Origin of the sequence: Rhodococcus sp. 14C212, assembly GCF_011058195.1 — a bacterium.
Taxonomy (GTDB): Bacteria; Actinomycetota; Actinomycetes; order Mycobacteriales; family Mycobacteriaceae; genus Rhodococcus; species Rhodococcus aetherivorans.
Genome location: NZ_JAALEH010000037.1, coordinates 1 through 54,704, shown reverse-complemented (window position 1 = coordinate 54,704; position 54,704 = coordinate 1). Strand labels below are relative to the sequence as shown.

The 54,704-nt window shown below is 69.0% G+C and carries 57 protein-coding genes and 1 pseudogene; 36 read left to right on the top strand and 22 right to left on the bottom strand.

What is annotated here, in order from left to right; translation table 11 throughout:
* Together G6038_RS17280 and G6038_RS17275 are read right to left on the bottom strand one after the other, a co-directional pair.
* Positions 1 to 1,040 (bottom strand): serine/threonine-protein kinase (locus G6038_RS17280; protein WP_240918551.1); only part of this gene is annotated, 1,040 nt, incomplete at its 3' end.
* A 73-nt stretch (positions 1,041 to 1,113) separates the two neighbouring features.
* Complete coding sequence (locus tag G6038_RS17275) at positions 1,114 to 1,983, bottom strand: DUF2470 domain-containing protein (RefSeq protein WP_165039040.1); 870 nt, start codon at positions 1,981 to 1,983, stop codon at positions 1,114 to 1,116.
* A gap of 79 nt (positions 1,984 to 2,062) precedes the next feature.
* On the opposite strand from G6038_RS17275, the gene G6038_RS17270 reads away from it, so the two are divergent.
* The 4 genes from G6038_RS17270 to G6038_RS17255 all read left to right on the top strand — a co-directional run bounded on the left by G6038_RS17270 (position 2,063) and on the right by G6038_RS17255 (position 5,195).
* Entirely contained in the window at positions 2,063 to 2,767 is a 705-nt protein-coding gene (locus G6038_RS17270) for a hypothetical protein (protein WP_346772841.1), read from the top strand.
* 88 nt (positions 2,768 to 2,855) lie between these two features.
* Positions 2,856 to 3,770, top strand: a complete 915-nt coding sequence (gene pheA / locus G6038_RS17265) for a prephenate dehydratase (protein ID WP_165039039.1) — start codon at positions 2,856 to 2,858, stop codon at positions 3,768 to 3,770.
* Positions 3,767 to 4,429 (top strand): histidine phosphatase family protein, encoded by a 663-nt coding sequence (locus tag G6038_RS17260; RefSeq protein WP_206024947.1) that lies wholly within the window; start codon positions 3,767 to 3,769, stop codon positions 4,427 to 4,429. Before pheA ends, G6038_RS17260 begins: the two co-directional genes overlap by 4 nt.
* A gap of 118 nt (positions 4,430 to 4,547) precedes the next feature.
* Entirely contained in the window at positions 4,548 to 5,195 is a 648-nt protein-coding gene (locus tag G6038_RS17255) for a TetR/AcrR family transcriptional regulator (protein ID WP_165039038.1), read from the top strand.
* A gap of 9 nt (positions 5,196 to 5,204) precedes the next feature.
* On the opposite strand, the gene G6038_RS17250 is transcribed toward G6038_RS17255, so the two are convergent.
* Positions 5,205 to 5,987, bottom strand: coding sequence for an enoyl-CoA hydratase (locus G6038_RS17250; RefSeq protein WP_165039037.1), 783 nt, complete (start codon positions 5,985 to 5,987; stop codon positions 5,205 to 5,207).
* A gap of 49 nt (positions 5,988 to 6,036) precedes the next feature.
* On the bottom strand, positions 6,037 to 7,005 hold the full coding sequence (locus G6038_RS17245) for an NADPH:quinone oxidoreductase family protein (RefSeq protein ID WP_165039036.1): 969 nt from the start codon (positions 7,003 to 7,005) through the stop codon (positions 6,037 to 6,039).
* Positions 7,006 to 7,239: 234 nt separating this feature from the next.
* On the opposite strand from G6038_RS17245, the gene G6038_RS17240 reads away from it, so the two are divergent.
* The 11 genes and pseudogenes from G6038_RS17240 to G6038_RS17190 all read left to right on the top strand — a co-directional run.
* Entirely contained in the window at positions 7,240 to 8,040 is an 801-nt protein-coding gene (locus G6038_RS17240) for a crotonase/enoyl-CoA hydratase family protein (protein WP_165039035.1), read from the top strand.
* Between the two features lie 78 nt (positions 8,041 to 8,118).
* The gene (locus G6038_RS17235) at positions 8,119 to 9,312 is read left to right on the top strand and encodes a thiolase family protein (RefSeq protein ID WP_165039034.1); all 1,194 of its coding nucleotides are present in this window, start codon (positions 8,119 to 8,121) and stop codon (positions 9,310 to 9,312) included.
* Between the two features lie 27 nt (positions 9,313 to 9,339).
* Positions 9,340 to 10,101 carry a 3-hydroxyacyl-CoA dehydrogenase gene (locus G6038_RS17230; RefSeq protein ID WP_165039033.1) on the top strand — a complete coding sequence of 254 codons (762 nt, stop codon included), beginning with the start codon at positions 9,340 to 9,342 and terminating at the stop codon, positions 10,099 to 10,101.
* Positions 10,102 to 10,141: 40 nt separating this feature from the next.
* Complete coding sequence (locus tag G6038_RS17225) at positions 10,142 to 10,804, top strand: TetR/AcrR family transcriptional regulator (protein ID WP_165039032.1); 663 nt, start codon at positions 10,142 to 10,144, stop codon at positions 10,802 to 10,804.
* A 50-nt stretch (positions 10,805 to 10,854) separates the two neighbouring features.
* Entirely contained in the window at positions 10,855 to 12,012 is a 1,158-nt protein-coding gene (locus G6038_RS17220; protein WP_165039031.1) for an acyl-CoA dehydrogenase family protein, read from the top strand.
* A 28-nt stretch (positions 12,013 to 12,040) separates the two neighbouring features.
* Positions 12,041 to 12,799 carry an SDR family oxidoreductase gene (locus tag G6038_RS17215; RefSeq protein ID WP_165039030.1) on the top strand — a complete coding sequence of 253 codons (759 nt, stop codon included), beginning with the start codon at positions 12,041 to 12,043 and terminating at the stop codon, positions 12,797 to 12,799.
* Positions 12,800 to 12,845: 46 nt separating this feature from the next.
* On the top strand, positions 12,846 to 13,133 hold the full coding sequence (locus G6038_RS17210; RefSeq protein WP_165039029.1) for an antibiotic biosynthesis monooxygenase: 288 nt from the start codon (positions 12,846 to 12,848) through the stop codon (positions 13,131 to 13,133).
* Between the two features lie 133 nt (positions 13,134 to 13,266).
* Positions 13,267 to 13,431: a hypothetical protein gene (locus G6038_RS17205; RefSeq protein ID WP_165039028.1), complete on the top strand. Its 165-nt coding sequence runs from the start codon at positions 13,267 to 13,269 to the stop codon at positions 13,429 to 13,431.
* 78 nt (positions 13,432 to 13,509) lie between these two features.
* The gene (locus tag G6038_RS17200) at positions 13,510 to 14,571 is read left to right on the top strand and encodes a hypothetical protein (protein WP_165039027.1); all 1,062 of its coding nucleotides are present in this window, start codon (positions 13,510 to 13,512) and stop codon (positions 14,569 to 14,571) included.
* The gene (locus G6038_RS17195; protein WP_165039026.1) at positions 14,568 to 15,641 is read left to right on the top strand and encodes a SagB/ThcOx family dehydrogenase; all 1,074 of its coding nucleotides are present in this window, start codon (positions 14,568 to 14,570) and stop codon (positions 15,639 to 15,641) included. Before G6038_RS17200 ends, G6038_RS17195 begins: the two co-directional genes overlap by 4 nt.
* Positions 15,642 to 15,647: 6 nt before the next feature.
* Positions 15,648 to 16,787, top strand: a pseudogene (locus G6038_RS17190) (MFS transporter); the annotation flags it as partial.
* Positions 16,788 to 16,841: 54 nt separating this feature from the next.
* Here G6038_RS17190 and G6038_RS17185 read toward each other — a convergent pair.
* The 4 genes from G6038_RS17185 to G6038_RS17170 form a co-directional block, all read right to left on the bottom strand.
* On the bottom strand, positions 16,842 to 17,819 hold the full coding sequence (locus tag G6038_RS17185) for a nitronate monooxygenase family protein (RefSeq protein ID WP_165039025.1): 978 nt from the start codon (positions 17,817 to 17,819) through the stop codon (positions 16,842 to 16,844).
* Positions 17,820 to 17,844: 25 nt separating this feature from the next.
* On the bottom strand, positions 17,845 to 18,243 hold the full coding sequence (locus G6038_RS17180; protein WP_165039024.1) for a nuclear transport factor 2 family protein: 399 nt from the start codon (positions 18,241 to 18,243) through the stop codon (positions 17,845 to 17,847).
* A gap of 69 nt (positions 18,244 to 18,312) precedes the next feature.
* Positions 18,313 to 19,170: a crotonase/enoyl-CoA hydratase family protein gene (locus tag G6038_RS17175; protein ID WP_346772840.1), complete on the bottom strand. Its 858-nt coding sequence runs from the start codon at positions 19,168 to 19,170 to the stop codon at positions 18,313 to 18,315.
* A gap of 272 nt (positions 19,171 to 19,442) precedes the next feature.
* On the bottom strand, positions 19,443 to 20,642 hold the full coding sequence (locus G6038_RS17170; protein ID WP_165039022.1) for an acyl-CoA dehydrogenase family protein: 1,200 nt from the start codon (positions 20,640 to 20,642) through the stop codon (positions 19,443 to 19,445).
* A 210-nt stretch (positions 20,643 to 20,852) separates the two neighbouring features.
* On the opposite strand from G6038_RS17170, the gene G6038_RS17165 reads away from it, so the two are divergent.
* From G6038_RS17165 to ribB, 4 genes are all read left to right on the top strand, one after another.
* Complete coding sequence (locus G6038_RS17165) at positions 20,853 to 21,563, top strand: TetR/AcrR family transcriptional regulator (protein WP_165039021.1); 711 nt, start codon at positions 20,853 to 20,855, stop codon at positions 21,561 to 21,563.
* A 90-nt stretch (positions 21,564 to 21,653) separates the two neighbouring features.
* A complete protein-coding gene (locus G6038_RS17160) occupies positions 21,654 to 21,872 on the top strand; it encodes a hypothetical protein (RefSeq protein WP_240918550.1) in 219 nt (72 codons plus the stop codon).
* A 62-nt stretch (positions 21,873 to 21,934) separates the two neighbouring features.
* The gene (locus tag G6038_RS17155) at positions 21,935 to 22,441 is read left to right on the top strand and encodes a flavin reductase family protein (RefSeq protein WP_165039020.1); all 507 of its coding nucleotides are present in this window, start codon (positions 21,935 to 21,937) and stop codon (positions 22,439 to 22,441) included.
* 386 nt (positions 22,442 to 22,827) lie between these two features.
* Positions 22,828 to 24,039, top strand: a complete 1,212-nt coding sequence (gene ribB / locus G6038_RS17150) for a 3,4-dihydroxy-2-butanone-4-phosphate synthase (RefSeq protein WP_165039019.1) — start codon at positions 22,828 to 22,830, stop codon at positions 24,037 to 24,039.
* A 480-nt stretch (positions 24,040 to 24,519) separates the two neighbouring features.
* On the opposite strand, the gene G6038_RS17145 is transcribed toward ribB, so the two are convergent.
* Entirely contained in the window at positions 24,520 to 24,768 is a 249-nt protein-coding gene (locus G6038_RS17145) for a WhiB family transcriptional regulator (RefSeq protein WP_165039018.1), read from the bottom strand.
* A 536-nt stretch (positions 24,769 to 25,304) separates the two neighbouring features.
* On the opposite strand from G6038_RS17145, the gene G6038_RS17140 reads away from it, so the two are divergent.
* Positions 25,305 to 26,066: a crotonase/enoyl-CoA hydratase family protein gene (locus G6038_RS17140; RefSeq protein ID WP_006940476.1), complete on the top strand. Its 762-nt coding sequence runs from the start codon at positions 25,305 to 25,307 to the stop codon at positions 26,064 to 26,066.
* Between the two features lie 15 nt (positions 26,067 to 26,081).
* Here G6038_RS17140 and G6038_RS17135 read toward each other — a convergent pair whose 3' ends face one another.
* On the bottom strand, positions 26,082 to 26,372 hold the full coding sequence (locus G6038_RS17135) for an SHOCT domain-containing protein (RefSeq protein ID WP_165039017.1): 291 nt from the start codon (positions 26,370 to 26,372) through the stop codon (positions 26,082 to 26,084).
* Positions 26,373 to 26,432: 60 nt separating this feature from the next.
* Positions 26,433 to 26,882, bottom strand: a complete 450-nt coding sequence (locus G6038_RS17130) for a DUF6325 family protein (protein WP_165039016.1) — start codon at positions 26,880 to 26,882, stop codon at positions 26,433 to 26,435.
* 288 nt (positions 26,883 to 27,170) lie between these two features.
* Between G6038_RS17130 and G6038_RS17125 the strand changes: the two genes are divergently transcribed.
* From G6038_RS17125 to G6038_RS17115, 3 genes are read left to right on the top strand one after another with little or no spacing between them, the layout of a single operon-like run.
* Complete coding sequence (locus tag G6038_RS17125) at positions 27,171 to 27,575, top strand: hypothetical protein (RefSeq protein WP_165039015.1); 405 nt, start codon at positions 27,171 to 27,173, stop codon at positions 27,573 to 27,575.
* Positions 27,576 to 27,605: 30 nt separating this feature from the next.
* Positions 27,606 to 28,145, top strand: coding sequence for a potassium channel family protein (locus tag G6038_RS17120; protein ID WP_165039014.1), 540 nt, complete (start codon positions 27,606 to 27,608; stop codon positions 28,143 to 28,145).
* A 13-nt stretch (positions 28,146 to 28,158) separates the two neighbouring features.
* On the top strand, positions 28,159 to 29,577 hold the full coding sequence (locus G6038_RS17115) for a DUF2252 domain-containing protein (protein WP_165039013.1): 1,419 nt from the start codon (positions 28,159 to 28,161) through the stop codon (positions 29,575 to 29,577).
* Positions 29,578 to 29,585: 8 nt separating this feature from the next.
* Here the strand turns inward: G6038_RS17115 and G6038_RS17110 are convergent, their stop codons facing one another.
* The 4 genes from G6038_RS17110 to G6038_RS17095 form a co-directional block, all read right to left on the bottom strand.
* Positions 29,586 to 29,750 carry a hypothetical protein gene (locus tag G6038_RS17110; RefSeq protein ID WP_165039012.1) on the bottom strand — a complete coding sequence of 55 codons (165 nt, stop codon included), beginning with the start codon at positions 29,748 to 29,750 and terminating at the stop codon, positions 29,586 to 29,588.
* Position 29,751: 1 nt separating this feature from the next.
* Positions 29,752 to 30,219 (bottom strand): DUF6325 family protein, encoded by a 468-nt coding sequence (locus G6038_RS17105; RefSeq protein ID WP_165039011.1) that lies wholly within the window; start codon positions 30,217 to 30,219, stop codon positions 29,752 to 29,754.
* A 174-nt stretch (positions 30,220 to 30,393) separates the two neighbouring features.
* On the bottom strand, positions 30,394 to 31,713 hold the full coding sequence (locus G6038_RS17100) for a cation:proton antiporter (RefSeq protein WP_165039010.1): 1,320 nt from the start codon (positions 31,711 to 31,713) through the stop codon (positions 30,394 to 30,396).
* Complete coding sequence (locus G6038_RS17095) at positions 31,710 to 32,189, bottom strand: hypothetical protein (protein WP_165039009.1); 480 nt, start codon at positions 32,187 to 32,189, stop codon at positions 31,710 to 31,712. Before G6038_RS17095 ends, G6038_RS17100 begins: the two co-directional genes overlap by 4 nt.
* A gap of 202 nt (positions 32,190 to 32,391) precedes the next feature.
* Between G6038_RS17095 and G6038_RS17090 the strand changes: the two genes are divergently transcribed.
* The gene (locus tag G6038_RS17090) at positions 32,392 to 34,746 is read left to right on the top strand and encodes an arylsulfatase (protein ID WP_165039008.1); all 2,355 of its coding nucleotides are present in this window, start codon (positions 32,392 to 32,394) and stop codon (positions 34,744 to 34,746) included.
* A 204-nt stretch (positions 34,747 to 34,950) separates the two neighbouring features.
* Here the strand turns inward: G6038_RS17090 and G6038_RS17085 are convergent, their stop codons facing one another.
* The 3 genes from G6038_RS17085 to G6038_RS17075 all read right to left on the bottom strand — a co-directional run bounded on the left by G6038_RS17085 (position 34,951) and on the right by G6038_RS17075 (position 37,495).
* The gene (locus G6038_RS17085) at positions 34,951 to 35,343 is read right to left on the bottom strand and encodes a rhodanese-like domain-containing protein (protein ID WP_165039007.1); all 393 of its coding nucleotides are present in this window, start codon (positions 35,341 to 35,343) and stop codon (positions 34,951 to 34,953) included.
* A 13-nt stretch (positions 35,344 to 35,356) separates the two neighbouring features.
* Positions 35,357 to 36,448, bottom strand: a complete 1,092-nt coding sequence (locus G6038_RS17080) for an ABC transporter substrate-binding protein (protein WP_165039006.1) — start codon at positions 36,446 to 36,448, stop codon at positions 35,357 to 35,359.
* A 633-nt stretch (positions 36,449 to 37,081) separates the two neighbouring features.
* A complete protein-coding gene (locus G6038_RS17075; protein ID WP_165039005.1) occupies positions 37,082 to 37,495 on the bottom strand; it encodes an SHOCT domain-containing protein in 414 nt (137 codons plus the stop codon).
* Positions 37,496 to 37,749: 254 nt separating this feature from the next.
* On the opposite strand from G6038_RS17075, the gene G6038_RS17070 reads away from it, so the two are divergent.
* From G6038_RS17070 to G6038_RS17025, 10 genes are all read left to right on the top strand, one after another.
* On the top strand, positions 37,750 to 38,571 hold the full coding sequence (locus tag G6038_RS17070; protein WP_165039043.1) for a class II glutamine amidotransferase: 822 nt from the start codon (positions 37,750 to 37,752) through the stop codon (positions 38,569 to 38,571).
* A 359-nt stretch (positions 38,572 to 38,930) separates the two neighbouring features.
* Positions 38,931 to 40,769 (top strand): glycoside hydrolase family 15 protein, encoded by a 1,839-nt coding sequence (locus G6038_RS17065; protein ID WP_165039004.1) that lies wholly within the window; start codon positions 38,931 to 38,933, stop codon positions 40,767 to 40,769.
* The gene (locus G6038_RS17060) at positions 40,766 to 42,499 is read left to right on the top strand and encodes an FAD-dependent oxidoreductase (RefSeq protein WP_165039003.1); all 1,734 of its coding nucleotides are present in this window, start codon (positions 40,766 to 40,768) and stop codon (positions 42,497 to 42,499) included. Before G6038_RS17065 ends, G6038_RS17060 begins: the two co-directional genes overlap by 4 nt.
* A 38-nt stretch (positions 42,500 to 42,537) precedes the next feature.
* Entirely contained in the window at positions 42,538 to 43,428 is an 891-nt protein-coding gene (locus tag G6038_RS17055; protein ID WP_165039002.1) for an SMP-30/gluconolactonase/LRE family protein, read from the top strand.
* Between the two features lie 36 nt (positions 43,429 to 43,464).
* Positions 43,465 to 44,856: a glucose-6-phosphate dehydrogenase gene (locus G6038_RS17050; RefSeq protein WP_165039001.1), complete on the top strand. Its 1,392-nt coding sequence runs from the start codon at positions 43,465 to 43,467 to the stop codon at positions 44,854 to 44,856.
* Between the two features lie 87 nt (positions 44,857 to 44,943).
* Entirely contained in the window at positions 44,944 to 45,561 is a 618-nt protein-coding gene (locus tag G6038_RS17045) for a hypothetical protein (protein WP_165039000.1), read from the top strand.
* A 109-nt stretch (positions 45,562 to 45,670) separates the two neighbouring features.
* Complete coding sequence (locus G6038_RS17040; RefSeq protein WP_165038999.1) at positions 45,671 to 45,898, top strand: hypothetical protein; 228 nt, start codon at positions 45,671 to 45,673, stop codon at positions 45,896 to 45,898.
* A gap of 72 nt (positions 45,899 to 45,970) precedes the next feature.
* On the top strand, positions 45,971 to 46,432 hold the full coding sequence (locus tag G6038_RS17035; RefSeq protein WP_165038998.1) for a hypothetical protein: 462 nt from the start codon (positions 45,971 to 45,973) through the stop codon (positions 46,430 to 46,432).
* A gap of 140 nt (positions 46,433 to 46,572) precedes the next feature.
* Positions 46,573 to 48,051 carry a hypothetical protein gene (locus G6038_RS17030; RefSeq protein WP_165039042.1) on the top strand — a complete coding sequence of 493 codons (1,479 nt, stop codon included), beginning with the start codon at positions 46,573 to 46,575 and terminating at the stop codon, positions 48,049 to 48,051.
* A gap of 5 nt (positions 48,052 to 48,056) precedes the next feature.
* Positions 48,057 to 49,406 (top strand): diacylglycerol kinase family protein, encoded by a 1,350-nt coding sequence (locus G6038_RS17025; RefSeq protein ID WP_206024945.1) that lies wholly within the window; start codon positions 48,057 to 48,059, stop codon positions 49,404 to 49,406.
* On the opposite strand, the gene G6038_RS17020 is transcribed toward G6038_RS17025, so the two are convergent.
* From G6038_RS17020 to G6038_RS17010, 3 genes are all read right to left on the bottom strand, one after another.
* Positions 49,370 to 51,028: an MFS transporter gene (locus G6038_RS17020; RefSeq protein WP_165038996.1), complete on the bottom strand. Its 1,659-nt coding sequence runs from the start codon at positions 51,026 to 51,028 to the stop codon at positions 49,370 to 49,372. The two genes, G6038_RS17025 and G6038_RS17020, sit on opposite strands and share 37 nt — an antisense overlap.
* Before the next feature lie 18 nt (positions 51,029 to 51,046).
* A complete protein-coding gene (locus G6038_RS17015; RefSeq protein ID WP_165039041.1) occupies positions 51,047 to 51,868 on the bottom strand; it encodes a class II glutamine amidotransferase in 822 nt (273 codons plus the stop codon).
* Positions 51,869 to 51,981: 113 nt separating this feature from the next.
* Complete coding sequence (locus G6038_RS17010; RefSeq protein WP_165038995.1) at positions 51,982 to 52,881, bottom strand: slipin family protein; 900 nt, start codon at positions 52,879 to 52,881, stop codon at positions 51,982 to 51,984.
* A 207-nt stretch (positions 52,882 to 53,088) separates the two neighbouring features.
* Here G6038_RS17010 and G6038_RS17005 point away from each other — a divergent pair, with 207 nt between their 5' ends.
* Positions 53,089 to 53,433, top strand: coding sequence for a glutaredoxin domain-containing protein (locus tag G6038_RS17005; protein ID WP_165038994.1), 345 nt, complete (start codon positions 53,089 to 53,091; stop codon positions 53,431 to 53,433).
* Between the two features lie 39 nt (positions 53,434 to 53,472).
* Entirely contained in the window at positions 53,473 to 54,105 is a 633-nt protein-coding gene (locus G6038_RS17000) for a class I SAM-dependent methyltransferase (protein ID WP_165038993.1), read from the top strand.
* A 42-nt stretch (positions 54,106 to 54,147) separates the two neighbouring features.
* Here G6038_RS17000 and G6038_RS16995 read toward each other — a convergent pair whose 3' ends face one another.
* Entirely contained in the window at positions 54,148 to 54,450 is a 303-nt protein-coding gene (locus G6038_RS16995; RefSeq protein WP_165038992.1) for a metal-sensitive transcriptional regulator, read from the bottom strand.
* Positions 54,451 to 54,704 lie beyond the last annotated feature (254 nt).

Here is a 54,704-nt window from a genome sequence, read left to right as displayed (position 1 = left end):
GGGCCGGGCGGTGGCGGTGGTGGGGGACCGTTCGGTCGCGGCGGTACGGGTTTGACGGGTGCCGCTGTGGCCGTGACGGGTGTGGCTGTGACGGGTGTCGCGAGGGGGTGCCGGCCGGTCGGCTGGTCGTGGAACCGCAGCTCGCCGGGCAGGGCCATGTCGTCGACGTGGCGGCCGTGCCGGGCCTGGGTCTGCTGCAGCTCGCGGCCGAAGTCGGCTGCGGTCGCGGGCCGGCGGGCCGGGTCGACGGACATGGCGTGCTCGATGGCGGCGCACACGTCGTCGGGGATGCCCTGGGGGCGCAGGTCCGGGATGGGCTGGCTGGTGATGCGCAGGAACTGCGCGATGATCTCCTCGCCCGTGCGTCGCTCGAACGCGGCGCGGCCGGTGATGAGGGCGAACATGGCTGCGCCGAGGCCGTAGATGTCCGAGGCCGGGGTGGGCGGCTTGCCCTCGAGCACCTCGGGTGCGGTGAAGGCGAGCGATCCGGTGAAGGCGCCGGTGGCGGTTTCGAAGCCGCCGGCGATGCGGGCGATGCCGAAGTCGGTGAGCTGCGGCTCGCCGTACTCGGTGACGAGGATGTTGGCGGGCTTGACGTCGCGGTGCAGGGTGCCGGCGCGGTGGGCGGTCTCGAGGGCGCCGGCGAGCTTGACCCCGACGCGGACGACGTCCCACCACGGCATCGGCCCGTCCCGGCGCACCCGCACCGCGAGCGAGTCGTTGGGGTGGTAGGGCATCACGATGTACGGCCGGCCGGTGGAGGTGACGCCCACCTGGAGAATGTTGACGATGTTCGGGTGGCCGGACAGCCCGCCCATCGCGAACCCCTCGCGCAGGAACCGTTCGCGGTTCTCGGCGTCGAGGTCGGAGGAGAGCACCTTGATCGCGACGGTGCGCCCGAGGGAGCGTTGCCGGCACCGGTAGACGACGCCGAAGCCGCCCCGGCCGACCACGAGGGCGTCGTCGAACCCCGCCGCGGCGAGTTCCGCCGCGATCCCCTGCCCCGCGGGACGGGTGGCTTCCGGATCGAAATCGGCCATGGTTCCCGGCTTTCGGCCTGCGACGCGCTCGGAAGAGTGCTGACTCGAGGATACCGCCGAAGCGCGGGGCCGATCAGTGCCTGGCGCGCAGCCCGTTGGCGAACGGGCAGCCCACGAGGCGGCGCAGGGCGCGGCTCAGGGACTCGACGTCGTCGACGGGTTCGGGGAACGGAATCCGGACGTCGTGGTCGCTGCGGCCGGACTCGAGTCGCAGGCGCAGGCCGTAGCGGTCCAGGCCGAGAGGCCGGATGCGGCCGCGCCGGTCGTTGACGGGAATGTGCCGGGCGATGCGGTGGACGAGGTCGCCGTGGTCCTGCTCGAGGTGCTGCAACCATGCGGACTCGACGGCGGCGAACGGGTCCGGCGCGGCCGCGAGGACGTCGGCGACCTCCACGGACTCGGCGCCGGTGGTGTCGGCGGCCACAACGGACGTGAGCCGCAGGCGCAGCAGTTCGGCGCGGTGCCCGACGTCCAGCAGCGCGGGGTGGGGCAGGGTCGCGGCGATGTCGGCGGCGAGCCGGCGGGGTTCGGCGACGGCGTGGGCGGTGCCGCTGAGCCAGATGAGCGACCGGACGGGGTTGCGCAGCCGCAGCGGCGAGTGGTCGGTCAGTTCCAGCACGGAGTGCAGGCCCGCGGCGCCGCGCTGCCAGGTCAGCGCGACGGCGGCACAGTCGTCGGGGACGACGACGAGCAGGTCGCCGTCGCTGTGCAGGTGGTGCATCGTCGCGGTGACGGGCGCGGCTCCATCGGTAGCGAGTACGGCGGAGCCGGTGGCGAGTACGGCGGAGCCGGTGGCGAGTACGGCGGAGCCGGTGGCGAGTACGGCGGAGCCGGTGGCGAGTACGGCGGAGCCGGTGGCGAGTACGGCGGAGCCGGTGCGGACGACGGCGGTGCGGACCGCTTCGGCGGTCGTGGGCGCGGAACGGGCGGTGGTGGCCGGCATCGAATCCTCCTCGAATAGTAGGTGAGGCAAACCTAAGTCATGGTGACCGGGGTCGCAACACCCCGGCTAGCCTGGAGACGTGCCGATCCCGCTCACCCTCGGAATGCCGCCGTCCCGCGAGGAGCCCCGCGGCCTGCTCACCGCCCTGCTCACCCGCCGGCATCCGACCCTCGCCGACGCGCTCGCCGCCCCCGCGCTCGACGCGATCGGCGCCCCCGTGGTGCCGGTGTCCACGCTGACCGAGGTCCTCGTGGAGACGACCGGCGCGGTGCGGATCGTCGGTGAACTCGACGTCGCGCCCGACGTGGAGCGCCTGTCCGGCCTGCGCCCGGCTCCGGTCCGCTACCAGCTCGACTGCACCGCGGCGGACCTCGACGACGCGCTCGCCGTCGCCGTGCCCGCGCCCCTGACCGTCTACGTCGACGCCGGTGACCTGCCCGAGACGGCCCGTGCGCTCGTCGGCGCCGGGCACAGCCCCGGCCTGCCCACCGGACGCGACGTCGGGGAGATCGCCGACTTCCTGTCCGTCCTCGCCCACGCAGATACCGGCTACGTCGCGCGCGCCCGCGACGCCGACGAGGTGCTCGCCCTGCTCGCCGCCACCGTCGCGGCCCTGCGCGGCGACGACGTGCGCGCCGCCCTCGCCTCGCCCGACCCCGGCCGGCTGACCGCCCTGATCCCCGAGGCGGCCGCGGCCGTGCGCGACATCCTGCTCGCCGTCGAGGTCGACGACCCGGCCGGCGTCGCGCGCGACCTCGCAGCCCTCGGCCTGTCGGCGCGATGACCCCGCTGCCCCGGTGGCCCCGTTGCCCCGATGACCCCGTTGCCGCGATGACAGGGCCCGGACACGTTCGATGCGTACCCTTCTAGACGTGCCACGCATCGCCTACTTCGGCCCCACCGGAACCTTCACGGAGATGGCCCTCGCCCGGTTCGAGGGCGCCGGCGCCTTCGACGGCCCGGTCGAGCGGGTGTCGGCCGCCAGCCCGCCCGCGGCGCTGCAACTCGTGCGCGACGGCGCGGTCGACGGCGCAGTGGTGCCCATCGAGAGCTCGGTGGAGGGCTCGGTGCCCCCCACGATGGACGCTCTCGCGGTCGGCCCGCGCCTGCAGATCGTGGCCGAAACGGAGCTGGACGTCGCCTTCACCGTCGTGGCCCGGCCGGGCATCACGCTCGACGAGGTCCGCACCGTGCACGCCTATCCGGTGGCCGCCGCGCAGGTGCGCCAGTGGATCGCCGACCACATGCCGAAGGCCGACGTGGTGGCCGCCTCGTCCAATGCCGGCGCCGCCGAGGACGTCGCCGCCGGCAAGGCCGACGCCGGCGTGTCCACCGCCCTGGCCGGGCAGCGGCTGGGCCTGCCGGTCCTCGCCGACGGCGTCGCCGACCACGCCGGCGCCCGCACCCGGTTCGTGCTCGCCACCCGGCCCGCCCCCACACCGGCGCGCACCGGCGTCGACCGCACCTCCGTGATCCTGCAGCTGCCGAACGAACCGGGCTCCCTCGTGCGGGCCATGACCGAGTTCGCCACCCGCGGCATCGACCTCACCCGCATCGAGTCCCGCCCTACCCGCCAGGAATACGGGACCTACTTTTTCCACTTGGACTGTGTCGGCCACATCGACGACGCGCTCGTCGCCGAGGCGCTCAAGGCGCTGCACCGCTTCGCGCAGGTGCGGTTCCTCGGCTCCTGGGCGGCGGTGTCCCAGCACGGTGTGGCCCCGGTATCGGACGAAGAGGATGCGCAGTGGCTGCAACGGCTGCGGCGCGGGGAGGAAGAGCGTTGAGCGGCCGATTGATCCTGGTCCGGCACGGGCAGACGGTGGCGAATGTCGCGCGTCGCCTCGACACCAAGCTGCCGGGCGCCGAACTGACCGACCTCGGCGTCGCGCAGGCCCGCACCCTCGGGCGGGGCTTCGCGCAGCAGCCGCCGACCGCCCTGTTCGCCTCGCAGGCCCTGCGCGCCCGGCAGACCGCCGAGCACGTCGAGCTCGCCGCCCGTGTGACCACCGTCGTCCGCGAAGGCCTGCACGAGGTGCAGGTCGGCGAGCTCGAGGACCGCAGCGACGAGGAATCCCACGCGCTGTTCATGAAGGTGTACGAGTCCTGGCACACCGGCGACCTGCGCGACCGGGTGCCCGGCGGCGAATCCGGCCTCGACGTCCTGGACCGGTACCTGCCGGTGGTCGAGTCGCTGCGCACCGACTACCTCGACGACGGGTCGGGGGACGTCGTGGTGGTCAGCCACGGCGCCGCCATCCGCCTCGTCGCCGCGCACCTCGGCCGGGTGCCCGGCAGCTTCGCGACCAGCAACCACCTCGCCAACACCCAGAGCGTCGAACTCGCCCCGCTGCCCGGCGGCGGCTGGGAGTGCGTGCGCTGGGGCACCTTCCAGGCGCCGTTCCACGACACCGGACGCGCCGGCGCCGACGACCCGATGGGTTAGTCCCCACCTCGTCGTCCGCGCGCAGGGAGGATCCGAGCGCGCAGGCGTCCCGGCTGCTGCCGGTGCACAGGTATCCTCGAGCCGTCCGAATGTAGCGATCGATAGGTTGGGTACGGCAATGGGAACTTCCACCGACGACACCGTCGCGGACGGTGTCGCCGCGCCGGACTGGCGTCGCCTCGAGCCGATGGAGCTGACTCCCATTCTCTCCGCGGCGCTCGACGCCTTCTACGAGACCGGGTTCCACGGCACCTCGGTACGGGAGATCGCCCGCCGGGTCGGCGTCACCGTTCCCGCGTTGTACTACCACCACGAGAACAAGGAAGGCCTGCTCATCGCGCTGCTCGAGCTCTCGACCAGCGATGTGATGACCCGGGCCTACGCCGCCGACGCCGACGGCGGCGACGATCCGGTGCAGCGGCTCTCCAACGCCATCGAGGCGATCGTGCTGCGCATGACGAACCGTCCCCGCCTCGCCGCGCTCGAGGGCGAGGTGCGCTACCTCAGCCCCGAGAACCGGCAGCGCTACCGCGCGGTGCGCAAGGAGATCGAGAAGCTCGTCTTCGAGATCGTCGAGGACGGGACCCGGCGCGGAGCGTTCGACGTCGAGGATCCGGCCGAGACGACCCGTGCGCTGCTCGGGATGTGCCAGTCCATCCCGCGGTGGTACCACCGCGAGGGCTCCCTGAGCCCGGAGGAGGTGGCGCGCAAGTACGTCGCGATCGCCCTCAAGACGGTCGGCGCCACCCCTGCCTCGAAGCCCTGACGGACGGACTCAGCTCCGGCCGAACACCGCCGTCCGCTTCTCCTGGAAGGCGCTCACGCCCTCGTGGAAGTCCGCGGACGCCAGCAGCTGGAGCTGGCCGGCGCGCTCGCGCGTGAACGCGCTGTCGAGCTCGCCGAGGGTCGCGTCGTTGATCGCGTCCTTGGTGGAGTGGAAGGCCTCGACCGGTCCGGCGGCGAGGCGGGCGGCGAGCGCGTCGACGGCGGCGGCGAAGTCGTCGTCGGGATGCACCTCGGCGATCAGCCCGGCCGCGAGGGCCTCGGCGACGGGCAGCCGTTCGGCGAGCAGTGCCATCTTCAGGGCGCGGGCACGGCCGATCGACGCGGCGACGAGTGCGGTCGCGCCGCCGTCGGGCATGAGGCCGATGCGGGTGAAGGCGAGCAGCAGGTAGGCGGACTCGGCCGCGACGGTGAGGTCGCAGCCCAGGGCGAGGGACACGCCGACGCCGGCGGCGGGGCCGTTGACGGCGCCGATGACCGGACGCGGGAAGGCGCGGATCGCGGCGACGGTGCGGTTGGCGGCGTCGATGGTGTCGGCCGACGGCGGCGCGGACAGGTCCTTGCCGGCGAGGTCGGCGCCGGTGCAGAAGGCGCGACCGGTGCCGGTGAGGACCGCGACGCGTACGGCGTCGTCGCCCGCGTGCTTCTCGAAGGCCTCGGCGACGGCCTCGAGGGTGGCGGTGGTGACGGCGTTCATCCGGGCGGGCCGGTTGAGGGTGACACGCAGGATGCCGTCGTCGACGGTGACGTCGACGCCGACGGGATCGATGGTCATGGGTCCTCCGGGGGTCGGGTTCAAGGGACGGTCAGGGTCTCTCGGGACGTCAGGGGCGCAGCGCCAGGGCGACCTTGCCGGTGGCGGAGCGATGTGCGAGCGACCGCAACGCCTCGGCGGCGTGCGTCATCGGGTGGACGGTGGGCTCGGGGATCTGCAGTGCCCCCGAGCGCAGCAGCGGCTCGAGCTGCGCCCATTGCTGGGCGGTGTAGCCGGGGAAGGTACGCACGTATTCGCCCCATCCGGCACCGAGAACCGAGATGTTCTTGAGCAGAAGACGATTCACTTTGACGGTGGGGATCTCGCCGCCGGTGAAGCCGAGGACCACGACGCGTCCGTTCGGTGCCAGGCTGCGCAGGCTGTCGGTGAATCGGTCGCCGCCGACGGGATCGAGAACGATGTCGACGCCGCGTCCGCCGGTGAGCTCGAGGACCCGGTCCTTGAAGCCCTCCACGGCGACGGTGTGGGTGGCGCGGTTGGCCTTCGCGACCGCGGCCTTCTCCTCGGTGCTCACCACCGCGATGGTCTCGAGTCCGAGTGCCGCCGCGACCTGCAGGGCAGCGACGCCGACACCCCCTGCGGCGCCGTGCACGAGTACCGTCTCGCCGGAGCGATAGCGGGCGCGTTCGTCGAGCGCGAAGTGGACGGTCAGGTAGTTCATGAGGAATCCGGATCCGGCCGTCAGGGACACCGAATCGGGAAGCGGAAAGACGGATTTCGGATCCACCGCGACGGTCTGCTGCCACGCGCCACCGGTGGCGAGGACGGCGACGCGCTGCCCCGGCGTCAGGCCGCTGCCGGCCGGGGCGGTGCGCACGGTGCCGGCGCCTTCGACGCCGAGCACGCTCGGCAGGGGGCGCACGACCTGGTAGCTCGCGGTGGTCTGCAGCAGGTCGGGGAACGAGACTCCGGCCGCGTGCAGATCGACGACGACGAGGCCGTCCGGGTCGGGCTCGGGAAGGTCCACGAGCCGAACGCCGTCGGGCCCGGTTGCTTCGGTCAGCTGTACCGCCTGCATGAGTTCTCCTGCCGTCCTGGTGGCCGAGCCTGTTCCGGGGGCTCCGTGTTCGAGCGCTCCGTGTTCGGGGCTCCGTTTCGAGGGCCCCGTGTCGCGGCGCACGGGTACGGCCTCATCCCTACCAGAACCCGCTGATCGGACGCTAGTTATGCGCGAACGTTGACCGATCGATCGATCCGTGGTAATCCTTTAGCGATCGATAAGTAATGCCGACTGTATCCGATAGGGGCGCACATGGCCGACGAGTCCACCGTTACCGAACCTGCCGCACGGTACGAGCGGCGTGGCGGCGTCGCCGTCATCACGCTCAACCGCCCCCGGGCGCTCAACGCCGTGAACGCGGCGCTGGCGACGGCGGTCGGCACCCTGCTCGAGCGGGCGGAGGCGGACGACGACGTGCGCGTCGTGGTGCTCACCGGTGCGGGCCGCGCGTTCTGCGCGGGCGCCGATCTCAAGGCCCTCGCCACGGGCGAGAGCATCGCCGCCGACGGGCACCCCGAATGGGGCTTCGCCGGTTATGCCCAGCACTGGATCAGCAAGCCGACCATCGCCGCGGTCAACGGGTTCGCCCTCGGCGGCGGCACCGAGCTGGTGCTCGCGTCCGACCTCGCGGTCGTCGACGAGGACGCCAAGCTCGGCCTGCCCGAGGTCAAACGGGGCCTGTTCGCCGCCGCGGGCGGGGTCATCCGCCTGCAACAGCAGATCCCGCGCAAGATCGCCCTCGAGATCGCGCTGACCGGCGAGCCGATCTCCGCCACCCAGGGCCAGGAACTGGGCCTGGTCAACCGGGTCGCCCCGGCGGGCACCGCGCTCGAGGTGGCGCTGGCCCTGGCCGAGACCATCGCCGCGAACGCGCCGCTGTCCGTGCGCGAATCGAAGTCGATGATCCACCGCACCGCGCACGGCGACGACTGGGAGGCGGGGGTGTGGGAGGCCAACGCCGCCGCGATGAAGGTCGTGTTCACCAGCGACGACGCCAAGGAAGGCCCGACCGCGTTCGCGCAGAAGCGGCAGCCGGTCTGGAAGGGTCGCTGACCCCCTGATCTCGGCCCGGGGTCTCGTCGATCCCTCCGGGACACCCGGGCCGCTCCAACCCCTCGAAAGGAATTCCTCATGACCAACGCTGTGATCGTCGACGTGGTCCGCACCGCGGTCGGCAAGGGCAAGCCCGGCGGCGCCCTGTCCGGCACCCACCCCGTCGAGCTGCTCGCCCACGTGCTGCGCGAGATCACCTCCCGCAACGACCTCGACCCCGCGCTCGTCGACGACGTCATCGGCGGCTGCGTCAACCAGGCCGGCGAGCAGGCCCTGAACATCTCCCGCACCGCCCTGCTGTCGGCCGGCTTCCCCGAGTCGGTGCCGGCCACCACCATCGACCGGCAGTGCGGCTCGAGCCAGCAGGCCGCCCACTTCGCCGCCCAGGGCGTCATCGCCGGCGCCTACGACATCGTCATCGCCTGCGGTGTGGAATCGATGAGCCGCGTGCCGATGGGCACCTCGTCGATGGGGCAGGACGCCGCCGGCCCGGGCATCGCCGCCCGCTACCCCGAGGGACTGGTCAACCAGGGCATCTCCGCCGAGCTGATCGCCGCAAAGTGGAAGTTCGACCGCGAGGCCCTCGACACGTTCTCGGCGCAGTCGCACCAGCGGGCCGCCGAGGCGATCGCCGCCGGCTTCTTCGACAAGGAGATCGTCCCGATCACGGTCACCAATGCCGCCGGTGAGCAGGTCCGGCACACCGTCGACGAGACGGTGCGCGCCGCCACCACCGCCGAGGGCCTGGCCGGTCTGAAGCCGTCGTTCTACACCGAGGCGTACGCCGCGCGCTTCCCGGAGGCCGGCTGGCACATCACCCCGGGCAACTCGTCGCCGCTCACCGACGGGGCGTCGGCGGCGCTGATCATGAGCGAGGAGGCCGCGGCCAAGCTCGGCCTGACCCCGCGGGCGCGGTTCCATTCCTTCGCCGTCGCCGGTGACGACCCGATGTTCATGCTCACCGCCCCCATCCCCGCGACGAAGAAGATCCTGGCCAAGTCGGGTCTGGGCATCGACGACATCGATGCCTACGAGGTCAACGAGGCGTTCGCTCCGGTGCCGCTGATGTGGGCGCACGAGTTCGGGGCGGATCCGGCCCGGCTCAACCCGCGCGGCGGCGCGATCGCCCTCGGCCACGCCCTCGGTTCGTCGGGCACCCGGCTGCTGACCACCCTGGTCAACCACCTCGAGGCCACCGGCGGCCGGTACGGCCTGCAGACCATGTGCGAGGGCGCCGGCATGGCCAACGCCACCGTCATCGAACGTCTCTGATCCGCAACCACATTCGAAAGGAACCTCATGATCGTCAACGACAGCGTCGCCGTCGTCACCGGCGGTGCCTCCGGCCTCGGCCTGGCCACCGTCAAGGCCCTGCTCGCCGACGGCGCGCAGGTCGTCATCATCGACCTGCCCTCCTCCAACGGTGAGACCGTCGCCAAGGAGCTCGGCGACCGCGTCCGCTTCGCCGCCGCCGACGTCACCGACGAGGCCGCCGTCGTCGAGGCCCTCGACCTCGCCGAATCGCTCGGCCCGCTGCGCGTCGCGGTCAACTGCGCCGGCATCGGCAACGCCGTCAAGACCGTGAGCAAGAAGGGCGCGTTCCCGCTCGCCGACTTCACCAAGATCATCAACGTGAATCTCGTCGGCACGTTCAACGTGATCCGCCTGGCCGCCGAGCGCATCGCCAAGACCGAGCCGATCGACGGCGAGCGCGGTGTCATCATCAACACCGCCTCCGTCGCCGCGTTCGACGGCCAGATCGGCCAGGCCGCGTACTCCGCGTCCAAGGGCGGCGTCGTCGGCATGACCCTGCCGATCGCCCGCGATCTCGCGTCGCTGCTGATCCGCGTCGTCACCATCGCCCCCGGCCTGTTCAAGACCCCGCTGCTCGGGTCGCTGCCGGAAGAGGCACAGAAGTCCCTCGGCCAGCAGGTCCCGCACCCGGCCCGCCTCGGCGACCCGTCCGAGTACGGCGCACTGGCCGCGCACATCGTCTCCAACCCGATGCTCAACGGCGAGGTCATCCGCCTCGACGGCGCCATCCGCATGGCACCGCGCTGAGCGCCGCGTGAGCTGATCGACGCGTGAGAGGACGGGGCCGATGACTGTGGAGCCCGCACCCCCCCGGTTCGCGAACTGGCGGGAATTCGAGCCCCTGCGGCTCGGCCCCATCCTCGATCACGCGCTGGAGGCCTTCGGAGAGAACGGTTTCCACGGAACCACCGTCCGCGACCTGGCCCGCCGGGTCGGGGTGACGGTGCCCGCGCTGTACTACCACCACGAGAACAAGGAAGCCGTTCTCGTCACCCTGCTCGACACCGCCGTCCGAGACCTCATCGAACGCGCACTCGCCGCCGTCGGCGAGGGTGGTGACGACCCCGTCCGGCGCTTCACCAACTTCGTCGAGGCGATCGTGCTGAACTCGACGCACCGCGCCCCGCAGTCCGCACTCGACTCCGAACTGCGGCACGTGTCCCCGCAGAACCGCCGCAGCTACGCCGCCACCCGCAAGCGCCTCGAGCTCATGGCCCTCGACCTCGTCGACGAGGGGGTCGAGCGCGGCGTCTTCGCCGTCGACGACATCGCCGAATCCGTGCGGGCCCTGCTCGGCATGTGCCAGTCCATCACCCGCTGGTTCCGGCTCGGCGGACCCCTCACCCCGGACCAGGTCGCAGCCCGATACACCGTCATCGCCCTGCGCATCGTGGGATACCGGGCCGCGCCGGACCCACCCCGCGGATCGTCGCCGGTGCGGAGGAACTGAGCACCGACCCCGTTGCCGACGACCGTCCTTCGCACCCTGGGAGAGAACCGATGCACCGCACCTTTTTCGAAGCCGACCACGAGGCGTACCGGGACACGGTGCGCGAATTCCTCGCCCGCGAGGTCGAACCCCACTACGAACGGTGGGAGACCGAGCGGCTCGTCGACCGCTCCGCCTGGCTCGCCGCCGGCAAGTCCGGCATCGTCGGCCTCGGCGTCCCCGAGGAATTCGGCGGCTCCGGGGTGAGCGACTACCGGTTCCGCTGCGTCGTGGCCGAGGAGATCGCCCGCACCGGCACCACCTCCTTCGGCTCCGGCATGAGCCTGCAGGACGACATCGCCATCCCCTACATTGCCGATCTCGGCACCGAGGACCAGAAGCGACGCTGGCTGCCCGGCATGGCCGCCGGTGAGCTCATCGGCGCGATCGCGATGACCGAACCCGGCACCGGCTCGGACCTGCAAGCCGTCAAGACCACCGCCGTGCGCGACGGCGACGACTGGATCCTGACCGGGCAGAAGACGTTCATCACCAACGGCATCCACTCCGATCTGGTCATCGTCGTCGCCCGCACCGACCCGGAGGCCGGCGCCCGCGGATTCTCCCTGCTCGTCGTCGAACGCGGCATGCCGGGCTTTTCCCGCGGCCGCAAACTGCACAAGGTGGGCCTGGCCGGGCAGGACACCGCGGAGCTGTCCTTCGAGGACGTGCGGGTGCCGGCGGACAATCTGCTCGGCACCGAAGGGCAGGGGTTCTTCCACCTCATGGAGCACCTGCCGCTCGAGCGCCTCTCCATCGCCGTCGCCGCGATCGCGGCCGCGCGGGCGGCGTACGAGTGGACCAAGGACTACGTGTTCGAGCGCAAGGCGTTCGGCAAGCCGATCGGCGACCTGCAGAACACCCGGTTCGCCCTCGCCGAGATGCTCACCGAGATCGAGGTCACCGGCTCGCACATCGACCGGTGCGTGCTGGCCCTCAACGCCGGCGAGCTCACCGCGGTCGACGCCGCCAAGGCCAAGTGGTGGGCCAGCGAGCTGCAGAAACGCGTCGTGGACCGGTGCGTGCAGCTTCACGGCGGCTACGGCTACATGATGGAGTACCCCATCGGCCGCGCCTACGTCGACACCCGCATCCAGACCATCTACGGTGGCACCACCGAGATCATGAAGGAGATCATCGGCCGCGACATCGCCGCCGAATACGCCTGATCCACTCCGTATCCGAAGGAGCGACACCATGTTCGATCTGTCCGGCAAGCGGGCACTGGTCACCGGCGGCTCGGCCGGAATCGGTCTGGGCATGGCGCGCGGGCTCGCCTCCGCAGGTGCCGACGTGGCGCTGTGGGGCCGCGGCACCGAACGCCTCGAGAAGGCGGCGACCGACCTCGCCACCACCGGCGCCCGCGTGGTCACCCGATCTGTGGACGTGTCCGACGAGCAGGCCGTGCGCGACGGTGTCGCCGCGACGGTCGCGGAGCTCGGGGGCCTCGACGTGGTCGTGGTCAACGCCGGAATCGGCGTTCCACTCGCCAAGTTCGTCGAGTCGAGCACCGAGGACTACCGGAAGGTGATGGCCGCCAACCTCGACGGCGCATACTTCACCCTGCGCGAGACGGCCGGGGTGCTCGTCGATCAGGGCACCGGCGGATCGATGATCGTCACGTCCAGCCTGGGCGCGATCCAGGGCGCCGGGCGCAATCAGGCCTACGGCGCCACCAAGGCGGGCGTGCTCGCCCTGGCCAACGGATGCGCGGTGGAACTCGCCCGGCATCGCATCCGCGTCAACAGCGTGCTGCCCGGCTGGATCGCCACCGACATGACCGGTCCGCTGCAGGCCTCCGATCCGTTCAACACCCATGTCATCTCCCGGGTACCGTTGGGCCGGTGGGGAACACCCGAGGATTTCGCGGGCATCGCCGTGTACCTTGCGAGTGACGCGTCCGCCTTCCAGACCGGATCGTCCACCCTGATCGACGGCGGCTACTCGGTCTTCTGATGTCGCCGGAAGTGTTGTCCAGCAAGTTCGTCAACGAGGAGAAGCTATGGCACTGATCGCATTCCTGGAACTCGAGTTCAAGCCCGACGCACTCGATCAGGCCCGCACGGTGATGGATCGGGTCCTGAAGGAAACCCGCGCGTTCGACGGCTGCCTCGGCGTCGAGGTGCTCGCCGACCGTTCGAACGAGGCGCGCTGGGTGGCCGTGGAGAAGTGGGAGTCGGAGCAGCACGACGCCGCGTACCGCGAGTTCCGGGCCGGGCCCGGCGCGATCACCGATCTCGGCCCGCTGCTCGCGGGTGCGCCGAAGCTGACCTACTACAACGAGGTCTGACCGGCAGGGGTGGGCAGATCCCGCCCTGGGGTGCCTGGCCGGGGACGGCGCCGTCGCCGACGATCTATATGTCGGATCGACGCCCGCCCTCCCGGTTCCGGGAATGGCGGATCCTCCCAGAAAGGCGGACGCCATGCACATCGAAGAGATGGCCCGGACCCTGCTCACCCTCGACGCCGGTGACGAAGCCGCGCTGCGCAGCGTCGCAGCGATCGAGGACGCCACCTTCGTGGCCTACGCGAGCGACTACGTCGAGGCCATGACGCGGCCCGGCTGCAAGGGCTGTCACGGCGGCTGATCGGCGGGCGCGCAACGGCCGGGGCACCACGGTGCCCCGGCCGTACCGTCCCGACGACCGCCACCGAAGGAACCCCTCATGACCGCTGCGCTGCCGCTGCTGCTGCGCTCGCACCCCCACCTCACCACCGCCTCCGCCGAATCCCGGGACTTCCAGGCCCGCGTCGGGCATCCCACGGGGACGGATCCGGCGCCGTGCGTCCTCGTCCTCACCCGGGCCGCCGACCGCGAGATCGACGAGCTGTCGCTGTGGCTGGCCGCACGCGGCATCACGCTGCTGCGCCTCGACAGCGACCGGTGCGCCGACACGGACGTGCAGTGGGACCCGGTCGCCGGCCTGCTCACCCGCGACGGCCGCACGTTCCGGCCCCAGGTGTGCTGGCTGCGCTACTTCGACGTCGACGCACTGCGCACCGCGCAGACCACCCCCGACGCGGTGCAGCACGTGCACGACCAGTGGCAGGCCCTCGTCGCCGCCCTGGCGGCGCATCCGGGCCTGCGCACGCTCAATTCCGGGGCCCGGCCCGGAACCCCCGACCGCCTCACCCAGCTCGCCGCCGCCCGCGCGGCCGGGCTGCGTGTGCCCGCCACCCTCGTGACCACGCGGCTCGACGTCGCCGCCCGGGGACTGCCGGGGAACGGCGACCTGCTGGTCAAGAGCCTCGGCCGGCACTGCGTCGAACCGCAGCCCGGCCGCCTGCGGGGCGTCTACCCGCAGCGCGTCACCCGCGCGTCGATCGACGGGGAACAACCCACGGGCGCACCGGTTCTCGTCCAGGAGTATGTGGCCGCCGACCGGGAGCTGCGAATCCACGCCGTGGGCGGAAGGCTGATCGGCTATGCGGTCACCCGGCCCACGCCGGAGTCGCTGTGGACACAGCCGGAGTCGATCTCCGTGCGGCGCTGCGACATTCCCGCCGAGGTTGCCGCATCGCTGCGCGAGCTCCTCGACCGGTTCCGGCTCGACCTCGCCGCCTTCGATCTGCTCGACACACCCGGCGGCCCGGTGTTTCTCGAGGTCAACCCCGAATTCGACTGGCGCTGGACCGAACACGGCGCCGGTGACACCGGCACCACGAACGCGGTGCGCGCCCTGATCGCCGCCGTGACCGCCCCCGCCCACCGAGGAGAGAACCGATGACCCGCGTCGCCGTTGCCGAGTATGCGGTGCTGTTCTGGCGCGACGGCACGCTGGTGTGGGACGACTACCTGCACCACCGGCAGTTCGCGCTCACCCCCGACAGTGAGCGGGTGCTGCGCTGGTTCGCGTCGTGGCGCGAACTCGACAGCATCGCCGAACTGGGGGAGCTGCCGCTCGGAATCGCTCGCCGGCTGCTCGAGGCGCAGGTTCTCGTCGCCGAGGGATCGGCCGAGCACATCGAACAACAGCGGATGCTCGCCGAGTGGGGCACGTGGGGCCCCTCGGCCCGCTACCTGCACTTCGCGGCCCGCACCGACTCGGACGTCCGGTTCGCCGACGTGCTCGACGACGAGCTGCGGTCGGCGGCCAAGGCGAGCGAGCAGCCCGCCCCTGCGCCGGCCAAGTCCTACCCGCAGCATCCGATGATTCCCGTGCCCGGCGACCGGCCGGACTCGTCCGCGTGGCAGCGCCCGGGACTCGTCGACGCCCTGTTCGAGCGCCGCTCGGTCCGGCAGTTCACCGCCGACTCCGTGTCCCTCGACGCGGTGGGCACCGTCGCCCGCGTCGCGGCGGGACCCGTCGCGGTGATCGACCACCCGCAGGTGGGGCAGGTGCTGCTCAAGACCAGCCCGTCCGCCGGCGCCCGCACCCCCATCGAGCTGTACCTCTACGCGAACCGCGTCGACGGGCTCGAACCGGGGTTCTTCCACTACGCGCCGCTGCGTGGCGGGCTGGAGCGGATCGGCGACAGCGTGCCCGGGTCCGTGCTGGGCGCGGCGCTCGGCGAGCAGCCGTGGCTCTCGGACTGCGCGGCGCTGCTGATCTACACGGCCGTACCGGCCCGGACCCGGTGGCGGTACGAACGTTCCCGCGCCTACCGCGACATCCTCATCGAACTCGGCCACGTCAGTCAGACCGTCCTGCTCACCGCCACCGCGCTGGGCCTGGGCGCGGTGACGGCGACGGCGATGCGCGACCGCGAGCTCGAGGACCTGCTCGGCTGCGATCCCACCGCCGAGCCCGCCCTGGCGGTCACCGCGCTCGGCCGCCCCGCCGCCGGACTCGGGTGACGCCCGTTGTCCGCCGGCGGTGGTGCGCTCCGTAATCCCGACTTCGCCCGGCTGTGCGTCGGGCAGGCGGTCGCGCAGCTCGGCAGCCGCGGCTACGGCGTCGCGATCATGTTGTGGGTGCTCGCGGTCAGCGGTTCCGCCGTGACGGTCGGGCTGGTCTCGACCGTGACGATGGGTGCCTTCACGGCCGCGACGGTCCCCGCCGGCTGGATCGTCGACCGCTTCGATCGCCGTCGCGTCATGATCACCGTCGACGCCTGCTCGGCGGCCGCCGCCGCGGTGCTGGCGGCCTGCGCCTGGCGCGGTCTGTTCCATCCGGTGCCCGTCCTCGCCGCCGTGTCGGTGCTCGGGGCAGGGTGGGCGGTGCGCGGACTCGCCGAGGACGCGGCTGTGCCGCAGGTGGTCGAACGCGAGCAGATCGGCACGGCGTACGGGCTTTTCGAGGCGCGAGGGTACGCGACCGGGGTGGCCGGCCCGCCGCTCGCGGCGACCCTCTACGGTCTCGGCGCCGCGCTGCCCTTCGCGGGACATGCCGTGTCGTTCGTGGTGGCGGGAGCGGCCGCGGCCCGGGTGCGCACCCCGCTGCAGGCGCCGCGCGTCCACGGTTCCGTCGCGGAACGGCCGTGGGCCGCCGTCCGGGAGGGGTTGCGGTGGTTCGCATCCCACCCGTTCGTCCGCACCACCGCGGCGCTGACGGCCGTCGCCGAGTTCGTGGTCAACGGCTGTGGTCTGGTGGTGGTCGTGCTCCTGGCCGGCAGCGGCGCGCCGTCCTCGACGGTCGGGATCGCGCTCGCCGTCGCCTACGGCGGGGGCATGCTCGGGGCGCTGGCGGTGCCGCGGCTCCGGCGCCGGATCCCGGCGCACCGCCTGCTCGTGCTCTCGGCGGGCCTCGGTGTCCTGGCGGTCCTCGCGGCGGCCACGGGGTCGCCGGTCGTCGCCGCCGCCGGTTATGCCGCCCTGCTGGCGGTGACCCCGTCGTGGTCGGTGGTGGTGACCGCACGCTGCGCCGAACTGGTGCCCGACGAGGTGCGGGGCCGGGTCGGCGCGGCGACCGGCCTGGTCACCTCGTTGCCGGCGATGTTCGCGCCCCTGACGGTGGGCGTGCTGACGACGGCCGTCGGCGCGGCGAGCACCGCGTGGATGCTCGCCGCGCTCCTCGGCGGGGTGGCCGTGGCGACCGCGGTCAGCCGGACGGTGCGCCTACAGGCCGGCGAGCCGCTCCCGCGCCGCGCGGTACTCGGTGGCGAGCCGGTCGACGAGTTCGGCAGCGGGGACGACGGCGTCGACGGCGCCGACGCCCTGCCCGGAACCCCAGATGTCGCGCCAGGCCTTCGCCTTCGCTCCGGTCCCGGAGCTCTCCCCGGTGCCGAAGTCCATGGCCGACGGGTCGGACACGGCGAGGTTGTTCGGGTCGAGGCCGGCGGCTTCGATGCTGCCGCGCAGGTAGTTGCCGTGCACGCCGGTGAACAGGTTGGAGTAGACGATGTCCGCGGCGGTGGACTCGACGATCATCTGCTTGTAGCGGGCGTCGGCGTTGGCCTCTTCGGTGGCGATGAACGCCGAGCCGACGTAGGCGAGATCGGCACCGGCGGCCTGGGCCGCAAGGATGGAACGGCCGTGCGCGATCGAGCCCGACAGCAGCAGCGGGCCGTCGAACCACTCGCGGATCTCCTGGATCAGCGCGAACGGTGACTGGGGGCCTGCGTGGCCGCCGGCGCCGGCCGCCACGGCGATGAGCCCGTCGGCGCCCTTGTCGACGGCCTTGCGGGCGAAGGTGTTGTTGATGACGTCGTGCAGGACGATGCCGCCGTAGGAGTGGATGGCGTCGTTGACGTCGGTGCGGGCACCGAGGGAGGTGATGACGACCGGGACCTCGAATTCGACGATGGTGGCGAGGTCTTCTTCGAGGCGGTCGTTGGAGCGGTGCACGATGAGGTTGACCGCATACGGTGCGGACGGCGCTTCGGGGTGGTTGGCGTCGTGCTTGGCGAGGGCCTCGGTGATGCGGGTGAGCCACTCGCGCAGCATCGCCTGGGGGCGGGCGTTGAGCGAGGGGAACGAGCCGACGACGCCGGAGGTGCACTGGGCGATCACCAGGTCCGGGCCGGAGACGATGAACATCGGCGACGCCACCACGGGCAGGCGCAGCCGGTCTTGCAGGATCGGAGGCAGGGCCATGCGAATCTCCTTGGGAAGGTCGGTGTTACGACTGCCCGAGCTGGGCGGCCATGAGTGGGATGAGAGCCTGCAGGCCCTTCAGCGGGCGGGCCATGACCTTGAACGAGATGATCCGGCCGCGGTCGTCCCAGCGGATCAGGTCGATGCCGTCGACGTGGATGCCGTCGAGGTCGGCGGTGAACTCGAGCACCGCCGATCCGTCGGAGTACCACTCGCCGACGTACCGGAAGTCCCGCCCGGTGAACACGGCGAGCGCGGCCCGCAGGTAGGCGAGGGTCAGGTCTCTGCCCTCCTGCGGCGTGAACACCGCGGGGGAGTAGAAGACGGCGTCGTCGGCGATCAGATCGTCCAGGGCTGCCTCGTCGCTGTGCTCGACGATGTGGTGCCAGCGTTCGACGACGGCGGGTCGGACGTGGGTCGACATGAGGATCCCCTCTCGGTTCGTCGCCCCCGAGCGTAGGGGCCACCCACCTAAACAGTCAATGGTGACCGTTCAGGGGCGGAACGGTGGCGTCGGCAGGTCGTCACCGAACAGGTCGGGCAGATCGCTCGACACCCGGTCCGGGAACGATGCGGGGCGCTTCTCGAGGAAGGACGAGATGCCTTCCCGGGCGTCGGGGCCCGTGCCGCGGATGTTGATGCCGCGGGTCTCGATGCGGTGCGCGATCATCGGATGCTCCGCGCCGAGGGCGCGCCACATCATCTGCCGGGACAGCGCCACCGAGACCGGCGCCGAGTGCTCGGTGAGGCTGCGGGCCAGCGCACGGGCCTGATCGAGCAGATCGGCTGCGGGATGGAGCGCGTAGACGAGCCCGGCCGCATGGGCCTCGGTCGCGTCGAAGATCCGTCCCGAGTACACCCAGTCCAGGGCGGTCTGCAGCGGAACCAGGCGGGGCAGGAACCAGGTGGAGCACGACTCGGGGACGAGGCCGCGGCGGTTGAAGACGAAGCCGATACGGGCGTCGTCGGCGGCGAGGCGGAAGTCCGCCGCAAGCGTCATGGTGATGCCGACGCCGACGGCCGGGCCGTTGATCGCCGCGATGATCGGCTTGCGGCACTCGAACATGCGCAGCACGACGCGGCCGCCGCCGTCGCGCCGGACGTCGTCGGCGCTCGATTCGTCGAGTCGCTGCGCGAACGTGTCGGCGCCCGCAGCGAGATCTGCGCCCGCGCAGAAGGCGCGTCCGGCGCCGGTGATCACGACGGCGCGCACGGAATCGTCGGCGTCGCAGCGGTCGTAGGCCTCGATCAGCTCGTGCTCCATCGTGGTGGTGAAGGCGTTGAGCTGGTCGGGGCGGTCGAGGGTGATGGTGGCGATGCAGTCGGCGACGGACAGGTCGATGTGTTCCACGCCGGTCAGCATGACATGTTTACTGAGCGATCGGTAGGTCCATGGGTTGCGCACAGCGCGGCGCCCCCGTCGCGAGTCGGTTGTAGGTTCCGCGGGAACGTGTCATTTTCCAGATTTCGTGTCACCGGCGTGTCATTATCCAAGGTTCATGTCACGCGGTCGGACACTATGAAAGTGCCCCGGACCAGCGAGGTTGAGGTAGAGACAGTCCCCATGGGACAGGGAGGGGCTGGCCTGTGGGCCAGCCCCTCACGACGCGTGACTTTGGGGGCTCAGATGAAGGAAGTGATCTGAGGTTGTCCAAGCATCTGGCGGCCGTAAACCTCGTATTGGACGGTCGCCATCTGCAGTGGGTGACTGTTGCTGGCCTGAACGTCGCGGAAGAGGCGCTGTACCGGATTCGTCCGTGCGATGCCGGAGCCACCACCGAGACTGAAGATGAGGTTTGCCGCAGAGCGGCACAGGTCGAGTGCTCGTCCGATGTCCATGCGGGCACGCACGCGTAGCGACTCGGGCATATAGTCCGGGCCTTCCGCCCACTTGTCGATGTCGTCTCCGAGGCGGTCCTGGTGGAACTGTGCCTCGTCGATCAGCATCGCAGCTTCGGCCAACCGGGTCTGGGTCACCACCGATTCTGCTGCTTTCTCGTAGATCGTGTATGCAATCTTGCGCTTGGGAACCTGCTTCAGATACTCCTCGAGCATGCGCTTCGTCGCGCCCAGCGCCGGACACACCAGCACAGCTGACAGGACGGGAAGAAACGCCGCACGGTACAGAGGCACCTCGCTGGCGTACTCCGACGGGTACTCGCCGGCGGAGGCGGCCACCGGGTCGATGATCCGGTACTCCGGCACGAAGACGTCTTTCACTTCCACGCTATGGCTACCGGTTCCGGCGAGCCCCATCGTGTCCCAGTCCTTGTGGATCCGGATGGACGACATGGGTACGAGCGCAAAGACGGGGCCGGCATTGTCGCCGGACGCGTCCGGGCGGGGCGCGCCGAGCAGCATCCAGGTGGCATCGAGCACTCCGGAAGCGAACCCCCACTTGCCGCTGATGCGGTAGCCACCCGGAACAGGGGTCAACGTGCCCAGGGGGGCCAGTGTGCCCGACACCACCGTGGGGGTCGAATCCCCGAAGAGCTCTTCCTGAGCAGCCAAGGGGTACAACGAACCCAACCAGATGGCGGCGTTGTGAATACCGGCAACCCATGCTGCGGACGGACATCCTTCGGCGATCATCGTCAGGATTTCGAGAGTTTCACGCAGGGTCAGTTCGGCACCGCCGAACCGCTCGGGCGCCAGCATTCGGTAGAAACCACCGTCATTGAGACGGCGGGACAGGTCGTCGCCGATCCACCGGTCGGCTTCCGTCTGTTCGTTGTGAGCGCGCAGGTCAGCCTTGAGAGCCTGCGCCAGCTCGAGTAGCTCAGCGGCGCGGGCGCTGCGCGGAGGGGCGGTCAATTGGGTCATGGTCTTCTCCTGTCGAGGTGGCCGAGCAACAAAAGTGACTGTATGTCAGTTATGACGTGACGTCAATCACTTCGTCGGGAAGAACGTGCCGCAAGTCACCCGGGCCGACGCGCACCTCGCTTCCGCGACGCGTCGTCTCGAGTGGCACGGTGTAATCTGTGAAGCTTCCGCAGGCCGTTGAGGCCGACCACTCCGAGGCCCGATGACACCGTGAACGACAGAGACGACGTGAGAGACGAATTGCCGCAGGGTCGCCAGGGGCGGCGGCGGGCCCGTACCCGAGAGGCGCTCCTGGCGAGCGCCGCGGAGCTTTTTGCAGCGCAGGGAGTCGAGGCGACGGCCGTCGCGCAGATTGCCGAAGGTGCCGATGTCGGCTACGGATCGTTCTACAACCACTTCCGCGGGCTCGAGGAGGTCGCCGAAGTCTTGCTCGTCCGGAGCGTGCAAGAGATTCTGAACGCCACTGCCGCCATCATGGCCGAGGTCGACGATCCCCGGTTGTTGCCGTGCGTCGGTGCTCGGGTGATCCTTCGATCGTTTCTCAGGGACGCGGTCGTTCGTTGGATGCTCGAACGCCCTTACCTGTTGGTGGAAACCTTCCAGACGCAGGCCGCGCCCTTCATGGAACGCTTCGAAACACCCGGCATCGAGTCCGGTGCGCTGAAGCCGGCCGCGGGTCACAAGACCTGGATACGGACGTTGCCGTGGCTCCTTCTCTCCGAGCTACACTGCGCGGTCGTCGATTCCGACGGTGATCCAGTGGCGCACGAGGAGTCTTTCGCGACAATATGCCTGCGACTGTTGGGCATTGACGACGCGGACGTGGAGGGACTGCTTGCCGAATCCCTCACTCTCGTTGATGCGCAACTGAATGAACGCGCATCAGCGACTCCATCCCGGGGCGGTACTGACGTCGGCTAACCGAGGTTTCCACCGCGTTTCCAAAGCCGCGTAGTGAGATCGGCCCGCCTCGGAAAGTTCCTGATCTGCTCGGGACCATCCGTATCGGGTATGCCGTTTTGGCGGCCGCACTTTCTCGACGCGGCGACCCGGCCGATACCGCCGAGCGAGAGCGGCGCCGAGATCCGCCGCATCTCCCGCTCCTCTTCGAAGGTGCTCGACGACGTCACCGGGGTGGCCGCCGCCTTCCTCGAGGAGCAGAGCGCGTGGGCAGCGCAGGTGAATCGAGGCACGCGACGTGCGGCACGTTACTCCCCGCAGTGTGATTGACGTCACGTCAGAACTGACATACGATCAGTTTTGTTGCTCGGTCACATCGACAGGAGAAGGCCATGACCCAACCGACTACCCACTCGAATCCTGTCCAGGAAACCTTCAAGGACGTGATGGCGCACGTCGCCACTCCGGTCGCCGTCGTGACCTCCATGGACGGCGACCTGCCTTTCGGCACCACCGTCAGCGCCTTCACCTCCTTGTCGATGAGACCGCCGATGGTCCTGGTCTCCCTGGACCGCAGGTCGGAGACGCTCGAGCTGATCACGGCATCGAAGAAGTTCGGATTGAACGTGCTGGGCCGCGACCAGCAAGGCACCGCGCTGAAGTTCGCGAAGAAGGGCGGAAGAGGCAAGTTCCACGGCGTGCGGTGGGACCTCGACCACGACCTACCCCGAATCGCCGGCGCCGCCGGCTGGATCGCCTGCCACGTCGAGCAGCTCGTCGAGGGCGGAGACCATGTGGTCGTGCTCGGCCACGTCGTTGCGGCAGAGAACAACTACAGCGACCCGCTCACCTATCACCGCCGCGAATTCGGCACGCACTCGGCACTCGAATCCGCGTAACCCTACCGACCTCGATTAGGCCGGCAGGGTAGACGCCGATGATCGTGCCGTCACCTCCGACGACGTCGACAACCTGAAACAGTTTCATCTTTCCTGCGCGCGCCCACCCTGCCGCTGGCCACGATCGACACCGTCCTACGCCGCGCCGACATAGGCCATATCGACCACGATGACGCCTACCTCGATCTCGACCGGCTACAGCGCCGACGCAACCACGGACTCGTCGACGAGGCCGCGTTCGATCGCATGGTCGAGTACGCGACGGGCAAGCAGTGGATCTCCAAGCAGTGGATCTCCGCCGACGGCTCGGCGGTACGAGCCCACATCGTACGAACCGAAACCCTCCAGCCGGAGCCCCGGCGACTGTGTAGAACAGGACGACCAACATGAACGGCACACCCCACGACGGATTCGACGACGTGCACGAGGCGATCGCCGCGATAGCTCGCGGCGAGATGGTCGTGGTCCTCGACGACGCCGGCCGAGAAAACGAAGCCGACCTCGTGATGGCCGCACAGCACGCCGACACCAGCTCCATCGCCTTCTTCGTCGACCACACCTCGGGCTACCTCTGCGCACCCATGTCCGGCGAACGAGCCGACGCCCTCGGTCTGCCACTCATGGTCTACGACAACCAGGAACCGATGTCCACGGCGTTCACCGTCACCACCGATGCCGCCCACGGCATCACCACGGGGATCAGCGCAGCCGACCGCGCCACCACCCTGCGAACGCTGGCCTCCCTCACCTCCCGACCGGACGACCTCGTCCGCCCCGGACACGTGCTACCCCTACGCGCTCATTCCGCCGGAGTCCTCGGCCGCCCCGGCCACACCGAAGCCGGTATCGACCTGTGCATCGCGGCAGGACTCTCCCTGGTAGCAGTCATCTGCGAGTTGGTCACCCCCGACTGCCGCGAGATGCTGCGCGGCGCCGACGCAATCGCGTTCGCCCGCACCCATCAGATGCCGGTGGTGAGCATCGCCGACATCGCCCGCTACCGGTCCGCCCTCGTCTCCGCCACCGGATCCACCGACATCCACACCACCCGAGGATCTGTCACCGCCACCGCCTTCCAAGATGGCCGGGGACACGAACACCTCGCCATTGTCGTCGGCGACATCACCGAAGGCGACGAAGTGCTCGTCCGCATCCACAGTGAATGCATGACCGGAGACCTCTTCGGGTCCCTGCACTGCGACTGTGGCCCCCAACTCCAATACGCACTCGATGCGATCGAGCGCGAAGGTGCCGGGATCGTCGTCTACCTCACCGGCCACGAGGGCCACGGCATCGGCCTCGGCCGCAAACTTCGCGCCTACCAGCTGCAACGAACCACAGGATTGGACACCGTCGATGCGAATCTCGCCTTGGGCTGTGCCGTCGACGACCGCGACTACTCCGCGGCGGCCTCCATCCTCAAACAACTCGGCGCAGGCAGCATTCGACTTCTCACCAACAACCCGGACAAGCAAACCTCACTGACACGAAACGGTGTCGAGGTCACCGGCCTCGTGCCCATCCAGATCGCGCCGACCGCACACAACGTCTCCTACCTCGCCACCAAACGCGACCGTCTGCACCACCTCATCGGATAAGTCCTCGGCAATGCGGACTGCGCGCGCGCAGACAGCGATGTAGCCGATCACGAGGTCCCGCCATCGTTCGACACCAAGGATCGGGTCTCCAGTCGACGTGCGGTAGTGCAGGCATCTACTTGCCCTCTGTCTCAGAAGAGCGCTTGTACACACCGAGTACCACCTGCTCGTAGTGCACTCGACTCCTGGAACTGACAACGGAACCAGCTGACGACGTATGACACGACCGTCAACTACTGCTCATGGGTAGTCCCTGGTCGACGAGGGGACCGGCATCCGGGGGTCCGAGGATTGGCGTACAGCGACGATGACTGATCGGCGATGCCCCTTCGGAGAGCGACCGGCTGAGGATTCCGACAAGTTCGTGAGAATCAAGCAGTGACACGGCGTTTCAAACCCGTAGGTTGTAGGCGCAGTGGAGTGACATCGAGCCGTGGAACCTACATCGGTGACGGGGGCGCAGGCGCGACGTGCAGGGGGCTATCCGCGGGTCACACGGCCGCGGCGGAACTCCTTGCCGCCCCAGATGCCGGACTGCCGGGTCTCGCCGGCGTAGGTGGCGCATGCGGCGACGAGGGGGCAGCGGGCGCACACCCGGCGGGCGTAGTCGAACGACTCCGACGGGTCCGGGAACCAGGCGTCCGGTGTCGCGTCGCCGCGGCACGCGGCCAGGTCCCAGTCCGGCGCGGTGTCCGACGGGGCGAGCAGGTCGGTGAGCATCGTGGTCACGGGCAGGTCCTCCTTCCGAGGATGGAATGCAGGTTCGGCCGGGTCGGCGCAGCGCCCCGGGGGTGAGTCGCGGCAGAACTAAACGTCCTGTGGCGCAGGGATGTCGAGGAACATACAGATGCGGAGACGGCGGTCAGCGGGTGCCCGCCCGGCGGTCAGCAGATGCCGGGTCGCGTCGTCGGCGACCCCGTCTGCCGGGGTCCCGCGGGGGGAAGGGCACACGCGACGAGATGTCGCATCGGCCGCCTCACCGGCGCAGCCGGTGGCACTGTGCGCATCGCGTGCCTCCTTCCGTGTCGTGGCCGTCGTCGATCGGTCGAGTCCAACACGCCCCGCGGCCGGGTTCTTCCCGTCCGTGCGCGAACAGTGACGGGTACCTCACGACCACGACTCCACTACATAGGTTTCGGCTATGGGTCGATGCCCCGTTCGGACTTTGCCTCGGGTACCGGTCCGGTGATCGACTCGACGGGACGTTCCGCGGGCGCCGCGTGCCCGGCCGGAACCCCGAGGACCCCGCACCGAGGAGACGCCACGTGAGCGCTGTACTGACCGAGTTCGGCGACGGCATCGCCGTCATGACCATCAACCGGCCCGAGGCGCGCAACGCCGTCGACCTCGAGGTCGCCAAGGCGCTCGCCGCCGCCGTCGACGAGTTCGAGGCGCGACCGGACCTGGTCGTCGGGATCATCACCGGCGCGGGCGGCACCTTCTGCGCCGGCATGGACCTCAAGGCGTTCACCCGGGGCGAGCGGCCGTCGCTGCCCGGACGGGGATTCGCCGGGCTCACGGAGCGTCCGCCGACCAAGCCGCTGATCGCCGCGGTCGAGGGCTGGGCTCTCGCCGGCGGGTGCGAGCTCGCCCTCTCGGCGGACCTCGTCGTCGCCGCCCGGGGCGCCAAGTTCGGCCTGCCCGAGGTCAAGCGCGGGCTCGTCGCCGCCGCCGGCGGTCTGCTGCGCCTGCCCAAGGTGCTGCCCTACCAGCTCGCGATGGAGATCGTGCTCACCGGCGACCCCCTCACCGCCGAGGTGGCGCACGCGCACGGCCTGGTCAACACCCTCACCGAACCGGGCGCAGCCCTCGACGGCGCGCGGGCGCTCGCGGCCCGCATCAGCGGCAACGGGCCGCTCGCCGTCCGTGCCTCCAAGCAGATCATGGCGTCGGCCGTGCAGTACACCGACGCGGAGGCGTTCGCGTCGCAGCGTGCGCTCGTCGAGCCGGTGTTCGCCTCCGCGGACGCGCAGGAAGGGGCCCGCGCGTTCGCCGAGAAGCGCGCGCCGGTGTGGCGTGCGGAGTGAGAGCTCCGGGAACCGCTACGACGCGAGGATCCGGGCCTTCTCGGCCTCGAACTCGGCCTCGGTCAGCACGCCCTGCGTCTTCAGTTCGGCGAGTTCCTTCAGGGCGGTGATCCGGTCCATGCTGCCCGCGCCGCTGTCCGCGGGGGGAGCTTCGGCCGGCTCCGGGGCGGGCGGCGGTGGCGCGTACTGGGGCTCTTCCTCCGCCGCCCAGCGCCGGCCCTGGCGCCGGGAGACCCGGTTGGAAACGGCGGTGGCGGTTCCGGCCACCACGGCGGTGCGGGCGACGCCGCGAAGCAGTCCGGGCATGACGGTGTTCTCCTCGGGTGAGTGTTCGGGATCTTCGGGTTCGGATCCTGCTGCGGTGGTTCAGGTCTGGGCGTCGAGTGCCTCGAGCGACGCGAGGATGCTCTGAACCGGGATGCGCCCGGAGGCGACGAGCTGGGCTCCGTTGCGGCGCAGGGCGGCCGCAAAAGGTGCGGCCCAGGTGTTCTCGTAGACGAGGATCGCCGCCGAACATCCCGGTTCGAGGGCCGCGCCGGCCTCGCCGAGGTCGGTGTCGTCGAGCAGGCCGGTGGCCGCCTCGGCGAAGAGGGTCACGTCGATGTCGCCCTGGAGTCCGACGTCGGAGATGTCGATCCCGCTCAGGGAGCCGTCGGTGTCCTTGCGGACGAAGGCGAGGTCCAGCACGCGGATGATCCTGCGCGCGACGAGGTCATGCAATAGCGGCAGGGCCGAGCCGTCGGGCTGACGGTCTGCCGGGAACTCGATGACGAAATAGTCGATGGGACCCAATTCGTCGATGTCGGCATCGTTCATGGGACTACCTCTTTCCGCTGTGCCCGGAACGGGGCTGTCGGGCCGTGCCCACCCCCGTCGCCTCGGTGGCCGGTACGCACGACCGGCCTCGGCAGCCCCCATTCTTCTCCGCTCGGCCGCCGAAGGCTCTCCCTTTGGGCATTGTGGTGACCAAAGCCCTCTCGAATTCCTGGAAAGCCGGTCGTCAGGCGGTCGGGATTCGGCAAAGATCATCAACTCGATGCGAGGCGGCCGGTGGTGCGGGCACAATACCGTACGTCGGGCCGAATCGAAGGGTAGGCGATTGGCATGTCCCAGGACACGAGTGTCAAACAGGATGTGGCGGCCGGAACCTCCATGGGCGCCGCGATCATTCTCGTCACGATCGGCATCCTCCAGGTCTTCCAGGGGATCGCCGCCGTGGCGGAGGACGAGGTGTTCGTCGTCGGAATCGAGTACACCTACAAGTTCGACCTCACCACCTGGGGATGGATCCACATCGTGCTCGGTGTGGTGGCCGCCCTGGTCGGTTTCGCCCTGTTCACCGGCGCGACCTGGGCGAGAGTGGCGGCCATCGTGCTTGCGTCGCTGTCGATTCTCGCCAACTTCATGTGGCTGCCGTACTACCCGTGGTGGTCGGTGCTCATCATCGCGCTCGATGTGGTCGTCATCTGGGCGGTGGCCACATGGAACCCGCGCCGGGACTACTACTGACCGCGGCACCGTCGGGCCGGGGCGTCGCCGATGACCGACGGTGAGACCGGGCCCGGCCTGCCGGCGGTGGGGGGCCGCCGGCTGTTGTGGCTGGCTGTGCTGCGGCCGGCGCTCACCACGGTGGTGTTGTTGATCGCGTACTTCGTGCTGCCGCTCGAGGATTTCGACGACATCTCGGCCGTGGCAGTGCTGGTCGGTGGATTCCTGGTGGTGTGCGCCGTGTGCGCCTGGCAGGTCCGGCAGGTGCTGCGGTCGCCGTACCCTGCCGTGCAGGCGATCGAGGCGCTGCTGCTGACGGTCGCCGTCTACCTGGTCGGGTACGCGACCGCGTATCACGTCCTGTCGTACAACGTTCCGGAATCGTTCGACGTGCCGCTCTCGCGGATCGATGCCCTGTATTTCTGCGTGACCGTTTTCGCGACGGTGGGTTTCGGAGACATCGTCGCCACCACCCAGGCCGCGCGGGCGGTCGTCACCGCGCAGATGGTCGGCAACCTCGTCCTCCTCGCGCTCGGCCTCCGGTTCCTGACCGCCGCCGTGAAGTGGCGTCAACAACAGAAGAAGACGTGAGAGGGAGAACCGGATGACCGAGACCCCGAGAAGCGAGCGAGTGGTCGAACATCCCACCAGGGAGGAGCGGGCGGAACGCGGCCGGACTGCCCGCAGCCGGACCCCGCTGTCCGCGCTCGCCGAGTTCGATACGAGCCGTCGCCCCGATCCGCTCGACCTGTTGGAGCAGCAGGCGACGTCCCGGGTGCCGGAGCTCGTTCCGGTGCGCTACGGCCGCATGGCAGAAACCCCGTTCTCCTTCTATCGGGGTGGGGCCCTGGTGATGGCGGACGATCTGTCCCGCGGGCCGACCACGACCGTCCTCACCCAACTGTGCGGGGACGCGCACATGAGCAATTTCGGGATCTTCGCCACCCCGGAACGCAAGCTGACCTTCGATATCAACGACTTCGACGAGACCTACCCCGGCCCGTTCGAGTGGGACGTCAAGCGGCTCGTCGCCAGCCTCGTGATCGCCGCGCAGGACAACGGATTCACGGGCAAGCAGCAGACACGGATCGCCCGTGCCTGCGCAGCGGAGTATCGCGAAACGATCGCCCGGCAATCGGAGCGGGGAAATCTGGCGGTCTGGTACTCGCACATCGAGCCCAGCACGGAACTCACGGAACTGCGCGACGAACTCGACTCGTCCATGAAGAAGCGCCTGCGCAAGACGCTCGAGAAGTCGCGCCACCGGGACAGCGTCCAAGCGCTGTCCAAGCTGACCGAGGTGGTCGACGGCCGTCGCCGGATCATCAGCACCCCGCCGCTCATCGTCCCCGTCGAGGAGGTCTTCGCCGACGCGGACGTCGAACTGCTGTACCAGGAACTGCATCAGCGCCTGCGTGACTATCGGTCGACGCTCCAGTGGGACCGTCGGGTACTGCTCGAGCAGTTCGAGTTCGTGCAGGCGGCGCGCAAGGTGGTCGGCGTCGGCAGCGTCGGAACCCGGGCCTGGATCTTCCTGTTGCGTGGCACGGGCGACGACGACCCGCTCTTCCTGCAGGCCAAGGAGGCGCAACGGTCCGTGCTCTCGTACTACGTGGACGGCCCCACCTTTGCCAACGAGGGTGAACGGGTGGTCAACGGCCAGCGGCTGATGCAGGCGGCCAGCGACATCTTCCTCGGCTGGCAGCAGGGCCCCGGACCGGACGGGGTCCGGCGGGACTTCTACCTGCGTCAGTTGCGGGACGGCAAGGGCTCGGCCGTCGTCGAGGCGATGACTCCGACCGGAATGACACTGTACGGACGGCTGTGCGGACGGGTACTGGCGTACGGGCACGCCCGATCCGGCGACCGCATCGCGATCGCCGAGTATCTCGGCTCCGGCACCGAATTCGACGACGCCGTCACGGCATTCGCGATCGCCTACGCCGAGCAGAACACCCGCGACCACGCCGCGCTCCTCGGTGCGATCTCCGCTGGGCGGATCACCGCCCAGCGAGGGGTCTGACCCGAGGCTCAGCGCCGGTCCCGGCGGTCCTCTCGTCGATCCTCCCGGCGGTCGGAACGCCGGCGGACACCGTGCGCGACCACCGCCGCCGTCGCGACGGTCGTGGCCGTACGGGCCACGGGTGCGGGTCCGATCACCGCGGCGCGGCGCATTCGCCTGGCTGCAAGGGGCATGTCAGTCTCCTTCTTGTTCGTCTGCTTCGATAGCGGCCAGCAGGGCCTGCACGGGAATGCGGCCGCTGGCCACCAGCTGCCCGCCGGCGCGGCGTATCGCCGATGCGAACGGCGCGGCCCACAGGTTCTCCCACACCAACAGGGCCGCGGTGCTGCCGGGCTCGACGGCCGCGGCGACTGCTTCGACGTCCTCCTCGCTGAGCAACATCGCCAGCTCGGCTTCGTAGGAGCGCAACGCCCCGATCTCGGCTTCGTCCAGGTCGGAGAGCTCGAACGCTTCCAGAGATCCGTCGGTCTCCTTCTTCAACAGCAGCAGATCCAGGACCCGCACGATCCCGCGCTCGACGAGGTCGTCGAGCGCGGGTGCGATCTCACCCTTGAACCTGCTTCCGGGGAACTCCACCACGATCCAGTCGACCGGTCCGAGTTCGTCGATGTTCTCGGTGGACCTGTTTGTGTCTTCGGTCATTTCGCTGTTTACCCCTTGCTGATCGATCGACTGGGCGTGCCGGGGTACCGGTCGACTACCCCGCGGGGGATGACACGCCGACGCCCGGTTCGGGGACATCGCCACGGCCTCTCGGGTGGGGAGGGGCGAGTTGGTGATCGCATGACGACAGCGTGTGCCCTCGGTGTCCCGAGCCTAGTCGTTGCCGGAAGAGTCGGCGGTCGAATCGTCCAGGCCGCCGGGTCCGTGAGGGTGCGCCGCATCTGCATGCCCGGTTGTCTCTCCGCCCTCCAGGGGCGGGGACAGCCGACGGGGATGCTGTTCGAACCAGTGCGCGTAGCGGACCGCGAAGGGAGCGGCAGTGATCCCGTGGGCAAGCACCGACAACGCGATCGTCACGATGGCGGTCGTGAGCAGGAGATCCTCGTGCGGGAGTTCGCCGGGCTCCTCGAGGATCAGGATGGTGAAGACGATCGTTGCGAGCCCGCGCGGGCCGAACCAGCCGACGAAGGCGACGGTCGGTCCGCGGGCGTGGAGGCCGATCAGGGCGAGCGCGACGGGCACCATCCGGATGACGGTCAGGCTGAGCACGGCGTAGACCGCCACCGTCCACGACAGTCGCCCGAGAGCCGGTCCGAGCAGTACGGCGCCGAAGACGATGAAGGTCACGGCGTTGAACAGGTCGCCGGTCTCGTCGATCAGGTGAGAGACCTCGCCCTCACTCCGCCGCTCGATTGCGCCGAAGGTCAGCCCGCCGACGAACGCCGCGATGAAGCCCGAGCCGCCCAGGGGCACCGCGACGGTGTAGGCGAGTGCCGCGGCGGCCACCGGGACGATCTGCGTCCACAGGTGGTCGAGCGGGTAGCGGCGGCCGACCACGACCAGGATGGTGGCGGCGATCGCGCCGGCGCCGACGCCGGCGACGATGCCGAATCCGATCTGCTCGGCGACCAACCGAGCCGCGGCGCCGTCACCGATCGCGCCGGACTCCGCACGTGCGACGGCCAGCACGATCAGGAACAGCGGCACGCAGATGCCGTCGTTGAGTCCGCTTTCGACGTTCAGGCCCTGTCGTACCCGTGACGGCAGGATCGGTAGGGTCACCACCGCCTGACCGAGGGCCGCGTCGGTCGGTGCGAGAATCACCGCGAGCAGGAGCGCCTCCGGCCAGGCCAGATCACCGAGGACGACGAGCGCGGCGGCGAACCCGGCGGCGATGGTCAAGGGTAGGCCGAGGCCCAGCAGCCTGGCGGGAAGCGAGATTTCGGTCCGCAGGGCGGACAGATCGACGCGGGAGGCGTCGGAGAACAGCACGAGGGCAAGCGTTACTTCGGCGAGCAGTTTCACCGTCTCACTCGCCGCGTCGACATCGATCAGTCCGGCGGCCTGCCCGCCGACGAGCAGACCGCCGGCGGTGAAGACGATCGGTGCGGTGATCGGTGTGCCCGCGACACGTCCGGAAATCGCGGCGAAGACGAGCAGAATTCCGGCGATTGCAGGGAGCGCCCAGGTCATGGCGGTGTGGTGCCGGAGGGCGGTGACATGCGGTTCGTGGATGTGTCGGTCGGCAACCGTTGCTGGGCGAACGGCCCGAGCAGCGTCGCAAGATCTCGGCGGGCGCCCACCACCTCCAGGGTCGCGCCGGAGTCGTGCCGGAAACGGACCGCGACCGGGTCGTCGATCCCCTTGACCGTTCCGGGGGCGATGTCGGACGGTCCACTCTCCACGGCCTGGATCCCGAGCAATCTCGTGCGACTGAGGAAGGGGTTCCCGCCGTACAGGACCAGTACCGTGTGGATCCACTGGCCGACGCCGGTGATCCGGGCGAAGTCCGGTTTCAGTCCCGGGAGTTCACCCGAGACTGACCGGGACTTGCACGAGAACCCTTCGGGAAGGTGCTTGATCCGGCTGCGTCCGCGCAGCAGGACGACGAGCGCAGTCGCACACAGCCACAAGGGGATTCCGAGAAACGCCAGAATGAGCCAAATCATGGGTCGGGCCCTTCTCGAATCGCCGCCGTCGTCGTCTCGGACCACTCGCCCGGAAGAGCAGCGCAATTCCATTCTGACGAATCCGGAACGTGCCGGGCAGAGTATCGGCGAATTCGAGCGATCCGGCATTGGCCGGATGGGCTGGTCGGTACGCTCGAGATGCCGGAGACCGGCAGGTCTGCTCGAGATCGGGAGCGTCGCCATGGCAAGGGCCCACCACGGAAAGATCGCCGTCGACATACGCGACTCCGTCCCGGACTGGGCCCCGTACCTGCCCACGCAGGCACCGGACGGCTCCCCGAACGTTCTGATCATCGCCTGGGACGACGTCGGGTACGGCAGCATGGACATCTTCGGGGGTCCGATCGAGACCCCCACGATGCGCCGCATCGCCGACAGGGGCGTGAAGTACTCGAACTTCCACACCACGGCGCTGTGTTCCCCCACTCGGTCCTCCCTGTTGACAGGGCGTAACGCGACGACCAACGGCATGGCCACCATCGCCGAACTCAGCTCCGGATTCCCAGGCCTCTCCACGCACATCCCCTTCGAGAGCGGCTTCGTCTCCGAGGTGCTGACCGAGCGGGGCTGGAACACCTACTGCGTCGGCAAGTGGCATCTGACGCCGGGGGAGGAGATGAACATGGCGGCGGTCAAGACCCGGTGGCCGCTGGGCCGCGGCTTCGAGCGCTTCTACGGCTTCCTCGGCGGCGAGTCGAACAGTTGGTACCCCGACCTCGTCTACGACAACCATCCGGTCGACGCCCCCGGCACCCCGGAGGACGGCTATCACCTGTCGAAAGATCTGGCGGACAAGGCAATAGAATTCATCCGCGACGCGAGGGTCGTCGACCCGGACAAGCCGTTCTTCATGTACCTGGCCCCGCAGGCCGGGCACGCGCCCCATCACGTCTTCACCGAATGGGCCGACCGGTACAAGGGGAAGTTCGACCAGGGCTACGAGGCCATCCGCGCCGAGATTCTGCAGCGGCAGAAGGACCTCGGGCTGCTGCCCGAGGGCACCGAGCTTTCCCCGATCAATCCGCACGGGGAGCCGGCCACCACCGGGCCCGACGGGCAGCCGTGGCCACTGCTCGACACCGTCCGGCCCTGGGATTCGCTCACGGACGACGAGCAGCGCCTGTTCGTTCGCATGGCCGAGGTCTTCGCCGGATACATCTCCTACACGGACGACCAGCTCGGCCGCGTGATCGATCTGCTCGAGGAGTCCGGTGAGCTGGACAACACGATCATCGTCGTGGTTTCCGACAACGGAGCCAGCGGCGAGGGCGGGCCGAACGGATCGTTCAACGAATGGCGCTTCTTCAACGGCGTCCCCGACACGACCGAGGGGAACCTTCCCCACATCGACGAACTCGGCGGTCCGACGTCGTACAACCACTACAACACCGGCTGGGCATGGGCCTTCGACACACCCTTTCCGTACTGGAAGCGCTGGGCCGGCTACGAGGGCGGCGTCGCCGATATGTGCGTGGTCTCGTGGCCGGCGAAGATCCCGTCCGCCCCCGAGCCCCGGGACCAATACGTCCACGCCGTCGATGTCGTCCCGACGATCTACGAGCTGCTCGGCATCAGCCCACCCGAGGTCCTGAAGGGGTACACCCAGAGTCCGCTCGAGGGAGAGAGTTTCGCGGACTCGCTGACCGATCCCGCGGCACCGGGCAAGGCCGTGCAGTTCTACACGATGCTGGGGCAGCGCTCGCTGTATCACGAGGGGTGGCTCGCCTGTTCCGTGCATCCGCCGCTGTCCGGGTGGGGCCACTTCGACACCGATGTGTGGGAGCTCTACCACCTCGCGGAGGACCGGGCGCAACTGCACAACCTCGCCGACGCCGAACCCGAGCGGCTGGAAACCCTGAAGAGTCTGTGGTTCTACTACGCCGGCCGCTACCACGGGCTACCGCTGGACGACCGCAGCGCCCTCGAACAGGTGCTCGCCGAACGCCCCCGCCCGGGAAAGGCGCGAGACCGCTACGTCTACTATCCGGACTGCGCGGACGTCCCCGAGGCGGCCGGTGTCGCCATCACCGGACGGTCCTACGCGATCGTCGTTGGAGTCCATGTGGACTCGGCCGATGCCGAGGGAGTCTTCTACGCCCACGGCGGCCTGGCCGGCGGCCACAGTCTCTACATCAAGGACCACCGTCTGCGCTACGCCTTCAACTGGGTCGGCACGCACCTGCAGACCGTGGTCGCCGATCGGGACATCACCCCCGGCCCCCACGTGTGCACCGCCGAATTCGCCGTCTCCGGGAAGAACACCGATCCGGCGATGCCGGGCTTCGCCGGCACCCTGACCCTCTACATCGATGATCAGCAGGTGGCCACCGGCGAAATCGTTACCCAGCCGGGGGTGTTCTGCCTCGTCGGTGACGGCATCTGCGTCGGGCGTGACAGTGCCTCTCCGGTCACCCCGGACTACGTGTCCCCATTCCCGTTCACCGGGGGCACGATCGACAAGGTGGTCGTCGACGTTTCCGGCGAACGGTACGTCGACCACGAGGCACAGGTGCGGGCCTGGTTCTCGATCGATTGACCGGCGCTGCTCAGGGCCCGCGTGAGGCAGCGGAATCCGACATGGCAGGTGGGGGCGGTGTCACGTGCGTCCGCCCCGTGACGAGCGGTGAAGTAGTCCGTCCTCCATTCCCACACGTTGCCTGCCACAATCCATCAGGCCGTAATCGTTTGAGCCGGAGGCTGTCCACCGGTTACGCGGCATCCTCCTCACCGGCCGTGTAATTCAGATCTCTGCGTAGTCGTGCTCGCAGGTCGGCAGCCCCGCTGCCTTCCATTCGTTGAAGCCGCCTTCGAGAACTGCGACGTCGGTGTATCCCATGTCCTGGAGCGTGGCCGCGGCGAGGGCGGCGCGTGCCCCCGATGCGCATACCACGATCACCCGATTGGTCGGTTCGAGCGCCGTCTTGGGGTGCGGGCTGGTGGGATCCGCGAAGAACTCGAGCAACCCGCGGGGCGCCGGCACGGACCGGTCGATGTGACCGTGCGGCCACTCTTCGGCCTCGCGGACGTCGAGTAGCACGGAGCCTGCGGCGGCCTGTTCGGCGGCCGCCTGGGGACCCACCGAGGAGACCCGTGCCCGGGCCTCCTCGATCATGTCGAGTGCTGTTCTGGTCATGTCGTCGCTGTCCTCATCCGAGTCGTGTGGCGGTCACTTCGAGCGCCGTGCCTTCCGGCAGCTTGGCGGTGCTGCGCCGGGTCCACTCCTCTTCGAGCAGCTCCTTGGCCGCCTGCTCGAAGAACTCGGGGGCGGCCCATTCGTGCACGTCGAAGTCGTTCTCGATGTAGCCGTGACTGAGCATGAAGTCCTTGCCGATATCGATGGAGGCAAGGTTCTGCGGCGACAGGTTGGGCACCATGTCGATATGCTTGATGCCCTCGTAGGTGTCCTCGGCGTCCAGGTAGAAGGTTTGCCTGTCGAGGATCGCAGCCGCAGCGTGCTTGTTCTCGTTGGCCCAGCGGCCGACCTTGATCATGCCCTTCATGAACGCGAGTACGAGCTCGGGGTGCTTCTCGGCCATCTCGTCGGTGCAGGTGATGACGGCCGGGATGTTGGCCACCTGCAGCGTCCAGTCCGGGTACCGCGACAGGTCCTCGATCGCCTTGAACCTGCCGGTCGCCTCCTGCAGGTGCTGGAACGGCTTGCTCTGGGTGTAGATGGCATCGACGAGGCCCTGCCCGAGTGCAGTCTCGAGCGGACGGAAGGCCAGGTCGTGCTTGTGGTCACGCTTGAGCCACAGCTCCGACGGATTGTTCATGGGGTCGAGCATCTCGGGCTTGTCGTACCAGTCGTCCGGGTAGGGGAACTCGACGATTTCGACGTCGTCGCGGGTCATTCCGTTGAGTCTGAGCATCAGCTCGATGCCCTGTTCCTCCTGGATGCGCCACCAGTCGTTCTTGATGGTGTTCAGACTCTTGGTGAGGCCGATCTTCTTGCCCTTCAGTTCCACCATCCGGTAGATGTCGTCCCGGGCACGCACCAGAAGGCAACCACCCTCACGCGAGGCGTGGGTTGCACCCAATAGCCGGGTCCGGCGGATGTCCGCGTGCACGTGGACGGGTGGGAACAGGCCCCCGAAGCGAATCAGATTGTCCAGATTGTGAATGTAGTGCGGGTACCAGTCGTTCTCCCTCCGGGAGCGCAAGAAGGCGTACTCCACGCCGATCTTCTTGAACTCCTCGCGGGTCCATCCCAGTTCCTGGTCGACGTTGCTGGCCGACACGAGGGGCAGTTCGTGTAGTAGACCTCGTCCCACCTCAGGGGAACTGTGTTGCCTTTTTTCATTACCGCGGTCATGGCTGCTCTCTCTCATCGATTTCGTGTCGACCGCATGTGTGCGGATCTGTTCGATCCGCGTTGTCCCACGTCTTCGTGGCCACAATCCGGGAAGATCGACGGGCCCGCCCCGGAGGCTTCGGGGCGGGCCCGTCGAGAACCGACAACCCGCCGGCGCCGAGTCCAACCGTGCCGACAGTTCGGGGTGGCGGCCGGAGATCCCAGTGAAACCGGAAGCCCCCGGCCGCCGTCCACCTCCGTGCGCAATGACCGGACGCCGGTGCGGAAGATCCCGTGTCGGCGATTGCCCCGCATCGTGGCCGCGGAGCACGTCCTCCACCTCGCGCCGCGGACGCGAATTCCGCGCAGTCGGTGGCATGAACGGGTTTGTCGGCGTCGATCATGTTCGTCGGATCCCGTTCCACCGCCGCGCCGCGAGCCTCCACTCGGACTCGGTCGGCGGCTCCTTGCCGCCCCCGGGCGTAAGCGAGCGCGTCGTAATGGGACACGTGCGTCACCGAATGGTGCTCGCGTCCGCCGACCGAGCTCTTGGTACCTCGGGATGCCGTGCAGATCCTGACTATCGGACCTGCATTCCGGGCTGTCCCGCGGATGTCTGTCCCAGAGCCGTGGCCTTGAGTTGTTCGAACTCCGCTGCGGTGATCGCGCCGGAGTCGTGCAGCGCCTTCGCATCGGCGATCTGCTCGGCCGGCGACTTGCCGGCCACCTGCCGGATGTACTCGTCGGTGGCCTGCTTGGTCTCCTGCTGGGCACGCATCGACCGCTCCGCCATGCCGCGGCCACGGGCGATCAGATAGACGAACGCGGTCAGGTACGGGAGTAAGACCAGTCCGATCACCCAGAGGGCCTTGGCGAAGCCGGAAACGGTGTGATCGCGGAACAGGTCGACCAAGATCTGGAACAGCACCATCAGATACGCCACGAAGGCGAACACGATGATCGTGTACCACACGTAATCCCAGAACGAATCCATGATGTGAACCTCCTGTGAGCGGACCCGGCGATGGGACCGAACCCCCGCGATGTCGGGCGCCTCACATCGAGAATGACACCGCATCCGGCGCCTCCCCAGGGGATAAAGACCCTGAAACCCTGCTGTCCTCGACGCGCAGCTGTTCTCACTGTGCCGGGCGACCACGGATCCGATACGAACGAAGACCGAACTGTGGCCGTTCCGCAATGCGGTCGACGTCTCAGCGGTGTTCCAATGGTGGGATGTGCAGATGGATGGCGTATTCCGGCGATCCGGTCCTGGCCGAGGATCTACTGTTCCGCCCGGTGCACTCGCTGATCGACCAGAGCCTGCATTCCCGCCTCGGCGCCACCACCACCAACGGTGACGGTTTCGGCATCGGGTGGTACGGGCGAGGGCCGGAACCGGCGGTGTTCAAGAGCGTCGATCCGGCCTGGAACGACCGAAACCTTCGCGAACTCGCCGCCCAGGTGGAGACGCCGCTGCTGTTCGCACACGTGCGTGCCTCGACCGGGACGGGCGTCCAGCGCAGCAACTGCCATCCCTTCCGGCACGGGCGGTGGTTGTGGATGCACAACGGCGTCCTCAACGGGTTCCGGGAGATCAAGCGCGAGCTGGTGCTGGCCGTGGATCCGGCGCTGTATCCGGACATCGAGGGCTCGACCGATTCCGAGATGCTGTTCTACCTCGCGCTGACGTTCGGTCTCGAGGACGACCCGTTCGCTGCCGTCGGCCGGGCTGTCGGATACGTGGAGAAGGTCGCGCGCGCCCATGCGATCGAGCACCCCGTGCAGATGACCGTGGCGACGACGGACGGCGAGTCGATGTGGGTGTTCCGCTATTCCAGCGAAGGCAAGAGCCGATCGCTGTTCTATTCCACCAAGCTCGCCAAGCTCCTCGAGCTGCATCCCGAGGTCGAGGTGCTGCACCAGCTCGGCGCCGAGACCCGCTTCATCGTGTCCGAACCGCTACGCGATCTGTCGGGGGCATGGAACGAAATACCGGAGTCCTCCGCGGGCCTGGTCCGGCCCGGCGAGGACGAGATCCGGCCGTTCCGGCCGCTCGAACCGGTGTAGGTCCGGCGGAGCGGCATCGAGCTTCTTCGGCGTGCCCCGAAGTGACCGCGGTACATCCGGGGCAACGAACGGACCCGATCGCCGCAGGCCCCGGAGCCCCAGATGACCTTGTGCCCTACTCCGGCTCGTGTCCGGGTTGTTCACTCGATGGAGACCGCAGCGGAAACCGAGGGCTCCAGGTCGTCCTCCCTTCACTTCCGTCTACGCGATGTGAGTAGGCCGAAGGCGCCGGGGCTTCATGGGGCGCCGCCGAGATGCAGGGCCTCGGTCGTGCGACCGCGCCAGGCACGCGCACGAGGAACCGAGCGGAAGACCGCGTCACACGAACCGCTCGGGACGAGGGAGACAGGAGATCCGCAATGCGCATCGAGGACTACGGCCTCATCGGAGATCTACAGACCGCGGCGCTCGTCGGCCGCAACGGCGCGATCGAGTGGTTGTGCCTGCCCCGCTTCGACTCTGCGTCCTGCTTCGCCGCCCTGCTCGGCGACGAGCGGCACGGCCGTTGGAGCCTCGCCCCGGCCGGCACCGCGCACGCAGGTGCCCGCCGCTACCGCCCCGGGACGCTGGTGCTCGAAACCGAATTCGAGACCGCCGAGGGTGCGGTGCGCGTGATCGACTTCATGCCCCGGCGCGGTGACGGTCCTCCCCAGCTGATGCGGATAGTCGAAGGGCTGCGCGGCCGGGTGCAGATGCAGATGGAACTGCTGATTCGACCCGACTACGGTTCTGTCGCCCCGTGGGTGGAACCGGCTCCGGACGGAATCCGCGCCACCGCAGGTCCGGACACGTTCCGCCTCAGTACGCCGGTGCCCCTGCATATCAGCGACGCAGCAGTTCGTGCCGACTTCGTCGTCACCGAAGGTCAGCGGGAACGGTTCACGTTGTGCTGGCACCTGTCGTTCGAAGATGCTCCGCCGGTCGAGGACGCCGATTCGGCGCTGGCTCGCACCCAGGCGTGGTGGCAGGAATGGAGCGGGCGCTGCACGTACTCGGGCCCGTACCGGGATCAGGTGCTGACCTCGCTGATCGCCCTCAAGGCCATGACCTCCGAAACCACGGGCGGGGTGGTCGCCGCGCCGACCACATCCCTGCCCGAGGACGTCGGCGGAGTGCGCAACTGGGACTACCGCTACTGCTGGCTGCGTGACTCCGTGCTGGCCCTCGAAGCGCTGCTCGCCGCCGGGTACACGGACGAGGCACTCGCATTTCGCGATTTCCTCACCCTCGTCGGTACCGGCGATCCGACGAAGATCCAGATCATGTACGGGATCAGTGGCGAGCGGCGGCTGACCGAGTTCGAACTCGGGGACTTTCCCGGATACGAAGGCTCGGCGCCGGTCCGGGTCGGCAATGCCGCATCCGAACAGTTCCAGCTCGACGTCTACGGCGAGGTCGTCGGTGTGCTGTTCCTGGGTGCCGAGATCCTCGGCAGGGTCGAACGCCGGCTGTGGCCGCGCTGGCGCACCCTGATCGAGCACGTGGAGTCGATTTGGCGCGAACCCGATGACGGGATCTGGGAAACTCGCGGGCCACGCCGGCACTTCACCCAGTCCAAAGTCATGGCCTGGGTGGTGTTCGACCGCGCCGTGCGGCTGGTCGAACGATTCGATCTCGAAGCGCCACTGGAACGTTGGCGAGCGGTGCGCGACGAGATCCACCGGGAGATCTGCGAGCGCGGATTCGACCCGGAACGCGGGACCTTCACCCAGTACTACGGATCCGGCGAACTCGACGCCAGTGTGCTCCTCATCCCGATCGTCGGCTTCCTGCCGGGCACGGACGAACGGGTCACCGGGACCATCGACGCCGTCACGCGCGAACTCGGCCGCGACGGTTTCGTCTCGCGCTACTCGACGGCTCAGACCGACGACGGCCTGCCCGGCGACGAGGGCCAGTTCCTGGCGTGCTCCTTCTGGCTCGTCAACGCACTGGCGGCAAACGGACGCATCGGCGAGGCGCGTGCGTTGTTCGAGCGGCTCATCGCCCTGTCCAACGACCTGGGCCTGTTGGCCGAGGAGTACGACGTCGGCCGGAAGCGACAGGTCGGCAACTTTCCCCAGGCCTTCAGTCACCTGACGCTCGTCGGCGCGGCGTTCGCGATCGCGGCGGCAGAAGCCGGCACGCAACGAGTCACAGACAACCAGCGCACCGGTGCGTCCACCGGGACCGAGCGGGAATCGAAGGGAACGAGATGAAGACTGTGATTGTGGGAGGCGTCGCGGCCGGAGCTTCGACGGCGGCGCGCCTGCGACGATTGGACGAGTCGGCCGAGATCGTCGTTCTCGAGCGCGACCAGTACGTCTCGTTCGCGAACTGCGGACTGCCTTACCACATCGGCGGCGAGATTCCGGACCGGAACAGCCTGCTGCTGCAGACGCCCGAAAGCCTGGCGGCGAGCCTCGCGCTGGACGTGCGGATCGGGCAGGAGGTTGTCCGGATCGATCGCGACGCGAAGGAAGTCGAGGTCCGGGACCACGTGCAGGACCGGACGTACCGGGAGGCGTACGACAAGCTGGTGTTGTGTCCCGGGGCGGTCCCGCTCCGTCCGCCCATCCCCGGTGCCGACGACCCACGGGTGGACGTGCTACGCAATATTCCGGATATGGACCGCATCATCGCGCGGCTCGATGAGGACACCTCGAGCGCCGTCGTCGTCGGCGGCAGCTACATCGGCCTCGAGCTCACCGAGGCCTTCAGATCGCGTGGTCTGCGGACCGTCGTGGTCGAACGCAGCGAGCGGCTGATGCCCTGGCTCGACCCCGAGATGACACGAATCCTGGACTACCACGTCCGCACCCACGATGTGGACCTGCGCCTGGGAACCTCCGCGAATTCGGTCCGCGAGGCGCCGAGCGGCAAGCTGGCACTCGACCTGTCCGACGGCACCACCGTCGAGGCCGACGTCGTCGTCATGGCCGCCGGAGTACGCGCGAACGTGGATCTGGCCCGCGAGGCCGGCATCGAGATCGGCCCTCGCGGAGGCATCGTCGTAGACGCACACATGCGTACCTCGGCCCCCGACATCCTCGCCGCGGGTGACGCTGTGGAGACCCCGAATTTCCTGACCGGTGAGCCGGTGCTGTCGATGTTGGCCAGCCCGGCCAACCGGCAGGGCCGGATCGCCGCCGACACCATCGCAGGCCGCGACAGCGGATACCGCGGCACCCAGGGCACTGCCGTGGTCAAGGTCTTCGACATGACCGCCGGTGGAACCGGGTTGACCGAGACGGAACTGCGCGCCGCCGGCATCGACTACCGCAAGGTATACGACCACCACAACGGCCATGCGGCGTACTATCCCGGGACCGCGCCGCTGTTTCTCAAGGTGCTGTTCGCCCCTGCCGACGGCAAACTGCTCGGTGCGCAGGTGCTCGGCTGGGACGGTGTCGACAAGCGCATCGATGTCCTCGCGGTGGCGCTTCGGGCCGGGATGACGGTGTACGACCTCGAGCATCTCGAGCTTGCCTACGCCCCGCCGTACGGTTCCGCGAAGGATCCGGTCAACATGGTCGGCTTCCTGGGTGCGAACCTGCTGCGCGGCGACATCGACCTCTGGTATCCGGAGGACTACCCGGACTGCGCCGATCGGGTGACCATCCTCGACACCCGCACGCAGGCCGAGTACGACGCGTGGCACATCCCCGGCGCGATCCTCGTGCCCTACACGGAACTGCGCCGGCGACTCGACGAGGTGCCCCGGGACAAGCCCGTCTACACCTACTGCCGATCGGGATTCCGCAGCTACATCGCCTACTGTGTGCTCAAGCAGAACGGCTGGGACGACGTGGCCTTTCTCGCGGGCGGGATGATGACCTACCACGGCTACCACCGGACGCCGCTCGAGGTAGGGAAGGGCGGCATGCCGGTGGTGGCACATGCCGAGGGTGACATGGCCCGGCGCGCCGGTGCACTCGAACATGTCTGACGACTCGATCGGCCGGGGGCGAATCGCAGGGCTGCGGCATGGGTGACACGTCGGTCGAGGTGGCGTCGAGCATCCGGGCCCAGCACGCCGAGGGCCCGACCTGGGATGCGGCGAGCGGCCGGCTGTGGTGGGTCGACATCACCGGAGAGCGGGTGCACTGTCTGGACCCGTCGTCGGGTGGTGACAGCGCGTGGAGCACGCCCGGCCAACCGGGCGGCGTAGTGCTCGATGCGTCGGGGGAACCGCTCGTCGCGAGTCCCGAGGGCCTGGCACTCCTCGACCGTCGGACAGGCTCGCTGCAACTGCGTGTTCCCATCGAGCAGGACAGACCCGAGAACCGGGCGAACGACGTCAAGATCGACGGCCGGAGCCGAGCCTGGGTCGGCACGATGGCTTTCGACAAACGTCCACGGAACGCGTCGTTGTACCGGGTGGACGGCGACACGGTGACGCGCGTCGTCGACGGCCTCACGATCTCCAACGGCCCGGCCTTCGACGACTCCCGGGAACGTCTCTATCTGGCCGACACGGCCCTCGGCATCGTGGACGTGTTCGATCTGGACTCCGTCACCGGTGTCCTCACCGGCCGTCGCCGCTTCGTCGAGTTCGGCGACACAGGGTTCTGGCCGGACGGTATGAGCGTCGACGACGACGGCATGCTGTGGATCGCGCTGGGACGAGCCGGGGCCGTCCACCGCTATCGCGCCGACGGCACGCTCGACGGTGTGGTGGAACTTCCTACGTCCAATCCCACCTCGATCGCCTTCGGAGGTGCCGACGGAGGAGATCTCTACATCACGACCTCCTGGTTCGATCTCCCCGAAGCCGAGCGCGCGGCGCAACCCGAGGCCGGGGCGATCCTCCGCTGCCGTCCAGGCGTGACGGGGCCTCCCTCCCCACGGTATTCGGGCGCCCGGCCGTCGCCGTAGCCCGCCCTCCACCCCGACCCGAGAAAGGGTGACACGATGATCGAACGCATCGTTCTGTTCGGAGCCTCCGGCGATCTGACCAGTCGCCTGGTGATGCCGGCGGTCGCACAGCTCGCCGAGGCCGAACTGCTACCGCCGCAGCTCACCATTGTGGGTTCGGCGAACACGGACTGGTCGACCGAGCAGTTCCGCGAACACATCGCCGAGGGCCTCGATGCACACTCGACCGCGAAGCCGGCGGCGAAGGACGCCGTCGTGCGGATGCTCGGGTACGAGCCGGCCGACGTGACCCGGGCAGAGGACGTGTGCCGTGTGCTTGGTGACGACGGGCCGGACACCCTCGTCTATCTGGCGCTTCCGCCGAGTCTGCTCCGTGGGGTGCTGACGGCGCTCGCCGCGGCGAAACTGCGCCGATCCGATGCGGTGGCCGTCGAGAAGCCCTTCGGCACCGACTTGGAGTCGGCCCGCGAACTCAACGATCTCCTGCGGGTCCAGCTTCCCGAGCCGACGATCTTCCGCGTCGATCACTTCCTGTCCAACGAACTCGTCCGCCGGATCCTGGTGCTCCGGTTCCTCAACCGGGTCTTCGAGCCCACCTGGAACGCCGTGCACGTGGAGCGGGTGGACATCAGCTGGCTCGAGAGCCTGACCCTCGAAGGCCGGGCGGGGTACTACGACGGCGCCGGCGCCATGAAGGACATGGTGCAGAACCATCTGATGGAGGTCATGGCGCTGGTGCTCATGGAACAGCCTGCCCGGATCGACCCGCACTCCTTCCGCGGAGTGCGGGTCGAGGCGCTGCGGGCAGTGGCCACGCCGTCCGCGGAGACGCTGTGCAGTGATTCGGTCCGTGCCCGGTACACCGCCGGCACCATCGGGACCCGGCAGGTTCCCTCCTATGTGGACGAACCAGGAGTCGATCCCACCCGCAACACCGAGACGTATGCGTCCTTGACCCTGGGGGTGAACAATCCTCGATGGGCCGGAGTGCCGTTCACCCTGCGGTCGGGCAAGGCTCTGGCCGCAGACACCGCCGAGATCGCGATTCACTACCGGGCAATGCCGAAATACCTGCTCGACCTGTGGCCGGGTGTCGAGCCGAATGTGCTCAGGCTCGGCCTCACCGAACCGTACGTGCGGCTGTCCACAAACCTCAACGGCCCGGACGATCGGGCCGCACACCAGGAGCTCGAGTTGATGGAGCCGGCATCGGGCCGGACTCCGTACGCCAATCTGCTCCTCGGGATGCTCCACAACAACCCGACGTTGTTCATTCGGGGCGACGAGGCCGAGGAAGCCTGGCGGATCGTCGATCCGGTGATGAAGGCGTGGGCGGCCGACGACGTGCCCATGCAGGAGTACGCAGCGGGAACCGAACCCCCGGGCCCGTCGGCCCGAGGCGGTCGGCCGGGCGACCCTCGTTCCTGATCGCCCGAACGAGCGATGACCTTGTGCCCTACGCCACAGGCTGTCGTCGGCGGAACACTGTAGTCACGTAACTGCAGGAGTTTCGAGATGAACGCAGAGCAGCCCCTGGTCCTCCGGTTGTGGCGCCGCGCTCCGTGGAGCGGCAACCCGCTGATGCGACGATCCGAGCGATTCGAATCCGCACTCGTTCTGGTCGTCGCGATGTTCGTGCTTGCCCTGGTACCTCTTGCCGCTGCGTACGGAACGGCGACCTACGCCCGGGTCGGCCAGTTGGCGCTGGAGGAACGGCTGGAACGCCACGAAGTGACAGCGCTCATTCTCGAGGAACCGACTCCGACGGACGCCGGTTCGATGACGGACACTGCGACCCGGGGTCCGGGGGACCTGGACCGAGCGACCGCGCGGTGGACGACCGGACCCGGCGAAACGCGCACGGGGAAGGTGGAGACGCCCTTCGGCGCGAAGCCGGGCGAGACGATCGACATCTGGATCGACTCGACCGGTGATCCCGTCGCCGCGCCCAGGACGGGCTCGGACGGTGTCGTGGCCGGTGTCAGTGCCGCGCTCACGGTGTGGGGGGTCGGCTCCGGCATCGCCCTGCTGCTCCTCTACGGAGTTCATCGCGTCGGCGTGCGGCGGAGGATGTCGGCGCTGGATCGCGAATGGAACGATGCCGGAAGGAGCCCGGGATGGACGTTGGGTTGACCGCCCTCGCCTCTACAGGCCGGCCGGACGCGCACACCCGGGTGCTGTTCGGCCCGGAGAGGGTTCCGCTATCCGGTTGCCGGAAACGACGCCACGCAGGGGGACCGAGATGAGCGACTGGGCTTGCCGATTGGTGTGGTCGACGGAATCCGGTGACAGTCCGGCTCAACTGCATGTGGTGCTCCGGGACGATCTCACGGACGCGGAGGTGCTCGCCCGTGTCCTCGGCCTGGTTCACGAGTTCTATGGTCCCGGCGTGCAGGTCGACGACCTGAAGCCCGAGTCGTGGGCGCAGACCCGATCCGCGTCCCGGATCCGCGGTTCACCCGGCGGATGAGGGAATGAAGCGATAGGGCAGGACATTTCACCACAGTTTCACCGAACCACATCTCAGGGAAGGGGACGGGTCGTGTCCGAGGATATGCGTGTCGGTCAGGGCAGTGTCAGCCACAACAGCGTGGGCCGGAACAGTGCCGGCGAGGGGAGCGTCAAGCAGGGGATCGCGGCGGGTACTTCGATCGGTGCCGCCGTCATTCTCATCACCGTGGGAATCCTGCAACTGCTGCAGGGGATCGCGGCGGTGGCGGAGGACGAACTGTTCGTGGTGGGACAGGAATACACCTTCAAGTTCGATTTCACCGCCTGGGGCTGGGTCCACATCGTCGCGGGTGCCGTCATGATCCTGGTGGGCATCGCTCTCATCACCGGAGCCACCTGGGCGCGAGTCGCGGCGATCGTCATCGCGGCCCTGTCGATCCTGCTCAACTTCATGTGGTTGCCGTACTACCCGTGGTGGTCGATTCTGGTCATCGCTCTCGACGTGGTGGTCATCTGGGCGGTATCGACCTGGAATCCACGGCTGGACTACTAGGTTCGACCGGAGGCCGGTCCGGCGTGTTCGGTCGGACCGGCCGCCGATCGGCGCGATGTGAAGGGGCGGGTCGTCTCGTGCCTCCAGGGCACGCTTCGTCTGTGCGCCGTGCCTCTGTGACCGAGTGGAAAGAGAAGACGATGGACAGCGACCTGACGCGCAGCGGCACGGGGACCGCTCCGCTCGACACCACCGAGCGCGCCGAACTGGAGCGATTACGGTCAGAGGTGGCCGCGCTGCGCGCGCAGACGGCCGCCGCGCCCGAGGCACCGCCGCCGCCGCCTCCCGTGTCGCGCCCGCCGCGGCACGCGCTGCGCTGGACCGCGGTGGCGATCCTGACCGTGCTGGTCGCCCTGCTGGCGATCACGTCGGTGACGGCGCGATTCGTGCGCAGTGAAGTCCTCGACACGGATCGGTACGTCGCCACCGTGGCACCGCTGGGTTCCGATCCCGCGATCCAGACCGAGATCGCGGGTACGGTCACCGACGAGATCTTCACGCGCGTGGACGTCGAAGGGCTGACCGCCGACGCGCTGACGGCCCTCACCGATGCGGTTCCGGCGACCGCGGATGCGCCGCGGGTGGACCGGGCGGTCGAGGGATTGGCGCCGGTGATCGCCGGTCAGGCGCGCAACTTCGTGTACGACACGGTGCTGTCTCTGGTGCAGACCGACCAGTTCGAGGATCTGTGGATCCAGGCCAACCGCGCCGCACATACCGCGTTGGTGGCGGTGGTCACCGGTAATGTCGGTCCGTCGTCGGTGACGGTGGACGAGAGCGGCACGGTCAGCATCTCCCTCGGCACCATCATCGACAACGTTCAGGCTCGTCTGCTGGAGCGAGGATTCACCTTCGCCGAGAAGATCCCGGACATCGACAAGCAGTTCGTGCTCTTCCAGTCGCCGGAGCTGGTCAAGGCACAACGGGCGGTCAACGCACTGGACACGGCCTCGGACGTGCTGCCGTGGCTGACAATCGCCGCCGCCGTGGCCGCGGTGGCCGTGGCTCCGCCCGGCCGTCGCCGTCGTGCCCTCGCGTTCGTCGGCGCGGCACTGCTCGTGGGGATGCTGATCCTCGCGATCGCGCTCATCGTCGTCCGAGCGCTCTATCTCGACAATATTCCCCCGGACGCACTGTCCCCGGACGCCGCCACGGCGATTGTCGACACCGTGCTGGTGCCGCTGCGGAACGCGCTGCGGGCGGTGGCGGTTCTGGGCCTGGTGATCGCGGTCGGGGCGTATCTGACCGGGGGATCGGCCTCCGCAGCAGCCGTCCGCCGTGGGTTCGGACGAGGCATGGACGCGGTGCAGCGGGCCCGCAAGACGCGGCCACCGAACCAGGTGGAAGCCGGCGCGTACCGGGCTCGGACCGCACTGCGGCTCGCCATCATCGGGATCGCCGCGCTGATGTTGATGTTCTGGCGGTATCCGACCGGTCTCGTGGTCGTGTGGGTCGTTCTCGGTGCTCTGCTGGCCCTGCTCGCGCTCGAGGTGCTGATCCGGCCGGCCCGAGCCTGGGAGCAGCCCGTGGAGGACGCGGCGTCGGCACCACCGACGGGCGGGCCCCCGGCGGACGACCAACCGACGGAGAAACTCCCGGGCTCGAAGACGGGGACGTGAGTCCGATGGGCGCCGTTCCCGGCGACGAGGTGCCGCCCTCGCGCACGTGGTGGGCTCGGGCGGCGTTCGTCGCCGTCTTCTGCGCCGCCGCCGTTCCGGTGATCGGCGCGGGCCTGCGCGGAGCCGTCGCACTCCTGGTGGTGAGCGTGGCGATGGTGGTGGTGACGTTCGCGGCCGCGTACTGGTTCCTCGCGAGCCGGGGACTGCTGCGGGTGCTGTCTCTGACCGTGGTCGTGCTCGCACCGCTCGCTCTGCTCGTGCTGTTCGTACGAGAGCGCCTGCTCTGGGTTGTGCTGGTGCAGACGGCGCTGGTGCTGCTCGCCCTGGTGTGTGCGAGGGCGGCACTGCGACGCGACGCAGAGCAGGGGATGCCCGAATATCCCGTCGGACCGGTCCGCCGGCCCTTCCTCGTGATGAATCCCCGGTCCGGCGGCGGCAAGGTCGTGAAGTTCGATCTGCAACGCAAGGCCGAGGAACTCGGTGCCGAGGTGGCCCTGCTCGCCGGACCGGTTCCCGTCGATGTCGAGGTCCTGGCCCGGCAGGCGGTGGAGCGTGGCGCCGACCTGCTCGGTGTCGCCGGAGGCGACGGGACACAGGCCCTGGTGGCGGCGATCGCGGCCGAGCACGGTCTGCCGTTCCTGGTGATCAGCGCCGGTACGCGGAACCACTTCGCCCTGGACCTGGGACTGGATCGGGAGGACCCGGCCGCAGGCCTGGATGCGCTGCGTGACGGTGTGGAACTGCGCGTCGATCTCGGCAGGATCGGGGGACGGGTGTTCGTCAACAACGCCTCGTTCGGTGTCTACGCCGACGTGGTGCAGAGCCCGGAGTACCGGGATGACAAGGCCGGGACGGCGCTTCGGATGATGCCCGACCTGCTCGCCCGCGACAGCGCCACCCGGCTGCGTGCCCGCATCGACGGGGACACGCCGGTGGAGGGCGCGCAGGCCGTCCTGGTGAGCAACGGCCCGTACGCGACCGACGACCTCGCGGGGATGGGACGCCGGCCACGTCTGGATCGCGGGGTGCTCGGAGTGGTGGCGATCTCGGTGGCGGGCGCCGGGCAGGCAGTCGGCCTGCTGCGCCGTACTCACAGCCGCGGGCTGGTTCAGCGCGTGGCCACCGAGGTGGTCGTCGACGCGGAGGCGCCGGAGATACCGGTGGGCGTGGACGGGGAAGCGTTGATGTTGCCCACGCCGGTGCGATGCACGATCGAGCCGCAGGCGCTGCGGGTGCGGGTGCCCCGGCACCGTCCGGGAACCCTGGTCTCGGCACCCACCTGGGACTGGGTGCGGCTCCGGGACCTGGCCTGGCGGCCTCAGCGCTCGTCGTCGGTCTCGTCGGGCCTGCGCTGACCCTCGCCGGTCCGTGCGCCCACCGGCAGGCGCGGTAGCGATCCGGTGCCGAACAGTGCGGCGACGGTGATCAGTGCCGTGACGGCGAAGGCCACCTGCAGGGCCTCGAGCCGTGCGTCCGAGTTGACCTCGACGATCGCATCCGCGGTGGCCTCATCCACCCCCGCCTCGTCCAGGGCACCCTCCAGCTGGGTGTCGGACAGGAACGGCACCCCGGCAGCCATGTCGGTGGTGGCCTGCTGTTGCACCGATTCCGGCACGGCCGGGTTGTTCTCGATGCCGGCGATGACGGAGGTGGTCAGGGTGGCGATCAGGATGGACCCGATCAGGGCGGTCCCCAGTGACGCGCCGAGATTGGTCGCCGTGTTCTGCAGACCGCCGACCTCGGCGCTCTGCGAGTCCGGCACCGCGGACACCGTGACCGCACCGAGCTGCGAGGCCAGCGCACCCAGTCCGAGACCCATCAGCAGCATCGGGATCGACACGACCGCCGCATTTGCGCCGGGATCCATCCCGCCCACGAGGATGAGGATGCCGACGGCCATGGTCCCGAGGCCGATCCGGACGATGCGCCGGGGATTCGCCTGGGGTCGCAGCTTGGGGATACCGACGGCCGCCAGGACCAGAGCGATCGACAGCGGGAGGATCCGCACACCCGTCTCGAGCGCACTGAGTTCGAGGACCACCGACAGGAACAGGGGGACGGAGAAGAACACCCCGGCCTGAATGAGGAATTGGGCGAAGAACATGCCCAGCCCGCCGGAGAGCTGGCTGTTCTTCAGCAGCGCGGGGTCGACCAGTGGTTCGCCGCCCGTCTTCGCCAGGTACGTCTCCCGGCGAAGGAACAGGTAGAGCACGAGGAGTCCGCCCAGCAGCAACCAGATGACGGGGGACAGTCCCAGGATCGCCGGTCCGCCGGGTTTGGTCTGGATCCAGCCCCATTCGCTCGAGCGCAGCACGCCGTAGACGAACATTCCCAGGCCGACGATCGACAGGAGCGAGCCGACGAGGTCGAGCCGGATCCGCTGCGGTGGAATGTCCTCCACGCGACGCAGCGCGAGCAGGATCAGGACGACGATGACGACCTCGCCGAAGAAGACGTAGCGCCAGGACGCGAAGGTGGTCACCGCCCCACCGAGCAACGGCCCCACCGCGACTGCCGCGGCACCCGCCGCGGCCACCAATCCGTAGGCGGCGGGGCGGCGTTCGGTGGGGAAGTTCGCCGCGACCAGGGAAACGATCGCGGGCATGATCAGGGCGGCGCCGATGCCCTCGAGCAGGGACCAGCCGATGAGGAGGACGGTGAGATTCGGCGCGATACCGGTGACGAACGAGCCGGTGCCGTAGATGATCAGGCCGAGGCCGAACGCGCGGCGCCGCCCGAGGATGGTGCCGATCTTGCCGCCGGTGATCATCAAGGTGGCCATCACCAGGGTGTAGAGGGTGATAGCGGTCTGGATACCGGTGATGGTGGTGCCCACGTCCTCGGCCACGGTCGCCATCGACACGTTCATCACGGAGCTGTCGAGCGTCATCAGGAACTGCCCCGACGCCAGCACCGCGAGCACCAGTGCGGAACCCGAGGCCACCGCGGGCCCCTTCGGGGAACTGTCGAGACTCATGGCATCGACCTCTCGGGGTTACACCGGTTCGAGCGGCCGGAACGGCCGGATGTCGTTGCCGGCGGGGCCGACCACGGCGGCGGAGGACTCGGGCATCTCGTTCCACGCGCCCGGCAGATCGCGGAGCGGTTCGGACACGACGAACCGGGTGTCGATGCCCAGGCGATGGAACATCTCCACCTCGGGGTGCAGCTCGCGGAGCTTGGCGACCTCGGTGGAATAGAACAGCGACCGGGTCCGGCCCTCGCTGGAGTAGCGGAACACCCAGATGGTGTCGCCGGCCGTGGTGGCCACGGTCATCTGCACGGGATCGTCGATCCCGCGGTCGCGGGCGACCTTCTCGACCATCCCGACCGCACGGCCGACCGCGGTGAACGGATCGTCCCGCAGACCGAACGTGAGTGCGAGGAAGAACAGCACCTCGGAGTCCGTGGTACCTGCGATGTCCGGGTACAGCGACGGATCCACGGCCATCATCAGTTCCCGTTTGATCTCCCGGAAGCCGAGGATCTCGCCGTTGTGCATCCACAGCCATTCCTCGTGCCGGAACGGGTGGCAGTTGCTGCGCTGCACCTGCGTGCCGGTCGAGGCCCGCACGTGCGCGAACAGCAGCGGGGTGCGGATCTGCCCGGCGATCTCCCGCAGGTTGTGATTGTTCCACGCCGGATCGATGCTCTTGAACATCGCGGGTTCGGAACCTATTCCGTACCAGCCGATTCCGAATCCGTCACCGTTGGTGGTGGTGGCTCCGAGGTGGGAGTGCAAGCTCTGGTCGATGAGTGAATGCTCGGGCTTGAACAGCAGATCCTCCACGAGGATCGGCTCGCCCGAGTAGGCCATCCATCTGCACACCCGACCATTGAAGCACCCGTGTGTCGCCCCCGGGCCGGAAAGAGGGCAGCGGCTGCGACCGGTGACGATCACCGATCCGCCGTCGAGTCCCGTCCCGGCCGTTACCCTCCTCGCGCCGGCACGGGGGGTGCCGCAGCGACGGGTGCCGCCGCGGTGGGTGCCGACGTGCCGTTGCCGACGAGGCCGGAGGTGGGCGCCACCGGTGTGCGCTGGGCGGCCGCTGCCGCTGCCGCGGTGGCTTCGTGTTCGAGGAATGTCTTCAGTTCGCCGATGGCACTCATCATCGGGGCCGGGAACACGACGGTGGTGTTCTTCTCGACCCCCAGCTCCACCAGGGTCTGCAGGTTGCGCAATTGCAGGGCCAGGGGGTGGGCCATCATCGTGTCGGAGGCGTCTCCGAGCGCGGCGGCCGCCATCGACTCACCTTCCGCCGCGATGATCTTGGCGCGCTTCTCCCGCTCGGCCTCGGCCTGACGGGCCATGGCACGTTTCATGCTGTCGGGAAGCTGGATGTCCTTCAGTTCCACCAGGGTCACCTCCACGCCCCATTCGAGGGTGGACACGTCGAGGAATTCTCGGATGTGGACGTTGATGACGTCGGTCTCCGACAGTGCCTCGTCGAGGGTGTGCCGGCCGACCACCCTGCGCAGCGTGGTCTGGGCGATCTGATCGATCGCAGCGGCGACGTTCTCGATCGCGACGACCGATTTCACGGCGTCGATGACACGGAAATAGGCGACTGCGGAGATGTCCACGCTGACGTTGTCGCGCGTGATGATCCCCTGGGACTGGATCGGCATCGTGACGATCCGCATCGACACCTTCGTGAGACGGTCGACGATCGGGATGATCAGATGAAGGCCGGGTTCCTTCACCCCGATCAGCCGACCGAACCGGAAGAGCACGCCCTTCTCGTACTGGGTGACGACGTGCACCGACTGCGACAACACGAACATCACCACGACGAGGAGCACGCCGGCGAGGATGATCCAGGCGGTCACGACGTTCCTCCCATCCCGCAGCAGGTCGCGGTTGTGTTCACGGTGCGCTCGTGGACCGCAGCCGGGAAGGGTCGAAAGTCACCGCCGGGACGGATCGACGAGTTCGAGACCTTCCGCGCCGCGTCCTACGAGACCGTGCGCAACGCCCGAGAAAAACATACCCCCTCGGGTATATTGGTCGGGACGTGCTGTGAGAGGAGCGACGAGATGACATCGGCGGACTTCGTCGACGGGATCGAAGTGCTGTGGCGACCCGGGTGCCCGTTCTGTTCGCGGCTGCGCCGGGCCCTGCGCCGGCGCGGCATCGACACCCGCGAGATCGACATCTGGCAGGACCCCGCGGCCGCGGGGCGGGTCCGTGCGGTCACCGGCGGCGACGAGACCGTGCCGACCGTCTTCGTGGGAGGGGTCGCCCTGGTCAATCCCGGGGTGCGCGAGATCGAGGCCGCGATCGAGCGGGAACTCCCCGAGCGGGCCGGCGAACTGCTCCCGCCGCCGGTGTCTCGTCCCCGGAAGCTGTTGTCCCGAATCGGCTTCCCGCTCCGCGACTGACGCGCCCGACCACCCGTACCGACGACCGAAGGAGTCGCAGTGCCGGAAAACCAACTCGACGAAGAACTCTGGGACGAGCGCTACCGTTCCCGTCCCGCGCTCTGGAGCGGTGAGCCGAACCGTCATCTCGTGGGGGAGGCGGCCGAACTCGAGCCCGGCCGCGCCCTCGACGTCGGCTGCGGCGAGGGCGCGGACGCCATCTGGCTCGCGCGGCGCGGCTGGCGGGTCGACGGGGTGGACGTGTCCGGCGTCGCCCTGCAACGCGCCGCCGAGCACGCGGATCGGGCCGGCGCCGAGATCGCCGGGCGCATCACGTGGCTGCACGAGAACCTCACCGCGTGGGATCCGGGCCGGGGGCGGTACGACCTGGTCTCCGCGCAGTACATGCACCTGCCGCAACCGGAACGCGACGTCCTCTTCCGTGGGCTCGCGGAGGCGGTCGCTCCCGGCGGCACCCTCCTGGTCGTCGGGCATCACCCCTCCGACCTGCAGACCACCGTGCCGCGCCCGCCGCGGCCCGAGCTGTTCTTCACGGGAGGAGACGTCGTGGCGTTGCTCGATCCCGACGGCTGGGACGTCGTCACCGATGCCGCCGTCGCGCGGTCGGTCACCGACCCGGACGGACGCGCCGTCACCGTGCACGACACGGTGGTCCGGGCCCGACGGCGCTGATCGCGCCACCACGTCGCGCACGTCGTCGTCGGGCGGTCTCTCTCAGGCCAGCGCGAGGAAGAGGCGCTCGAGCTGTTCCTCGGTGAGCCGGTCCGGGCACGTGTCGTCCCCCTCGTCGAGCATGCACCGACGAAGCTGGGCGGCAACGATCTTGAACCCGGCGCGGTCGAGCGCCCGGGAGACGGCGGCGAGCTGGGTCACCACGTCCCGGCACTCGCGGCCGGACTCGAGCATGGCGATGACGCCGGCGAGCTGCCCCTGCGCGCGGCGCAGCCGGTGCAGCACCTGGGTATCGGCTTCGGGGGTGACGGCGGTCCTGGGGGCGGGGTCGACGGGAGTGTTCATCGTTGTGCTTCCTGCGGTAGGGGCGAGGTTCGCGGAGATACCCCACGGGGTACTTGACATACCCTAGGGGGTATGTGGCAGGGTTGTCCATATCGAGGACGAAATCGACTCATACGGAGGAACCACGATGATTCTCGAGCAGTACTACATCGAGTGCCTGTCGCACGCGTCGTACCTGATCGGTGACGAGAGCACCGGCCGGGCGGTGGTGGTCGATCCGCGCCGCGATGTCACCGAGTACCTCGACGACGCCG

Bases quoted from the DNA above. Each gene is read 5' to 3' on its own strand.
- G6038_RS17275 (WP_165039040.1), bottom strand. From the start codon at position 1,983: ATGCCGGCCACCACCGCCCGTTCCGCGCCCACGACCGCCGAAGCGGTC.
- G6038_RS17255 (WP_165039038.1), top strand. From the start codon at position 4,548: ATGGGAACTTCCACCGACGACACCGTCGCGGACGGTGTCGCCGCGCCG.
- G6038_RS17250 (WP_165039037.1), bottom strand. From the start codon at position 5,987: ATGACCATCGATCCCGTCGGCGTCGACGTCACCGTCGACGACGGCATC.
- G6038_RS17245 (WP_165039036.1), bottom strand. From the start codon at position 7,005: ATGCAGGCGGTACAGCTGACCGAAGCAACCGGGCCCGACGGCGTTCGG.
- G6038_RS17240 (WP_165039035.1), top strand. From the start codon at position 7,240: ATGGCCGACGAGTCCACCGTTACCGAACCTGCCGCACGGTACGAGCGG.
- G6038_RS17235 (WP_165039034.1), top strand. From the start codon at position 8,119: ATGACCAACGCTGTGATCGTCGACGTGGTCCGCACCGCGGTCGGCAAG.
- G6038_RS17230 (WP_165039033.1), top strand. From the start codon at position 9,340: ATGATCGTCAACGACAGCGTCGCCGTCGTCACCGGCGGTGCCTCCGGC.
- G6038_RS17225 (WP_165039032.1), top strand. From the start codon at position 10,142: ATGACTGTGGAGCCCGCACCCCCCCGGTTCGCGAACTGGCGGGAATTC.
- G6038_RS17220 (WP_165039031.1), top strand. From the start codon at position 10,855: ATGCACCGCACCTTTTTCGAAGCCGACCACGAGGCGTACCGGGACACG.
- G6038_RS17215 (WP_165039030.1), top strand. From the start codon at position 12,041: ATGTTCGATCTGTCCGGCAAGCGGGCACTGGTCACCGGCGGCTCGGCC.
- G6038_RS17210 (WP_165039029.1), top strand. From the start codon at position 12,846: ATGGCACTGATCGCATTCCTGGAACTCGAGTTCAAGCCCGACGCACTC.
- G6038_RS17205 (WP_165039028.1), top strand. From the start codon at position 13,267: ATGCACATCGAAGAGATGGCCCGGACCCTGCTCACCCTCGACGCCGGT.
- G6038_RS17200 (WP_165039027.1), top strand. From the start codon at position 13,510: ATGACCGCTGCGCTGCCGCTGCTGCTGCGCTCGCACCCCCACCTCACC.
- G6038_RS17195 (WP_165039026.1), top strand. From the start codon at position 14,568: ATGACCCGCGTCGCCGTTGCCGAGTATGCGGTGCTGTTCTGGCGCGAC.
- G6038_RS17185 (WP_165039025.1), bottom strand. From the start codon at position 17,819: ATGGCCCTGCCTCCGATCCTGCAAGACCGGCTGCGCCTGCCCGTGGTG.
- G6038_RS17180 (WP_165039024.1), bottom strand. From the start codon at position 18,243: ATGTCGACCCACGTCCGACCCGCCGTCGTCGAACGCTGGCACCACATC.
- G6038_RS17170 (WP_165039022.1), bottom strand. From the start codon at position 20,642: ATGACCCAATTGACCGCCCCTCCGCGCAGCGCCCGCGCCGCTGAGCTA.
- G6038_RS17160 (WP_240918550.1), top strand. From the start codon at position 21,654: ATGCCGTTTTGGCGGCCGCACTTTCTCGACGCGGCGACCCGGCCGATA.
- G6038_RS17155 (WP_165039020.1), top strand. From the start codon at position 21,935: ATGACCCAACCGACTACCCACTCGAATCCTGTCCAGGAAACCTTCAAG.
- ribB (WP_165039019.1), top strand. From the start codon at position 22,828: ATGAACGGCACACCCCACGACGGATTCGACGACGTGCACGAGGCGATC.
- G6038_RS17135 (WP_165039017.1), bottom strand. From the start codon at position 26,372: ATGCCCGGACTGCTTCGCGGCGTCGCCCGCACCGCCGTGGTGGCCGGA.
- G6038_RS17130 (WP_165039016.1), bottom strand. From the start codon at position 26,882: ATGAACGATGCCGACATCGACGAATTGGGTCCCATCGACTATTTCGTC.
- G6038_RS17125 (WP_165039015.1), top strand. From the start codon at position 27,171: ATGTCCCAGGACACGAGTGTCAAACAGGATGTGGCGGCCGGAACCTCC.
- G6038_RS17120 (WP_165039014.1), top strand. From the start codon at position 27,606: ATGACCGACGGTGAGACCGGGCCCGGCCTGCCGGCGGTGGGGGGCCGC.
- G6038_RS17115 (WP_165039013.1), top strand. From the start codon at position 28,159: ATGACCGAGACCCCGAGAAGCGAGCGAGTGGTCGAACATCCCACCAGG.
- G6038_RS17110 (WP_165039012.1), bottom strand. From the start codon at position 29,750: ATGCCCCTTGCAGCCAGGCGAATGCGCCGCGCCGCGGTGATCGGACCC.
- G6038_RS17105 (WP_165039011.1), bottom strand. From the start codon at position 30,219: ATGACCGAAGACACAAACAGGTCCACCGAGAACATCGACGAACTCGGA.
- G6038_RS17100 (WP_165039010.1), bottom strand. From the start codon at position 31,713: ATGACCTGGGCGCTCCCTGCAATCGCCGGAATTCTGCTCGTCTTCGCC.
- G6038_RS17095 (WP_165039009.1), bottom strand. From the start codon at position 32,189: ATGATTTGGCTCATTCTGGCGTTTCTCGGAATCCCCTTGTGGCTGTGT.
- G6038_RS17090 (WP_165039008.1), top strand. From the start codon at position 32,392: ATGGCAAGGGCCCACCACGGAAAGATCGCCGTCGACATACGCGACTCC.
- G6038_RS17085 (WP_165039007.1), bottom strand. From the start codon at position 35,343: ATGACCAGAACAGCACTCGACATGATCGAGGAGGCCCGGGCACGGGTC.
- G6038_RS17075 (WP_165039005.1), bottom strand. From the start codon at position 37,495: ATGGATTCGTTCTGGGATTACGTGTGGTACACGATCATCGTGTTCGCC.
- G6038_RS17070 (WP_165039043.1), top strand. From the start codon at position 37,750: ATGGCGTATTCCGGCGATCCGGTCCTGGCCGAGGATCTACTGTTCCGC.
- G6038_RS17065 (WP_165039004.1), top strand. From the start codon at position 38,931: ATGCGCATCGAGGACTACGGCCTCATCGGAGATCTACAGACCGCGGCG.
- G6038_RS17060 (WP_165039003.1), top strand. From the start codon at position 40,766: ATGAAGACTGTGATTGTGGGAGGCGTCGCGGCCGGAGCTTCGACGGCG.
- G6038_RS17055 (WP_165039002.1), top strand. From the start codon at position 42,538: ATGGGTGACACGTCGGTCGAGGTGGCGTCGAGCATCCGGGCCCAGCAC.
- G6038_RS17050 (WP_165039001.1), top strand. From the start codon at position 43,465: ATGATCGAACGCATCGTTCTGTTCGGAGCCTCCGGCGATCTGACCAGT.
- G6038_RS17045 (WP_165039000.1), top strand. From the start codon at position 44,944: ATGAACGCAGAGCAGCCCCTGGTCCTCCGGTTGTGGCGCCGCGCTCCG.
- G6038_RS17040 (WP_165038999.1), top strand. From the start codon at position 45,671: ATGAGCGACTGGGCTTGCCGATTGGTGTGGTCGACGGAATCCGGTGAC.
- G6038_RS17030 (WP_165039042.1), top strand. From the start codon at position 46,573: ATGGACAGCGACCTGACGCGCAGCGGCACGGGGACCGCTCCGCTCGAC.
- G6038_RS17025 (WP_206024945.1), top strand. From the start codon at position 48,057: ATGGGCGCCGTTCCCGGCGACGAGGTGCCGCCCTCGCGCACGTGGTGG.
- G6038_RS17020 (WP_165038996.1), bottom strand. From the start codon at position 51,028: ATGAGTCTCGACAGTTCCCCGAAGGGGCCCGCGGTGGCCTCGGGTTCC.
- G6038_RS17015 (WP_165039041.1), bottom strand. From the start codon at position 51,868: ATGGCCTACTCGGGCGAGCCGATCCTCGTGGAGGATCTGCTGTTCAAG.
- G6038_RS17005 (WP_165038994.1), top strand. From the start codon at position 53,089: ATGACATCGGCGGACTTCGTCGACGGGATCGAAGTGCTGTGGCGACCC.
- G6038_RS16995 (WP_165038992.1), bottom strand. From the start codon at position 54,450: ATGAACACTCCCGTCGACCCCGCCCCCAGGACCGCCGTCACCCCCGAA.